The sequence below is a fragment of the Prevotella lacticifex genome, assembly GCF_019973375.1.
Lineage (GTDB): Bacteria > Bacteroidota > Bacteroidia > Bacteroidales > Bacteroidaceae > Prevotella > Prevotella lacticifex.
Genome location: NZ_BPTV01000001.1, coordinates 2,569,163 through 2,626,833, shown reverse-complemented (window position 1 = coordinate 2,626,833; position 57,671 = coordinate 2,569,163). Strand labels below are relative to the sequence as shown.

Genomic DNA, 57,671 nt, shown 5'->3' with positions numbered 1-57,671 from the left:
TCGATAAGGACGCGCAAGTCGCTCATGCTAATATAGCCATTGCGTCGTCGAATATCATAGGAAAGGGGCCGGGAAACTCGGAGGAACGCGATTTCCTGTCGCAGGCTTTCTCCGATTTCATCTACTCCATAATCATCGAGGAAATGGGTATCGAGGGGGCTATTGTGGTGGCCTTTCTATATATAGTCCTGCTCTTCAGGGCTGGGAGGATAGCGCGACGGTGCGAGAACGCGTTCCCGGCCTTTCTCATCATGGGTTTGACTCTGCTGCTCGTCACGCAGGCTCTGTTCAATATGATGGTGGCTGTGGGACTGGCTCCTGTCACCGGACAGCCGCTGCCGCTAATCAGTAAAGGCGGTACGTCGAGCGTAATAAACTGTATTTACATGGGTGCAATACTCAGTGTGAGCCGGTCGGCAAAGAAGAAACAGAAGTCGCCGGTGGTTGCCTCGAACGGTGATGCCGACGACGAATGACGCTCCTAAGGCGCGATGCAGCAAACGGGCTAAATCAGTGCGACTTATGATGAAAAGCGGTGCTGTCGGCATCACGGTGAGAAATAAATTGCTTGCAAAATTACTATAACAGAGAAAATATTATTATCTTTGCGGGAAAATACGAAATTACCAATAAAATGGACAAGGAACTTAGAGTCATAATCAGCGGAGGAGGTACGGGAGGACACATTTTCCCCGCCGTTTCAATAGCCAATGCCATCAAGGCAAAGCATCCGGAGGCAAAGATTCTCTTTGTGGGAGCAGAAGGACGGATGGAGATGCAGCGCGTGCCTGCTGCGGGATATGAGATTAAGGGATTGCCCATCAAGGGCTTCAACCGCGCTCATAAGCTGAAGAACATCAGTGTGCTGTGGGACCTCATGAAGAGTCTTAGGCTGGCTCGGAAAATTATCAAGGACTTCAAGCCGATGGTGGCCGTAGGAGTCGGTGGTTATGCCAGTGGCGCAACACTGTATGAATGCTCCAAAATGGGAATACCGTGCCTTATCCAGGAACAGAACTCTTATGCCGGAGTAACCAACAAACTCTTAGCCAAGAGGGTACAGAAGATTTGCGTTGCTTACGAGGGTATGGACCGTTTCTTCCCTGCCGACAGGATTATCATGACGGGAAACCCAGTCAGACAGAATGTTCTCGACTCGCCTTTGACTAAGGAACAGGCCAGAGAGAGTTTCGGACTGGAACCCGACAAGAAGACAATTCTCATCGTAGGCGGAAGTCTTGGTGCCCGTACCATGAACGAGAGCGTACAGCGTCACCTCGATATCGTGGCCGAGAGCGGACTCCAGTTCATCTGGCAGACAGGAAAATACTATAATGCCAAGATAATGGAATTCATGAAGGATAAGGATGTTCCCAACCTGAAGGTCCTCGACTTCATCAGCGATATGGGTGCGGCTTATAAGGCTTCCGACCTCGTTATCAGCCGTGCGGGAGCCAGCTCCATCAGTGAGTTCCAGCTTATCGGCAAACCGACAATCCTCGTGCCGAGTCCTAATGTGGCTGAAGATCATCAGCGCAAGAACGCTATGGCACTCGTCAACCGTCAGGCCGCGCTCTATGTTGAGGATGCTGAGGCCCCCGACAAGTTGCTGCCTCTCGCCGTCAAGACCGTCAACGATGACGACAAGTTGCGGAGCCTCAGCGAGAATGTAAAGAAAATGGGACTGAAGAACTCTGCCGACGTCATCGCCGACGAGGTTCTAAAGTTGATAAAATAAGTATCAAACGTCACTGACGAGTCTTCATAGACGGTAGTCTTCAAGAACTCTGAAGTAAAAAAATAAGAATCAAACGTGACTGATGAATCCTCCGGCGATAGTGGCGGTTATGTTCTGAGGTCAATAAAATAGGGATAAAATAATAATCTCAAGGAAATGGAACTGAAAGATATCAAGTCAGTATATTTCATTGGAGCAGGCGGAATCGGTATGAGTGCCATCGCCCGCTATTTCATTCATAAGGGACTTATTGTCGCCGGTTATGACAAGACCACCACTGCCCTTACCAGGGCATTGGAGCATGAGGGCATGATTCTGCATTACAAGGATGATGTCGACCAGATTCCCAACGCGTGCCGCGATGTCAAGTCGACATTAGTAGTGTTCACACCGGCCATCCCTTCCACGCATAAGGAGCTGAACTTCTTCCGCGACAACGGTTTTGAGGTGCAGAAGCGTGCACAGGTCCTCGGTATCCTAACACGCGCTCACAAAGGACTTTGCGTGGCAGGAACCCACGGAAAGACCACTACATCGACGATGTGCGCCCATATCATGCACCAGAGTCATGTCGACTGCAACGCTTTCCTCGGTGGTATCTCGAAGAACTATGGCACAAACTATATTCTCTCCGACAGCAGCGATTACGTCGTTATAGAGGCTGATGAGTTCGACCGCAGCTTCCACTGGCTGCGTCCTTGGATGAGCGTTATCACTGCCACCGACCCCGACCACCTCGATATCTACGGCACTAAGGAGGCTTATCTCGAGAGCTTCCGCCACTATTCGGAGCTCATCCAGCCCGGAGGTGCTCTCATCATCCATACCGGCTTGGAGATGAAACCCAATGTCCAGGATGGTGTCAAGACCTATACCTACAGCCGCGATGCGGGCGACTTCCATGCCGAGAATATCCGTATCGACAACGGCGAGATTACTTTCGACTTCGTTTCGCCTGTAGAGAATATCAAGGATGTGGAACTCGGACAGCCCATACCAATCAACATCGAGAATGGTGTCGCTGCTATGGCCCTCGCCCAGCTCAACGGTTGTACGGCAGAAGAAATCCGTCGTGGAATGAAAACCTACGAGGGCGTCGACCGCAGGTTTGATTTCAAGGTGCGCACACCGCGCCATGTCCTCCTTTCCGACTACGGCCATCATCCCAAGGAGATCCTCATGAGTGCCAAGAGTCTGCGCGAGATTTACCCTAATCGTAAGATTACGGTTATGTTTCAGCCGCACCTCTACACTCGCACCCGCGATTTCTATAAGGACTTCGCGGCCGCTCTCAGCAATTTCGATGAGGTTGTGCTCACCGATATCTATCCGGCACGCGAAGAGCCGATTCCCGGTGTGACAAGCAAACTCATCTTCGACAACATCAAGCCGGGGGTGGAGAAGACAATGATAAAGAAGGACGACGTACTCGAATATGTCGCATCGCGCGACTTCGACGTGCTGGAGATCCTCGGTGCCGGCAATCTTGACGACCTCGTGCCGCAGATCGCCGATTTGATTAAGAAGAAAGAAGAGTAATATCAGTGCGCCCACGTGTAAAGAAAATAATCATCGGTGTCCTCGATGTCGTCCTCGGTGCTTATCTGGTTTTAGCGGTCACTTCCTTCAACAAACCCAAGGTCGTCGACCGTTACTGCTCGAAGGTGGAGATTACGATTGCCGATTCCACTGATGCCGGATTCCTCAGTGCCCCTGAGATAAAGTCTCTCTTGCAGGCGAAGAATCTCTATCCTCTCGGCAAGAAGATGAGCACCATCAATCCCCGCAGCCTTGAAGAAGCCATGGCACCGCGTGGTGGCAGCGGACTGCCTTTCGTCAAGACGGCCGAGTGCTACAAGACCGACGACGGACATGTGTGCATAATCATCACCCAGCGCACACCGCTGATACGCGTCAAGAGCGCCCGTGGCGACGATTACTATCTTGACGACCAGGGTGGAACGATGCCCAACTCGAAGTATACGAGCGACCTCATCGTTGTCACGGGAGCTGTGAGCAACTCTTTCGCCCGGTACTACATCACGCCAATGGCAAGAGCCATCATGGGCAACGACTTCTGGAAGAACCAGATAGAGCAGATAAACATCACCAACGACCTTGGCGTGGAGCTCGTTCCGCGCGTCGGCAACCATATAATATATATCGGTCAGCTGCCGTGGGGAAAGTACAAGTCGCAGATCGACCGCAATGTAGCGGCCTACGTCAACAAAAAACTCGACCGGATGCTGAAGTTCTACAAGTACGGTCTCAGCAAGGTGGGGTGGAACAAGTACTCCTATATCGACGTGGAGCTCGACAACCAGATAGTCTGCACCCTCCGTCATGAGGTGCGGAAAGAGGATACGGCAGAGTCGGAGGCTCCAGAGGCCGACAAGGCCCAGCCGCGCAGCACCGGTCATCACGACTCCGACTCGCTGGCTCGTCACGACATTTGAAACAAGACAATAAATACAACTCATAGAAGTATATGGCAAACGAATTCATTGTAGCCATTGAATTAGGCTCATCAAAAATCCGTGGTATTGCAGGAAGGAAGAACCTTGACGGCAGTATCAATATCCTTGCTGTGGTCACCGAGGACTCCACTCAGTGCATCCGCAAGGGAGTCGTCTATAACATTGCCAAGACCGGTCAATGTATTACTAACATTATAAACAAGCTCAAGGCGCAGCTCAAGCGAGAGATAACGCAGGTGTATGTCGGCGTTGGAGGCCAGTCCATACGCAGTGTCCGCAATGTCATAGTCAAGGACTATCCTGAGGAGACTATGATTACCAGCGAGATTATCAATGAACTGATGGATGCCAATAGGAGTATGAGTTATCCTGAGCAGGAAATCCTCGACGCTGTCGTCCAGGAGTATAAGGTCGACAAGCAGTATCAGATTGATCCTGTGGGCATTAAGGCTTTGCGTCTCGAGGGTAATTTCCTCAATATCCTTTGGCGCAAGCAGTTCTACGACGACCTCAATACGTGCTTCGTCAAGGCTGGAATAGCCATCGCCGAGTTCGACCTGGCTCCTATAGCCCTTGCCGACAGTGTCCTCACCGATGCCGAGAAGCGTGGCGGATGCGTTCTCGTCGACCTTGGTGCCGACACCACCACCGTCTCGGTATACTATAAGAATATCCTTCGTCATCTCGCCGTCATCCCTCTTGGCGGCAATAATATAACCCGTGATATCGCCTCATTGCAGATGGAGGAGAGCGACGCCGAGAAGATGAAACTGCAATATGGCAGTGCGTATACCGATAATTCAGACATCGACGGCTCCCTCAGCTATCCTATCGACGGCGATCGCAATGTGGAGAGCCGCAAGTTCATAGAGATTGTGGAGGCCCGTCTCGACGAAATCATCGAGAACGTTTGGTATCAGGTGCCTTCCGACTACTCCGACAAGCTCCTCGGTGGGATCGTTCTTACCGGCGGAGGGTCTAACATGCCGAATATCAAGGAGGCTTTCCGTAATCATACCCATGTCGAGAAGATTCGCATTGCCAAGTTTGTCACCCCAACCATCACTTCTAACAACAAGCTCATCAATGTCCATGACGGCAGCATGAACACCGTTCTCGGCCTTCTTGTCAAGGGCGATATGAACTGTGGCGGTGGTACTCTCAACTCCACTGGCGACCTCTTTGGCAATGGTCAAGGCGGACACGAACCCGCTGATGATCCTCTCCGTCCGCAGCGTCCTGTCACCGATAAGGCCGGTGTCGTCCCGACGCCCGCCGACAAGCAGCGTAAGGAGGAAGAGATGCGCCGAAAACACGAGGAGGACCTGCGTATACAGCGTGAGAAGGAAGAAGAAGAGGCACGCAAAATCGAAGAGGAGCGCAAGAAGAATAATCCATTACGCAAATTGGGCCGTTCCTTCAAAGACTTCTGGATCAAGATAACGGAGCCGGAGGAATAAACATTTAAATTCATAAGCTATGTCAGACTACAATAAGAATAACGATGTCCTTGACTTCGGTACTGACGACGACAAGGGCAACAGCATAATTAAAGTTATCGGTGTTGGTGGCGGTGGCGGCAATGCCGTCAACCACATGTACCGTGAGGGAATCCACGATGTCAGTTTCGTACTTTGCAATACTGATGCCCAGGCCCTCAACGACAGTCCCGTTCCCGTCCATCTTCAGTTGGGCAAGGAGGGACTTGGTGCCGGCAACAAGCCGGAGCGTGCCCGTCAGGCTGCCGAGGATACCCTCGACGACATCAAGCGCATGCTCTCCGACGGTACCAAGATGGCCTTTATCACCGCCGGTATGGGTGGTGGAACCGGTACCGGTGCGGCCCCGGTCATTGCACGTGTGAGCAAGGATATGGGAATCCTCACTGTCGGTATCGTTACCATCCCGTTCCGTTTTGAGGGAAACAAGAAGATCGACCAGGCCCTCGACGGTGTTGAGGAGATGGCTAAGCACGTCGATGCCCTCCTCGTCATCAACAACGAGCGGTTGCGCGAGATATATGGTGAGATGCCGGTCCTGGAGGCTTTCGGCAAGGCCGACGACACCCTGAGCGTCGCCGCCAAGAGCATTGCCGAGATTATCACTGTCCACGGACTCATCAACCTCGACTTCAACGATGTGAAGACAGTCCTCAAGGATGGTGGCGTGGCTATAATGTCGACAGGCTATGGCGAAGGCGAAGGCCGCGTAAAGCAGGCTATTGAGGACGCTCTCAATTCGCCACTGCTCAACGACAACGACATCTACAACGCCAAGAAGATTCTTCTCTCCATCAACTTCAGCAGCGACAAGGACAGTTCCGGTCTCACTATGGAAGAGATGAACGACGTCAACGACTTCATGGATAAGTTCGGCGACGGTTTCGAACTCAAGTGGGGATTAGCCATCGACCCCGAACTCGGCAAGAAAGTGAAAGTTACCATCCTCGCTACCGGTTTCGGACTCGAGAATGTCGACGGAATGACATCGCATATCCAGCAACAGCAGAAGAAGGAGGACATCGAGAACCGCCGTAAGGCCGATGAGCTCGCCGAGGACCGCCGTGAGCGCCGTGAGCGTTACTACAAGCAGGGAACCAACAACCCGCAGTATAAGCGCCGCTCCCACACTTACATCTTCACCTCCGACGACCTCGACAACGACGATGTCATTCTTGCTGTCGAGAACACTCCTACGTACAAGCGTACTAAGCAGATGCTTAACGAAATCAAGAATATCGGTTCCGGCAAGATTGCCGACGACGACCGCCCAGTGCGTACAGAGCCCGTCCAGGGAGTCATCGACTTCAGCGTAGACTAATTTTTCTTTATCAATTACGACTATGACATTATTCGATACAGTTAATAAGGACATTCCCGCAGCCATGAAGGCTCGCGACAAAGTCCGCCTCGAGACCCTCCGCAACATCAAGAAGGTCTTTCTTGAGGCTAAGACGGCACCGGGCTCCGACGGTGAGCTCAGCGATGCCGCAGCATTGAAAATTCTTCAGAAACTTGCCAAGCAGGGTAAGGAGAGTGCCGATACCTATACTAAGGCCGGCCGTCAGGACCTTGCCGACGGTGAGCTTGCTCAGGTCAAGGTTATCGAGGAGTATCTCCCCAAGCCTCTCACCGAGGAGGAGATTACCGCCAAGGTGAAGGAGATTATTGCCCAGACCGGTGCCACGTCGATGAAAGACATGGGTAAGGTTATGGGCATCGCCTCCAAGCAGATGGCCGGACAGGCCGACGGAGGTGCCATCTCCAAGATTGTACGATCTATTCTTGCTTAATGCAATGAGGCTCTAACGGCTTTTGGCTACCATGCTATGGTACGCCGCTTTTGGCCGAAAACAATCATAATAATGCGGCCGGCAACCTGTCGAGATGATTCTCGCAGACTGCCGGCCGAATTCGTTTTGTATCCTACCGGCAGGAAACGGCATCCGCTTCCTGCCGTTCCAGTTTCATCGGAACACCTTCGCCGTTGTTCCGTCGTTATATTTCATTATTGTCATTCCTTTCTGGCTGGCATTAGTTCTGCGGCCGTCAATGGTGTAGAAGGCCACAGCCTTGCGGTCGCGGCTGCCCGTTGCCGTGATGTCGGTGATGCCGTCGGGATCGCCGTGTACTGCCAGCCACCGTGCAGCCACGTCGACGAGCGGCATGGCATTGCTGTCGAGGGCAACCTTCTCGGCGTTGACCACGTGGTTGTCGTTGCCGTCGATGAGCAGCACAACGAGCTCGCAGTTGCGGAGCGTGTCTATCTCTATGCTGTCAGGAATGGTCAGTGTGTGGCTGACGACTATCGGCTCATCACGATGGATAGCCTTCGGCAGCAGGTCCAGACCGTTCCTTGTTCGAACGGTTCGTCACCGTAGCCTTGGGTACCATCGGCAACATGCTGTACACCTGCGAGCCGAGGCGGTTCTTGATGATGAGGTTGCTCCATACCGACGCGTTGATGTCGTCGAGATATGCCTTGTTGTTGCTCTCGTCGACGAAGGCCACCGTGATGGTCTTGCCCTTGTAAGCTGACAGGTCGACCTATAATTGTTTTAGTTATACATAACATTTTGATGGTTCGGAAAGACTGAATACATATTACCAACTCGACAATTCGAAAATCTTAATAATTTTATCAAACGATTGCACTACATATTTCATTATTTATGCAAAGATCCATTGCAATTAATGTAAAATGTAGTAAATTTGCCCCTTGACAAGACGAAGTCAGGTATGCTTAGGGTTGATAACTTAAACAACGTAATTATTCTAATATTCAACTAATTCATTATTCTCTTAAAAAATGAAATATTTTGTAATGCATCAACACGTGCGAAAACGTGTACTATTTTGTTTGTTTGCTTTGTTTGCCGTTCCGCTCTCCATGAGCGTCTACGGCCAGACCAAGACTTCTTATTCTGTTGTCTTCTCCAACTCAACAGACTTCAAAACAAAGGTTGAAGTGCCCATGGTGGCTGCACTTTACCGTAACGATAAAGATGCCAAAATCGCCCACACCAAGGATAACAGCCGCTGGCAGATCAGTCTGAAATATGACGACCCACGATGGAAAGCCATTAATGACGGTACTGTCTACTGGTATATCAAGACCAGTGGGGGGGGCATCATCGGCCCGAGCACCAATGAGGAGGATATGGACGATGGCACCGACAATAGCTCCGAGAGTGCCTCTGTCCGGGACCGCATGCTCTATAAGAATGAGACTTCGCTGAAAACCGATGGCACCGAATCCTCTTTCACTTATTTCAAATGTACCAAAGGAAAAGCGAGCGCTGTTTCGTGCACGTTCGCTTATGCCGCAGCAGCTTATGAATCAAGCAGTAACAATGGTTCCCAACTCACGTATGGCAACCCCAGCGTTCAATACTGGCGCAACAAGAGCGGCATCAAATACAGCCTGACATACAATGCTACTTCGTCTTCGTCTCTTCCACTTCCTTACTACGACGGCACTTTCTGCTATGTAAAGAAGCCTGTCGGTTGGGGCAAGATTTGTGCCTGGGTATATGATGATAAAACGCAGTACTCTTCAGCCTCTAATTGGCCTGGTGAGGAACTGACTACAACGACGGAGTATGATGGCCAGACCTATTATCTGTGGAAGATGGGCTCCGGCAAGACCGGCACACCGACAAAAGTTACCTTTAATGATGGTAATGGTGATACTAAAGTCAAAACGGGTGATTTGCCTTTCAAAAGCGGGAATATCTATGATGCTTCCAAGTCGACTGATTATATCCTTGGCACTGTGACTAAGCAGTCCGATGCGACAGATCCTACTGCTGCTTACGAGAAGTTCTATGCTTACGGTTTCTGGGGTGGTAAAGATGCTTCATTCAAGGAGATGTCACCAGTGGTCTATTACAATGATAAGCATGAAGTCGACAGCGTGGTCTACTATACTAACATGTCAAATGTGAATGCTTCTTTCGACAATTTCTTCTTTATGTTCTGCAGCCAGCGCTACATGGAAAGCTGGGACAAATGGATGACCAACGACGGTAAGGGCGCTTGGGACTTCGTCTGGCGTCCGGAAATCTTTGACAACCGCGACTGCAACACTCTCTCGGGAGCACTCTACCAGGCTGGCAATGACCTGTCGAATATCAAGGGCACTTCGGCTGGAGCTTCTTACTTTACTGGCTCTCCCAATCCTTTAGGTTTCAAGACTACTGATACTTGGATGGGCAAGAACCAGATGCAGTCCATCAACCCCTTGCTGACCGATGAGCAGAAGCAGAACTACGACTCTTATACCCTTTCGCTGAATGTTACCACTGGTACGTACAATGTCGAATTCCACGATGCCATTCAGATCGTTGGTCCCGCTGTCGAATCAGGAACAAACTGGACGGTCGATGACAAACGTAACTATACAAGTACTGAAAATGCAACTTGCGGCACGTGGAACAAGGAAAAGGCCATCACGCTGAAGCCAAGCGACGACGGTTCCTATTATTACACCACCGTAACATTGAAGGCAGGCGAGAAGTTCCGCTTCATCGAGAACAACAAATATCTCACCAACTTCGGCGAGGACGATGTAACTCCGAGTGCCACAGACTTTGCGCCGACAAAGGAGAACGGCGATGTCTGCTATTATAACCATATCAGCCGCAACACGCTTACTGAAGATGCTGATCCAAAAGGTGAATCCGGCGAGAGCGGTCTTGCAGGTAAGGATATCACCTTCACCATGCCGGGTCTCAAAGAAGGCGACACCTATGAGACCGAGATCCGTGTCTCTGCAGCTAATGCCTCCGATCAGCGTATGACGGGTAAGGCGGCACCGTTCTACACCATCACGCGACCCGTGAAGCTCTTCAAATATGGCAACGACGGCAATGGCTACACCTCTTTCGCCTGCAACTATCCGCTGGAGATCGTCGATGATAAAGTCGGTGATAAAGATGTTAAGGTATACGACATCATCAGCTACGACATGACTACTAACAAGGCGACATTGCGCAATCAGAGCGACAACTACAAAACCAGCACCAAGCAATATATCCCGGCAAAGAGCGGAGTGATTCTCTCTGCGACTGCTACGGATAAGGTCAGCACGATCACTGTCCGTCCGATGATCGAGAAGCTCGGCGAGACCGTAGACAATGGGAGCAACCTGCTCAAGCCTGTCTATCTGCCCGGACAGAAAATCAATATGACACTTCCCGAATCTTCTACAAAAACCGGCGATCCTGTTACCAGCCGCCAGTATCTCTTCTCTTGGGTCAAGCAGGATGATAACACCTATAAACTTGGCTTTCTCCGTTCCAAGACGGGCGTGAGCGTTAGTGAGCGGGCCTACCTCTCTCTGACCGGTGAGGCTGTCGGCGCTACAACCCTTAACCCGATAGACCAGGCAGCCTATGAACGTGTGGAGGGTATCAGTACTGACAATAGTTCGGTGGATGGTGCTAAGGAATATCTTGTTAACCTCTTCTTCGAGGATAGTGATGACAATGTGAGCGATGGCATTAGCACTATTGTACATCAAGACAAGTTCACAGACAGCGGCGCCTACTACACCTTGCAGGGTATCCGTGTGAACAAGCCTTCCCGTGCCGGAATCTATATCCATAATGGTAAGAAGATCATCGTTAAATGAGAAGTGTTATGAAAAAATATATAAAGCCGGAAACAACAGTTGTTAAAGCCGATGGAGTGGTATTATTGTCGGGTTCAAATGTAGAAGTAGGTAAGGCTGATCCGACTAAACCCTTAGGATCAGACGACGATGGTAACATCGTTATGGCCAAGCGCCATCCCTGTGGTTTTGACGACTCATTAGATACTGGTTGGAACACAGACGATGATGACATATGGTAGGCGTTGTGCATAACCAGAGTGTTGAAAGACCTTTATAATCGTAAAAAGGCGGCAAGCGTTGAGTTTGCTGCCTTTTTTGATTTGTAGCTAATTATAAGAAATACTGAAAATATTTTATAGAAAATCAATCTCTACGAAAATGCGTTGCAAAAGTGTCTCTTTCATCGTCTGATTCGGTAGGTTTCAGCTTACGAAAGGGACTCTTTTTACAATGCATTTTCGTAGGCTATATTTACCGTCTGATTATCAGTAAGTTACGAAGGTAATTAGCTTGAGAGACGATTGCGAATTATATTTATAATATTTTTCTTGGGAATAAAAACATATCAATTCGTGCGTTTATTCGTAAAATAATTGCTACTTTTTCGAACACAAATATGATTGTGGACAAGACAAATACTCTTCATCTGTTTGGGCATATCTGTCGCTCACCGGCAGCAAATGCTATAATGCAGAAATACGTCGACGATGCCGGGATGTCCGGCAAGTTTTATATCGACTCGGCAGGAATCGGACCGTGGCATGTAGGGCAGTTACCCGACAAGCGCATGCGCCGGCATGGTGCAAAACGGGGCTATAGCATTGACCATATCGCACGACAGTTCGATGCCCGGCATGACTTCTCCGACTTCGATTACATCGTGGCCATGGACGACGAGAACTACCGCGATATCTGCAGTAAGGCACATTGTGATGCCGAGCGGCGAAAGGTCATACGCATGGCCGACTACTTCATCAGATACCGGGAAAGAACATCAGTCCCCGACCCATACTACGGTGACGGTGAGGACTTCGAGCTCGCTCTTGACCTCATCGAGGACGGATGTAGCGGGATATTGGATAAACTGAACACAAGGGATATAGAAGTCAACAGCAAGTAATTGTCAATACACTCGCATCAAAACCTGATGAAAACAATGTGGCAACGAGGAAAGGGAAAATTCTCGTCCGCACCCATAAACTTGGTAAGTGAAGCGTCAACGTTCCCGTCGGTGAACATATCTTGGAGATTGAAAGCCCAAGCGTGAGATTACTTCCCTTCAGGAGCAAATAACGGCATTAAAAGCAAAAAACAACGAATAAAGTTGGATGGTTCAAAGAAAAAGCCTATTTTTGCAACGTAGAACAAATAAAGCTCAAATATATGGAAATGACAAAAGAACAAGCATATCAGTGGCTTAAAGAGGTCAAGCTGAACAAGCAGAATACCATTGAACGGTTGAAAAAAATCGGCATAGACGAATATGAAAAGAGAACAGGCCAAAAGCCAACTTACATCGAAGCCCTATGATACTCAATGTAGAGACAATACAAGAAAAGGCACCATACAAAGTCACTAAGATTGCTGACGATAAGCATGTCGCCTTTTTCACAGATTATGGCGTTCAGTATATCGCAGGTTTTGACAAGGATGATATCACCATGCCTGTAACTGAAACCTATCAATTCTCTATAATCAATTTCAATAACAAGAAATCGCCTCGCGACCCGAAAGTTCGTGAGACGATTATTGCCATTGTCGAGAATTTCTTCGTGGAGAACCAAGAGGTCATGCTCTATATCTGTGAAACTGGTGACGGTAAGCAGTCTATGCGTAACCGACTCTTTGAGTATTGGATCAACAACTACAAAAAGAAGTGGAAAATTATGTTCCTGACGGCTTCGATTCCTGACGAAAATGGAATTCTAAACTATGCGTCGATTATCATTCGTCAAGACCATCCTCGTTTGAAAGAGGTAATCAGGGAATTCAGCGACACGGTTACCTTGCTGAACGATAAGCCACAACAGTAACTCCATGATAAGTTTATGAAAATGAAAAGAGGACAGGCCTGAAGCCAGCTTACATCGAAACAATTTATTTTCTTGCAACAAAATAATCATATATGAACTTTAACCATTTACCACGGAGGATGGAACACAGCTGAACCTCGATGCGCTCTATCAGATTGCGCCGTCGTGCTTCACCGAGGCACGCGACGAGAAGACGGGAGCGTTGCGCCATGTGGTGGACTTCAAGACTTAGTGTACTTCGCCCTGACAATGTTATAAGAATTCAAGATAATTTCCTTTGCTATATCATCCTGCGCACCACTGATATGCAAGCCGAACCAATACTTGCTGTTATTATGAAGATGAGATTCTCAACTACTTCATCAAGAGGGAAACCAACGCTTCAGCAGAGTCATTGAACTCAAAGATAAAGGCCTTTAGAGCAGACATGAAAGGAGTCAACGATGTTTCTTTCTTCATGTTCCGTGTGTTCAAAGTATTAGGATAGAGTACATTTCTCACCCACGGAAAATATCCGCTGCGCTTGTTTGTTGGTTATTGTGATAATGTGATGCGATCCTCTTCTTGTGAATAGTAGGATAATGTCAAGAAGCCTTCTTTCTCTCGCTATTATGCTGAATTTTCTTTACACCATTCCAATACCTACCTTTTGGCGTTGCGAAAAGGTCCATTTGGCGTTGCGAAACGGTCCTTTTCGCAACGCAAAACGGCCTGTTTTAGAACGCGAAATGGCATGTTTTGGAAACTGCTTGATAATCAATGTGTTATAAATGTGCTCGGATTTAATCGTTATTATGATTTTATTTTACATTATCTCGCCGCTTGCCAACTCCCTTCTAATGCATGTAAAGAGAATAAAAAAAGCCCCGGCATCAGACATCACGTCTAATGCCGGGGCTACATTAACCCTAATGAATGTACTGCAAAGTACTTCTATTTCTATTAATGAAGGTTCGGATTCAGCTCCGACCACTTCTCTACTGGAGGCAGAACGCCGAGCTCGATAACCTCCTGGCGCATCTCCACAAGATGGTCGTAGCTCTTCTTCAGTGCTGCTCTCTCCTCGTCGCTGCCTAAAGGCTCCTCATAGTAAGCTCCGTCGGCGGTGATGCGGGTGTCGAGAGCCATCATTACGTGCTCCAGACCAGAGAGGTTGCTGTAGCGACCGGCAGGCCATGTGAAAGGTTCACCGCCCATAGCGCCCTCAATCATCTTCACGGCAACGTATGCCGGGCTCTGGAACGACGAACGGCCACGGAGCTTGATGATGTTGCTGCCACCCTGGACAGTCTTGTGCTTGATCTCCTCCCACTGCTCGTTGGTGAGCTTGTCGGTGCCGATGAGATCGGTCAGAGGTGTGCCCTTAACCTTGGCACCGCTGGCGAAGACTGCCATAGCCTCGCCGTGACCACCGTAAGTGTGGCAACCGGTAACCTCGCACTGGTTCACCTTGAAGAACTTTGCCAGCTCGCTCTGCAGACGGATGCTGTCGAGAGCAGCCAAAGTGGTGACCTGTGATGGACGCAGACCCGACCAGATGAGGGTGATAAGACCAGTGATGTCGGCTGGGTTGAAGATGACAACGACGTGCTTCACGTCGGGGCAGTACTGCTTGATGTTCTTACCGAGCTCCTCAGCGACACCGGCGTTGCCCTTGAGAAGGTCCTCACGTGTCATGCCGGCCTTACGGGGAGCACCACCCGAAGAAATGATGTATTTAGCGTCCTTGAAGGCTTCCTTGACATCGGTTGTGTAGGTGAAGTTAACACCGTCGAAACCGCTGTGGCGCATCTCCTCGGTAACGCCCTCGAGGCCCGGCTCGTAGACATCGTAGAGGCAGATGTTCGGAGTAAGGCGGAGGATGGCAGCAGTCTGGGCCATGTTCGAGCCGATCATTCCGGCTGCGCCTACAATAGTCAATTTCTCGTTAGTTAAAAATTCCATAACTTTTGATTGTATTTTTAATTTAGTATTCAATCGTAATTTTGCATCGCAAAGGTAAGAAAAAATCGCGTACATTACATATTAATATCACATTAAATAAGTTATAAAAACTAAAAGTTTATCCATTTGCTAAGTACATATTACAATTACCCCAGCTCCGCTCCTCCTCCCGCCGGTGGTTGCGGGGTGGGGGTGAGGTGGTGGCATGCCGATATCATGCGCTGGAGAGGCACTGTGTGTTATGATCCTGTCTTCCATGCCCTCCAAAGGTATTTATGTGGTCAGAGGGGGAAATAACACTCTGATTCTTTGTCGGCAGTAATCAACAAAGTTATAAATCCTATATATAAGATGTGTATTTTTTTTCTGTCTTTTGCCTCGTATGCCGCGTGGCGGAGGATAAAATAATCGGGCTAAATGCTTGAATTATTGCCGTTCACGCAAAAATTCGATGGAAAAGTTTGCTTATGTCGCAATAAAGATGTAATTTTGCACCCGCTTATTGCGGACAAGTCCGTGAGATGCAATAGTTTAACAATTTAAATATCAAAAAAGCAAAAAGAATGATTATCGTACCAGTTAAGAATGGTGAGAACATTGAGAGAGCTCTCAAGAAGTTCAAAAGAAAGTTTGAACGCACAGGTGTAGTACGCGAGCTTCGCGCCCGCCAGCAGTATGACAAGCCATCTGTGAAGAAGCGCCTCAAGATGGAACACGCCGTCTACGTTCAGAAGCTCCGCGACGCTGAGGAGTAAAAAAAACTCCACAAAAATTTGGTAGTTTGAATTTTATTCCGTAAATTCGCTCTCGAAAACCAATGAGAACGTTTAGCCGATGATTAAGAAATTTCTGGACTACTTGAAATTCGAGCGTAACTACTCGCCGGATACCATAGAAGACTATGATGCCGACCTTAGTGCTTTCGAACAGTTCTTCAGAAAACTTGACCCTCAGCTGACGTGGGAAACCGTTGACGCCGATGTCATCCGCGACTGGATGGAGGATATGATGGACCGGGGAAACGCCGCACGGTCGGTGAACAGACGGCTGAGTGCCCTGCGCTCGCTGTTCCGCTACGCCCTCAGCCATCATCTCGTCAGCAAGGACCCGGCGCATCTCATCAGAGGGCCGAAAGCCGACAAGCCATTGCCCTATTTCATGAGGGAAAAGGAAATGGACCGGCTGCTCGACCCAAGGATGTGGGAGGATACATACAGCGACTGCCTCGCGCGTACTATTATAATAGTATTCTACGAGACAGGCATCAGGCTCTCCGAACTCACCGGACTCGACGACGACGACGTGAGTTTCATCAACAAGGAGCTGAAGGTGACTGGAAAACGCAACAAACAGCGTATCATTCCCTTCGGCGACGAACTGGCTAAAGTCCTTCAGGACTATGAGCGCAGACGCGACAAGGATGTAACGAGAGTCACCGACGGACTTTTCCTCAACCGCAAAGGAAAGCGCGTAACCAACGTGCAGGTGAGGAAAATGGTAGAGGACAACCTCGCCAAGGTCACGACGATGAAAAAACGGTCGCCACACGTGCTCCGCCACACCTTTGCCACGGCAATGCTAAATCATAATGCCGGACTTGAGAGTGTAAGCAAGCTGCTCGGTCATGCGAGCATCTCCACAACGGAGATATACACGCATACCACTTTCGAGCAGCTGAAGAAAGAATACAAATCGGCCCACCCAAGGGCCTAAACCTTTAAAAACTGGAGGTAACTATGGAGATCAAAATTCAGTCGATTCATTTCGATGCTACCGAGAAGCTTCAAGAATTCATTAACAAGAAAGTCACAAAACTCGAAAAGTCATTCGAGGACATTCAGAAAGTAGAGGTGCAATTAAAAGTTGAGAAACCTGCAACGGCACTGAACAAGACCACAAGTCTCAATGTCGTGGTTCCCGGCAACACTCTCCACGTGGAGAAAACAGCCGACACCTTCGAGGAAGGCGTCGACCTATGCCTGGACGCAATGAAGGTTCAGCTCACCAAATTCAAAGAAAAACTGCGTAAACATTAAAAAAAATCCCCGAAAAATTTTGGTGATTGAAAAATAATGTATAACTTTGCAGCCGCTTACAGCAATCGAAGTTACGGCGACTGAGAGCAGCTGCAAAGTAACGCCTCTTTAGCTCAGTTGGCCAGAGCACGTGATTTGTAATCTCGGGGTCGTTGGTTCGAATCCGACAAGAGGCTCAAAAGATGAGGATGACGGAAGTCGGAATCAAAGAGGTCTTTAACGTTTTTGGGTGGTTTCCAGAGTGGCCAAATGGGGCAGACTGTAAATCTGCTGCTTCTTGCTTCGGTGGTTCGAATCCATCACCACCCACCACATTCCTTTACCGGAATGACAACGCGGAAATAGCTCAGTTGATAGAGCACTAGCCTTCCAAGCTGGGGGTCGCGGGTTTGAGCCCCGTTTTCCGCTCTATTGAAGGAATGCTGTAATAGCTCAGTGGTAGAGCACTTCCTTGGTAAGGAAGAGGTCCTGAGTTCAACTCTCAGTTACAGCTCTCTCTTCGCATCTTGTGTGAGTGAAGCAGAAACAAAACACAGATTATTTTTAATATAATAAAATATAGAAAGCTATGGCTAAAGAAGAATTCGTGCGCACCAAACCGCACGTAAACATTGGTACGATTGGTCACGTCGACCATGGTAAGACTACCCTGACTGCAGCTATCTCTAAGGTTCTGCACGAGGAGCTCGGCACTGCTGAGGATGTCAAGTCTTTCGATGAGATCGATAACGCTCCTGAGGAGAAAGAGCGTGGTATCACCATTAACACCGCACATATCGAGTACGAGACTGCAAAGCGTCACTACGCTCACGTCGACTGCCCGGGTCACGCCGACTATGTCAAGAACATGGTTACTGGTGCTGCGCAGATGGACGGTGCTATCCTGGTTGTTGCCGCTACTGACGGTCCTATGCCTCAGACTCGTGAGCACGTCCTTCTGGCTCGTCAGGTGAACGTTCCGCGTATCGTTGTCTTCCTGAACAAGTGCGATATGGTCGATGACGAGGAAATGCTTGAACTCGTTGAGATGGAGGTTCGTGAGCTGCTCGAGCAGTACGGATATGAGGAGGATACTCCTATCATCCGTGGATCTGCGCTCGGTGCTCTGAACGGCGTTCCAAAGTGGGTTGACTCTGTCAAGAAGCTCATGGACACTGTCGATGAGTGGATTCAGGAGCCTACTCGTGAGGTTGATAAGCCATTCCTTATGCCTGTTGAGGATGTATTCTCTATCACTGGTCGTGGTACTGTTGCTACTGGTCGTATTGAGACGGGTAAGTGCAAGGTCGGTGATGAGGTTCAGCTCCTCGGTCTCGGTGAGGATAAGAAGTCTGTCATCACTGGTGTCGAGATGTTCCGTAAGACTCTGTCTGAGGGTGAGGCTGGTGATAACGTTGGTCTGCTCCTCCGTGGTATCGACAAGGACGAGGTTAAGCGTGGTATGGTTGTCGTGCACCCGGGTGCTATCACACCGCACGATCACTTCAAGGCATCTATCTACGTGCTGAAGAAGGAAGAGGGTGGCCGTCACACTCCATTCGGTAACAAGTACCGCCCACAGTTCTACCTCCGCACAATGGACTGCACAGGTGAGATCAAGCTTCCTGAGGGAGTTGAGATGGTTATGCCTGGCGATAACGTAGAGATTGAGGTCAGCCTTATCTATAAGGTTGCTCTGAACGAGGGTCTTCGTTTCGCAATCCGTGAGGGTGGCCGTACAGTCGGTTCTGGTCAGATCACCGCTATTCTTGATGATCTTCCAGAGGGCTGGCAGAACGAAAAGAAGTAATCAGTAAGATTGCAATAAAGAACAGTCTCCGCATCATGCGGTGCGGAGACTTCCTACGGGTTTAGCTCAGTTGGTAGAGCACTGGTCTCCAAAACCAGGTGTCGAGGGTTCAAGTCCTTCAACCCGTGCTAACAAAAGATATTATGTTTAAGAAGTTCGTAAATTATTGCAAGGCTTGCTACGAAGAACTTGCCCATAACACAACTTGGCCTTCTGGTGCCCAGCTTACTCATAGCGCAATGGTAGTATTATCTGCTTCCCTTATCATTGCGCTTGTTGTTTGGGTAATGGACATCGTGTTCAAGAATATTATGGCATTTGTTTACTCAGTTTAAAAGCTGTTAGGAAGTTATGGCTGATTCAAATATGAAATGGTATGTACTTCGCGCTATCAGTGGCAAAGAGGCTAAGGTGAAAGAATACATCGATGCCGAAATAGGCCACAATGAAAAATTGGCTGCGCATGTCGCTCAGGTGCTTTTGCCAACTGAGAAGATTGCATCGGTCAAGAACGGTAAGCGTGTGGTGAAGGAGAAATTAAGTCTCCCTGGCTATGTTCTTGTTGAAGCCGACTTGAGTGGCGACATTGCTTCTACGTTGCGATTCATGCCTAACGTGTTAGGATTCCTCGGTGGTACCGACCATCCTTCTCCTGTGCGTGATTCCGATGTCAACCGTCTGCTCGGTAACGTTGAAGAGACTGAGCTTGATGAGGTTCAGGAAATTCCGTTTATCGTCGGTGAGACTGTCAAGGTCAACGACGGCCCGTTCAGCGGATTCCATGGAGTTATCCAGGAGGTGAACACCGAAAAGCATAAGCTCAAGGTGATGGTCATGATTTTCGGTCGTGAGAATCCTCTCGAACTGAACTTCGGACAAGTATCAAAGGAAGGCGAAGTATAATGTTACGGATACTGTAGTCTTTCATACGTTTCAAATTTTTAATTACTAACAAAAGAAATGGCTAAAGAAGTTGCTGGATTAATCAAATTACAGATTAAAGGTGGCGCAGCAAATCCCTCACCTCCAGTAGGCCCGGCTCTGGGTTCTAAGGGTATCAATATCATGGGATTCTGCAAGGAATTCAACGCCCGCACCCAGAATAAGGCAGGTAAGATATTGCCAGTAGTAATAACTTACTATACCGACAAGTCTTTCAGTTTTGTTGTTAAGACTCCTCCTGCTGCTGTACAGCTGCTCGAGGCTGCTAAGGTCAAGAAGGGTTCTGGCCAGCCTAACCGTAACAAGGTCGCTAGTGTGACTTGGGATCAGGTGAAGGCTATCGCCGAGGACAAAATGGCTGACCTTAACTGTTTCACTGTTGAGTCTGCAATGAGACTTGTTGCCGGTACTGCCCGCAGCATGGGTATTACTGTAAAAGGGGACTTCCCTGGTAAATAATTTAAAACTTCAATTTAAAAATGAGTAAACTGACAAAAAATCAAAAATCAGTAGCTGAGAAGGTTGAAGCAGGGAAGGCATATTCATTGAAAGAGGCTTCGGCTCTGGTGAAAGAAATCACCACTACTAAGTTCGATGCTTCTCTCGATATCGATGTGCGCTTGGGCGTTGACCCGCGTAAGGCTAACCAGATGGTTCGTGGCGTTGTGTCGCTGCCTAACGGTACTGGTAAGGTCACTCGCGTGCTCTGTCTCTGCACTCCCGACCAGGAAGAGGCTGCAAAGGCCGCTGGTGCTGATTATGTTGGTCTCGACGAATATATCGACAAGATCAAAGGTGGATGGACTGATGTTGATGTCATCATCACTATGCCGTCGTGCATGGGTAAGGTCGGTCCTTTAGGACGTGTCCTCGGACCTCGCGGACTTATGCCTAACCCAAAGAGCGGCACTGTAACTATGGATGTTGCTAAGGCTGTTAAGGAAGTCAAGCAGGGTAAGATAGATTTCAAGGTCGACAAGGCTGGTATCATTCATTCTTCTATCGGTAAGATTAGTATGACTGCCGATCAGATTTATGGTAACGCCAAGGAGTTCCTTGCTACCATTATCCGCCTGAAGCCTGCTGCTGCCAAAGGTACATATGTCAAGAGTATCTTTATTTCAAGCACAATGAGTAGGGGTATCAAGGTTGATCCAAAATCAGTTGATGAGTAACTCTAAAAGTTTTGTAAGATGAAAAAAGAAGTAAAAGATACTGTTATTGCTCAGCTCGGAGAAAAACTTAAGGAGTATCCGCATTTCTATCTGGTCGACGTGACCGGTCTGAATGCTGAGGCTACAAGTGCTCTCCGTCGCAAGTGCTTCAAGAGCGAGATTAAGATGGTCGTCGTGAAGAACAAGCTTCTCCGCAAGGCCCTCGACGCTGCTGAAGTTGATTATGAACCTCTCTACGAGTCACTCAAGGGTAATACAGCAGTTATGTTCACTCAGACTGCTAATACACCTGCAAAGCTCCTCAAGGAATATAAGAAAGATGGTATTCCTGCCCTCAAGGCAGCTTATGCTGAGGAGTCTGTTTTCGTAGGTGCTGACAAACTCGAGGAACTCGCAGCTCTTAAGAGCAAGAACGAACTCATCGCCGATGTTGTGGCTCTGCTGCAGTCGCCGGCAAAGAACGTTGTCTCTGCTCTGCAGTCAGGCGCAAACACTATTCACGGTGTGCTTAAGACCTTAGGCGAGCGTCCTGAATAATTAGTTGGAGGATAAGGTCCTACGATTTTAGGCCAGTCCTGCAATCATAAGGTTACAGAACATTAATTAAAAACGAATAAATAAAATTTAGAATAAAATGGCAGACGTAAAAGCTATTGCAGAAGAGTTAGTAAATCTTACTGTTAAGGAAGTTAATGAGTTGGCAACAGTCCTGAAGGACGAGTACGGAATCGAGCCGGCTGCTGCAGCCGTCGCAGTTGCAGGTCCTGCAGCAGGTGGTGCTGCTCCAGCAGCTGAGGAGAAGACTGAGTTCGATGTTGAGCTCACAGAGGTAGGCGCAGCTAAGCTGAAGGTCGTTAAGGCTGTCAAGGAAGCTTGCGGTCTCGGTCTGAAAGAGGCTAAGGACCTCGTCGACAAGGCTCCTTCTATCATCAAGGAGGGTATGGCTAAGGAAGAGGCTGAGAACCTCAAGAAGACCATCGAGGCTGAGGGCGCTAAGGTTACTCTGAAGTAATCTGACTCTTCAAAGGGGTATTTTGATACCCATTGCTGAAGATTTCACATAGAAATCGTATATGCTACATAAAATGGTTGGGATTTGCCAAGTAGGTGAGTCCCGACCTTTTAGTGTCTTTTGACATCTTGTCTATTGACATTAGCTGAAAATCCCTGATTTTATCCAATAGTAACACTTTTTTTAATGGCAACAAATTTAAATAACGAAAGAGTAAACTTCGCCAGCGTGAAGAATCCGTATCCTTATCCGGATTTCCTCGACGTGCAGCTGAAGTCTTTCCGCGATTTCCTGCAGTTGGACACTCCGCCTGAGGAAAGAAAGAACGATGGCTTGTATAAGGTGTTCTCTGAGAACTTCCCAATCACCGATACTCGTAATAACTTCGTTCTTGAATTCCTCGACTACTATATCGATCCGCCGCGCTACTCCATCGACGAGTGCCTCGAGAGGGGACTGACTTACAGCGTTCCTTTGAAGGCAAAGATGAAACTTTACTGCACCGACCCAGATCATGAGGACTTCGGTACGTTCATACAGGATGTGTTCCTTGGAACTATTCCGTATATGACAAAGAACGGTACCTTCGTTATCAATGGTGCTGAGCGCGTAGTCGTTTCGCAGTTGCACCGTTCACCGGGCGTATTCTTCGGACAGGGTGTTCATGCCAATGGTACTGTGCTCTACAGCGCACGTATCATACCGTTCAAAGGCTCGTGGATTGAGTTCGCTACCGACATCAACAATGTCATGTATGCTTACATCGACCGTAAGAAGAAGTTGCCTGTAACCACGTTGCTCCGTGCCATCGGCTTCGAGAGCGATAAGGATATTCTTCAGATCTTTGATCTCTGCAAGGAGATAAAGGTTAATAAGAAGAACCTGAAAGAAGCTATTGGATCTAAGCTTGCCGGTAACGTGATGAAGTCGTGGAATGAGGACTTCGTCGATGAGGATACCGGTGAGGTGGTGTCCATAGAGCGTAATGAGGTCGTCTTCGAGCGCGAGACAGAAATCACAGCCGAGAATATTGATGATATTATCGACAGCGGTGCTACTTCTATTCTCGTTCATAAGGATGAGGATGCTGCCAGCAAGTACGCAATTATCTTCAACACTCTTGCTAAGGACCCGAGCCACTCTGAGAAGGAGGCCGTGCTCTACATCTACCGTCAGTTGCGCAATGCCGACCCTGCCGATGATGCCAGCGCGAGGGAAGTGTTCCAGAATCTGTTCTTCTCAGATAAGCGCTATGACCTTGGAGAGGTCGGACGCTACCGTATTAACAAGAAATTGGGCCTCGACATCGATATGGACACTCGTGTCCTGACGAAAGAGGACATCATAGAGATTATCAAGTATCTCATCCAGCTCGTTAACTCTAACGCTACCGTCGACGATATCGACCATCTGTCGAACCGTCGCGTGCGTACCGTCGGCGAGCAACTCAGCAATCAGTTCTCGATAGGTTTGGCACGTATGGCCCGCACCATCCGTGAGCGCATGAACGTCCGTGACAATGAGGTGTTCCAGCCGACTGACCTTATTAACGCTAAGACTATCTCGAGCGTTATCAACAGTTTCTTCGGCACAAACCCGTTGAGCCAGTTCATGGACCAGACAAACCCGCTGGCTGAGGTTACTCATAAGCGCCGTCTCTCGGCTCTCGGTCCTGGCGGTCTGTCGCGTGAGCGTGCCGGATTCGAGGTCCGTGACGTACACTATACTCACTACGGCCGTCTTTGTCCTATCGAGTCGCCTGAGGGCCCGAACATCGGACTTATCTCTTCGCTCTGCATGTATGCAAAGATCAACGACCTCGGATTTATCGTTACTCCCTATAGAAAGGTGGAGAACGCAAAGGTCGATATGAAGAATGAGGATGTTATCTACCTCACCGCTGAGGAGGAAGAGGAGAAGATTATCGGTCAGGGTAATGCTCCTTTGAACGACGATGGTACGTTCATCCGTAAGACTGTCAAGTGCCGTCAGGATGCCGATTATCCTGTAGTGCCGCCAGAGGATGTCGACCTTATGGATGTCTCGCCGCAGCAGATTGCCTCTGTGTCGGCAGGACTTATCCCGTTCCTCGAGCATGACGACGGTCACCGTGCCCTGATGGGATGTAACATGATGCGTCAGGCAGTGCCTTTGCTCCACAACGATGCACCTATCGTCGGAACAGGACTGGAGAAACAGGTCTGTGAGGACAGCCGTACACAGATTACTGCTGAGGGCGACGGTGTAATAGAATATGTTGACGCAACAACAATACGTATCCTCTACGACCGCAGCGAGGACGATGAGTTTGTAAGCTTCGAGCCTGCTACAAAGGAATACCGCATTCCTAAGTTCCGCCGCACAAACCAGAACATGGTTGTCGACCTGCGCCCAATCTGTAACAAGGGACAGCGCGTGAAGAAGGGCGATATCCTTACAGAGGGTTATGCCACTGAGAATGGCGAGCTGGCTCTCGGCCGTAACCTCCTTGTGGCATACATGCCTTGGAAGGGTTACAACTACGAGGATGCCGTGGTCATTTCGGAGCGTATGGTGCGTGAGGACGTCCTCACTTCTGTCCACGTTGATGAGTATTCACTCGACGTTCGTGAGACAAAGCGTGGTGTGGAGGAATTCACTTCCGATATTCCTAATGTCAGTGAGGAAGCCACTAAGGACCTCGACGACAACGGTATCATCCGTGTCGGTGCGCGTGTCGAGCCGGGCGATATTCTCATCGGTAAGATTTCGCCTAAGGGTGAGAGCGATCCCTCGCCTGAGGAGAAACTCCTCCGTGCTATCTTCGGTGACAAGGCCGGCGATGTTAAGGATTCTTCTTTGAAAGCCAATCCTTCGCTGAGCGGTGTCGTCATCGACAAGAAACTCTTCTCACGTGCTATCAAGACCCGTGAGAGCAAAAAGCAGGATAAGGTTACCCTTGCAAAGATTGACGAGGAGTATGAGGCAAAGGCAAACGACTTGAAGGATATGCTTGTCGACCGTCTGATGACGCTTACAGAGGATAAGACCTCTGAGGGCATCAAGGACTATTCCGATGCAGAGATTATCACCAAGGGTGCCAAGTTCACCGTGGCAGCTCTCAAGAACCTCGACTATGAGGGCATTCAGAGTAGCGGCTGGACCGACGATGAGCATACCAACAACCTCATCCAGCGCTTGATAATGAACTACATCCGCAAATACAAGAAGATGGATGCCGAGCTCAAACGTAAGAAGTTTGCCATCACTATCGGTGATGAGCTGCCTTCGGGTATCCTTCAGATGGCTAAGGTGTACATTGCTAAGAAGCGTAAGATTCAGGTTGGTGATAAGCTCGCCGGACGCCATGGTAACAAGGGTATCGTCTCGAAGATTGTTCGTATGGAGGATATGCCATTCCTCGCCGACGGACGTCCTGTCGACCTGGTACTGAACCCTATGGGTGTGCCATCGCGTATGAACCTGGGACAGATCTTTGAAGCTATCCTTGGTGCTGCTGGTAAGCGCCTCGGTGTCAAGTTCGCTACTCCAATCTTCGATGGTGCGAAACTTGACGACCTGAAAGAGTGGACCGACAAGGCCGGACTGCCAAACCTCTGCTCAACCTATCTGTACGATGGTGAGACCGGAGAGCGTTTCGACCAGCAGGCAACAGTGGGTATAACATACTTCCTTAAGCTCGGTCACATGGTCGAGGACAAGATGCACGCCCGCTCTATCGGCCCGTACAGTCTTATCACTCAGCAGCCGCTCGGCGGTAAGGCACAGTTCGGAGGCCAGCGTTTCGGAGAGATGGAGGTATGGGCACTTGAGGGCTTTGGTGCCGCTCACGTGCTTCAGGAAATGCTTACCATCAAGTCGGACGATGTCCAGGGACGTTCCAAGGCATACGAGGCTATCGTCAAGGGCGAGCCAATGCCTACACCGGGAATTCCAGAGTCGCTGAACGTGCTGCTCCATGAGCTCCGCGGTCTCGGACTGAGCATCAAGCTCGAATGAGTTTCTAAGTCTTTTAGTTTTTGAGTTTTCGGGTCTGACCCACCTCATCCTTCACCCGTTTGTGGCACGCGCAGGCTTGAGAACTTATAAAACTAAGAACTTACAAAACTAAAAAACTTTTAAACTCATAAACTTAAAAAGAAAATATGGCTTTCAAAAGAGATAATAAAGTAAAGAGTAATTTCAGCAAGATTACCATCGGACTGGCATCGCCGGAGGAGATTCTTGAGAACTCCTATGGTGAGGTTACGAAACCGGAGACCATCAACTACCGTACCTACAAGCCAGAGCGCGACGGTCTGTTCTGCGAGCGTATCTTCGGTCCGACAAAGGACTATGAGTGCGCCTGCGGAAAGTACAAGCGCATCCGGTACAAGGGTATCGTCTGCGACCGTTGCGGTGTTGAAGTTACTGAGAAGAAAGTACGCCGTGAGCGTGCAGGACATATCGAGCTTGTTGTGCCGGTGGCCCACATCTGGTACTTCCGCAGTCTGCCTAACAAGATTGGATACCTTCTCGGACTGCCGACGAAGAAACTCGATGCCGTCATATATTACGAGAAGTATATCGTTATCAACCCCGGTGTGGCAGAGGGTATGAAGGACGAGAACGGTGAGGACCTCAACGGCTCGCACAAACTCGACCTGCTCACTGAGGATGAATATATGAACCTCGTCGATAACCGTATTCCCGAGAGCAACGACCATCTCGACGACTCTGATCCAAAGAAGTTTATCGCCAAGATGGGCGCAGAGGCTATCTACGACCTCCTGAAGGATCTCGACCTCGACCGTCTGGCAGGTGAGCTCCGCGATCGCGCCACTACCGACTCGTCGCAGATGCGTAAGACCGAAGCCCTGAAGCGCCTTCAGGTTGTGGAGGCTTTCCGTCAGTCGAAGGGCGTGAACCGTCCTGAGTGGATGATCATGAAGATTATTCCTGTCATTCCGCCAGAGCTCCGCCCGCTTGTTCCGCTTGATGGCGGCCGTTTCGCAACGTCCGACCTCAACGACCTCTATCGTCGTGTTATCATCCGTAACAACCGTCTGAAGCGACTCATGGAGATTAAGGCTCCGGAAGTCATTCTCCGTAATGAGAAGCGTATGCTTCAGGAAGCTGTCGACTCTCTCTTCGACAACAGCCGCAAGGCCACAGCCGTCAAGAGCGAGAGCAACCGTCCTCTGAAGTCACTGTCCGACTCACTGAAAGGTAAGCAGGGCCGTTTCCGTCAGAACCTCCTCGGTAAGCGTGTCGACTATTCAGCACGTTCAGTTATCGTCGTCGGCCCAGAGCTTAACATGGGCGAGTGCGGTCTGCCAAAACTCATGGCAGCAGAGCTTTACAAGCCGTTCATCATCCGCAAGCTCATTGAGCGCGGTATCGTGAAGACTGTGAAGAGCGCAAAGAAAATCGTCGACCGCCGCGAGCCTGTTATCTGGGACATCCTCGAGAATGTCATGAAGGGACATCCAGTCCTTCTGAACCGTGCCCCGACGCTTCACCGTCTGTCGGTTATGGCTTTCCAGCCGAAGCTCATCGAGGGTAAGGCTATCCAGCTGCACCCGTTAGCATGTACGCCGTTCAACGCCGACTTCGATGGTGACCAGATGGCTGTGCACCTCCCACTGAGCAACGAGGCTGTCCTCGAGGCGCAGATTCTGATGCTCCAGAGCCACAACGTCCTGAACCCTGCTAACGGTGCTCCTATCACTGTTCCGTCGCAGGATATGGTGCTCGGTCTTTATTACATCACCAAGCTCCGTCCGGGAGCCAAGGGTGAGGGGCTTACCTTCTACGGTCCTGAGGAGGCTGTCATAGCTTACAACGAAGGCCGTTGCGACCTCCACGCCTCTGTGAAGGTCGTCGTTAAGGACCTTATCGACGGAAAGATACAGAAACATCTCGTCGAGACCTCTGTCGGACGTGTCATCGTCAACCAGATTATCCCTGACGAGATTGGCTACTTCAACGGTGTCATCTCTAAGAAATCGCTCCGTGGCCTTATCGCCGACGTTATCAAGTCGGTAGGTATGGCAAGGGCCTGCTCGTTCCTCGACGGTATCAAGAACCTTGGTTATCGTATGTCGTACCTTGCAGGACTGTCGTTCAACCTCGACGATATCATCGTTCCGCCTGAGAAGGAAGACATCGTCAACAAGGGTCAGGAAGAGGTCGATGAGATTACGAATAACTACGATATGGGTTTCATCACCGATAACGAGCGTTACAACCAGGTTATCGATACTTGGACCCACGTCAACAACAGTCTGAAGACCGCCGTCATGAAGCACATGACCGAGGCCGACCAGGGCTTCAACGCCGTATATATGATGCTTGACTCCGGTGCCCGTGGTTCTGCCGACCAGATTGCTCAGCTTGCCGGAATGCGTGGCCTTATGGCTAAGCCTCAGAAGGCTGGTGCTGAGGGACGTGGTACCATTGAGAACCCTATCCTTTCGAACTTTAAGGAGGGAATGTCGGTGCTGGAGTACTTCATCTCCTCACACGGTGCCCGTAAGGGACTTGCCGATACCGCCATGAAGACTGCCGATGCCGGATACCTTACCCGTCGTTTGGTCGATGTCTCTCACGATGTCATTATCACCGAGGACGACTGTGGAACCCTCCGCGGTCTTGAGTGCACAGCACTGAAGAGCGGCGACGAGGTTATCTCTTCTCTGTATGAGAGAATTCTCGGCCGTGTATCAGTCCACGACGTTGTCAATCCTCATACTGGCGAGCTTATCGTCGCTGCCGGTGAGGAAATTGTTGAGGACAAGGCCAAGGCTATCGAGGATGCTGGCATCGAGATGGTCGAAATCCGTTCGGTGCTCACCTGCGAGAGCAAGAAGGGCGTCTGCCGTAAGTGCTATGGCCGTAACCTCGCTACCGCCCGCATGGTGCAGATTGGTGAGGCCGTCGGTGTCATTGCCGCACAGGCTATTGGTGAGCCGGGTACGCAGCTTACCCTCCGTACGTTCCACGCCGGTGGTATTGCCGGTGGTGCCGGTTCCAACTCACGTATCGTTTCGAAGTACGACGCAAAGATTGAGTTCGATGAGCTCCGCGCCGTTCCGTTCGTCGATGATGAGGACCAGAAGTGCCAGATGGTCGTCAGCCACCTGACCGAAATCCGTTTCCGCGACCCGAAGACCGATATCGTGCTCTCCACGCTTAACGTTCCTTACGGTAGCACACTCTACTTCAAGGAAGGCGATGAGGTCAAGAAGGACGATGTCATTGCAAAGTGGGATCCGTTCAACGGTGTCATCGTCAGCGAATATGCCGGTACTCTGAAGTTCAAGAACGTCGTTGAGGGTGTCACCTTCCACAGCGAGACCGATGATACCACCGGTATGACCGAGCGCATCATCATCGAGCCTAAGGACCGTACAATGGTTCCGCAGGTTGAGATTCACGATAAGAACGGTCAGGTTCTGGCCACATATAACTTCCCGGTTAAGGGACACATCGCCGTTGAGGACGGTCAGACCATCTCTACCGGTGCTACCCTTGTCCGCATTCCGCGTAACATGTCGAGCGGTGCCGGCGATATCACCGGTGGTCTGCCACGTGTCACGGAGCTCTTCGAGGCCCGCAACCCGTCGAATCCTGCTGTCGTCAGCGAAATCGACGGTGAGGTATCGATGGGTAAGGTAAAGCGTGGTAACCAGGAGATTATCATCACCTCCAAGACCGGCGACCAGAGAAGCTATCTCGTTCCTCTGTCGCGCCAGATTCTTGTCCAGGAGCGCGATGCTGTACGCGCCGGAACGCCTCTCTGCGACGGTGAGGTCACTCCAGCCGATATCCTTGCCATCAAGGGTCCTACGGCAGTCCAGGAGTACATCGTCAACGAGGTTCAGGACGTCTATCGTCTGCAGGGTGTGGCCATCAACGACAAGCACTTCGAGATTATTGTGCGTCAGATGATGCGTAAGGTCCAGATCAACGATGCCGGCGATACCACCTTCCTCGAGCAGGAACTCGTCGACAAGCTCGACTTCGCTGCCGAGAACGACCGCATCTGGGGTAAGAAAGTCGTTACCGATCCGGGTGACAGCGAGAACTGCTACAAGGGTCAGATTCTTACCGTCCGCAAGCTGCGTGAGGAGAACTCAGCCCTCAAGCGTCGCGACAAGAAGCCTGTACAGGTCCGCGATGCACGCACAGCTACTGCTACACAGGTGCTGCAGGGTATCACCCGCGCTGCCTTAGGAACGAAGAGCTTCATGAGTGCTGCATCGTTCCAGGAGACAACAAAGGTTCTCAACGAGGCTGCTATCCGCGGCAAGTCCGACTACCTCGAGGGAATGAAGGAGAACGTTATCTGCGGACACCTCATCCCGGCCGGTACTGGTCTGAAGCAGTGGCAGAAACTCGTCGTAGGCTCGAAAGAAGACTACGAGCGCATGGAAGCCAACAAGAAGAACGTCCTCGACTTTGCAAGCCAGGAAGTCAACGAAACTCCGAAAGAACAGTAATCAATGCTTTATATAAAAAGAGCCTCCCATTTTTGGGGGCTTTTTTTGTGCCCGTAGGCGAAGAAGATTATGCTCAGCAGTCTATAGAAACTATAGAATCTATAGAAACTATAGAATCTATAGAAATCTATAAATCCTTATAGGTTAGCTATTTGCGGCGTGCAGAGCCAAGGTCGAGGCGGAGCCCGAGATTGATGGTGAACTGAGCGGGCTTGTCTTTATAGATATTCACCACCGGGGAATGATTGTCGAAGAAATACGTGAACCCCGGCTCGGCATATACGCTCATCCTGTCGGTGGCATTGTACTCTACTCCCGCCAGCCCGCTGAGGGAGTATTGCAGTCGGTGCTCGGTGATGCTCTGGTCGTGTTTTGTCGGTGTCGTTGAGCTGTAGGATACCTCCTCCACGGCGGCCTTGCCCTTTACCAACTTTGCGGCCTCACCGCCGGCAGCCATATAGACGTTGAAATTCTTCGTGCGCCACACGCTGTAGCTTACCATTATGGGCAAGCTGACGTAGTGGAGTTTCTGTTTCGAAAACGACTCCTTCGGCAATCCTTTCTCCGTTATGGCCGACGAGAGATAGCTGTAGTTCACTCCTGTCATAACGCTCCAGCGGTTGTCTATATCATATCGCAGACTGACACCTAATTTCACCGGCATATCATGATGCGCGGTCGTCGTTGCTGGCATTGCAGCCTTCGACAGCGCACCGTCGTTGGGAATTTCTTGCAGACCGAAACACACCGGGTCGGAGGCCACATTGGCTGCCACAATGCCCTGACCACTGCTTGCCGTGCCCATACCGGTATAATTCATCGCTAACGCCATACCGTTCCGGCGACCCGAAACGGCCGTGGTGGCATCGCTGCTCTTAGCATACCAATTTGTTGTTCTGTTGCTCCTACTTTCCTTTATTGCCGCCGGAGCCATAAGCGTTGAAGGCCGTTGCGCTGTTGCTTCGCTCTCTGCCTCACTGCCAAGAACTTCATTGTCAGGCTCTATCGTCGCTCCGTCGTCATCATTATCCTCATTCTTGCTGGCCATAGCCATCAATTTTCCATCTGATACCATGCCGTCAGCAACCACGGTTGCCTCTGTTTTCCCGCCGACAGCCCCGGCTATGCGTTGCATCGCGGCTGCAACGGCTCCGCCTATGGTCCTCCTGCCGTTTGCCGAGGAACCGCCCTCGGTCGTTTCGGCCATCATTTTACGCTCAGCAGTGTGCGCTTGGCTTTCAGACTGGTGCCCCGTAACGGCCACTGACGGCGTTTCGCCGACTGGCCACACCATCCTGACGACAAGCACGATCATTGCCGCCACGGCTGCTGCCACGGCCATGCGACGCGTCCAGACAACCGTCATCCTCCGGTGGTCGCCACCGGCCACGACATCCCTTTGCGCCATCTCCCTCTTGATGTCGCCGAGGAGACCCTCCGGAGCCTTCCGTCTGTAGGCGTCGGCCTTCCGTCTGAGGTCGTCAGTCCATTTCGTTTCCTTATCCATTCTTCCTCCTATACTCGTTTATCATTCTTGCCAGCATCCTCTTTGCCTTGAAAAACTGCGATGCCGATGTGCTCGGTGTGATGCCAAGTTCGTCAGCGATCTCCTTGTGGCTCATGCCTTCGATGGCAAAGAGGTTGAACACCACGCGATAACCTTCGGGCAGCCGCGCCACCATACCCATGAGCGTAGCCGCGTCGATGCCCTCCGTTGCCGGCGTGTCGTCGGCAGTGTCGGGGGTATCGCCGTTTATCGGTGTCTCGGCAGCCGCCGCGTTCCGTCGCAGAAACGTCAGCGACTCGTTGACGACGATGCGCGTCATCCATGCCTTCAGCGACCCCCGACCGCGGTATTCGAAGCTGCCGATGCGTGTGAAAATCTTGATGAAAGCCTCCTGGAGCACATCTTTCATATCGTCGTCGTTGCCCACATAGCGGTAGCAGACACCGGCCAGATAGTCGGCATATTCGGCATACAGACGGTCCATGGCAGAAGCATCGCCCCTGTCGAAAAGCCCTAACAGCTGTTTCTCCTTGTCTGCACCCAGAATTCTTATCATCGTTTTCACCTATTTAAATGCAAAGATAGGGGAACATTGCCTGCTTTTGGTGACGTTAACGTTCTTTAACCCGCCATGCAGGCAATATCGTCGTTCTCACTGCATTTATGTGGTGAAAACATTCGAGTCAAAGAATAATAAACAAATAAACAAAAAGCAATTATGAAGAAACTGAAATTGATTTCATTGATGTTGGTCTGCCTTGCAGCCGTGAGTGTCACCTTCACCTCGTGTAACGACGATGACGACAATGTGCGAACCTTAACTCCTGAGGAGAGGGCTGCGGCGTTCAATCAGGTGCGCGGTACCCACAGCGGCTATCTCTACTACAACAAAGTTGACGCATCAACATCAAAGACCAGCCTCGACAGTGTGGCCATCAGTTGGACTATCGCTTCCGACAGCGTCATGACCATCAAGGACTTCCCCATCAGCGTTATTGGCAAGTACGTCAGCGATACCGCCGTCAGCAAGGCCTTCAGCCAGCTGCCTCCGCAGGACATGAAGTGCTACATCGGCTTCACCAATGTGTCGCCGGTGGCATTCCTCATCAATCCCGTGACCCCTCAGGTGCAGCTCACCTATGGTGGTGCTACGCATAAGGTTATGGTGCCGTTCTACGTCAATACGGCCTACTCTTACGGACAGATTAACAGTCAGAACAAACTGCGCTTGCAGATTATAGCCGGTGGAATCTTCGCCGACGGAACGCAGACCGAATGGCTCACGAGTGCCGTTCCATTCGTGTTATTGGGCAAGTAAGCTGTGGCATCGGCTGTCATACGGCAGTCGCACGACATCCGGCAATGAAAAAGGGTGCCCAACCTCTGTGGTCGGGCACCCTTATGCTTTCTCTCTTTTTTCAACTGAGTGAATCCGAATTACTTTCCGTTCTTCATTGTCGATGCTGAAATCTCATGACGGCTTGCCATCATGCGCGCAATGCGAGCATCGGTATCGCTCTGTTCTGCGACGTTGTAAATGATAAGTTTCTTGTTCGTCATAACTTTCTCTTTTTGTTTTCTATCCTGAATAAGCATCCCACCAATGGTGTTTTGCTGTGGCAAAGTTACAAACGTATTGCCCGTTTTCAATGAATCTTTATTGAATATTAATCCCGAAATCCAACTTTATTGAGATAAATCAATAAATCACAGGTAAAGATTGCAATCGTTTGACAAGCGTTTTATGTAAAAATAATTCAGAATCGTCAATCTTACTTGTCTGTTTCTGTAAGTCACTGATAATCAGTCACTTTGCAATATATGCCATTTTGCGTTGCAAAACAGGCCGTTTCGCAAGCTAAAACGGACCGTTTTGCAGTATAAAACGGACCGTTTCAGAACGCAAAACGGCCGATACAGTTTTATTCTTTTGTTTTGTCAAGATTATTCTTATTATACATCTTTTCTATCTTCTCCCTGATGTAAGCTTTGAACGAGTCGCAGCCAAGGACCTCAATGTCGTCGTACAGGCCGATGACGAAGCGTCCTACACCACGATAATCGCACACGACGAGCTCGAGAATCCAGTGGCTCGGGTCGTCGCCGTCGGGCTTTATGTTCCGGCTTGCCTGCGGATACTCCTCCAGGAAGAGGTTGTGGGCCAGCAGTCCGAGGCGCAGTCTGACGGTGTAGTGCTGCTCGCCGCTGAACATGAAGATGTCGGTGTAGATCTGCCGGTGCTCGGCCTCGTTAGCCCAGTGGTCGGTGAGCACCTCCACATCGGCAATCCTCGCCACCTTGAACGTCTTGTTCATCGATGTCGTCAGCTCGTAGCAGCGTACGTCGCGGTTGCTGTTCATCATCAGGAACGGTTCGACGATGCGGTCCTTAACGGTGTGGCTGTGAGGCGACGAGTAGTCGATGAGTCTCACGGTGAACTTATGCTGGATGGCATTAGTGAGCTTACGGAGAATCATGTTCTGCCTTCTCATCTCAGGAACGCTGTCCACCTTCGTGATGTTGTAGGCGGCTTCAAATTTCTGCCGCAGCGAGTTTATCGCTCCGTTGCCGTTGCCCACCATGATGAGCAGACTGCGAAGGGTGGTCAGTTCATCGTCGGTGAGGCGCATCGATTCGGCGATTTTGGCTATCCACGGCGACCGTCGGTCTATGTGATATGATTTGTTCTCGGATTTGAAGACGTCAAATCCATTTTCGCGCAGGAATCCTGCAAGGTAATAAAAATTTCGTCGCGAGATACTGAGTTTCTCGCAAATCTCATCCAGCCCGTAGTCGTTGCCGTCGAGGAGGAGCTGGATGAGGTTCAGAATATTCTTTGATGCATCGTTTCGCATGGTGCCTGTTATCTTTACTTTGGTGCAAAGATAGCAAGTTTTAGCGACAGCGATGCACAAATATTTCTTTTTTCTACTGTTTTGATGTTAACTAATGTTTAATCATCAGTTGGTTTTTCGCGATGAGAGGCTTTATTGTGGCTACAATCCTTTGCAGTCCCTCGATCATCGTTTTCCGCGGGCAGGCGATGTTTATTCGTATGAAGTCGCGGCCCGTCGTCTGTCCGTACATTGTCCCGGCACTAATCATCACGTGCCCGTCGTGGAGCAACCGGTCGGCGAGAGTCGTCGAGTCGAGACCCGTTGCCGATATGTCGACCCACACGAGATAGGTGCCCTCAAGACTCGTAACTTTCAGTTGCGGCACCTCGCGGCCGAAGTATTCGAGCAGCCAGCGGTAGTTGTCCGATATATAAACGTTCAGCGCGTCGAGCCATTCCTCACTTTCATTATAGGCGGCCTCGAGGGCGGCGGGTCCGAAGGGGTTGACGTCGCACACCTCGAAGATGTTTATAATGCGGTCGATGCGCCGCCGCCATTCGTCGTTGCGGCAGATGATGTTTGCAATCTGGAGTCCGGCGATGTTGAAACTCTTCGATGGCGAGTTGAGGGTCACCACATTCCGCTCGCACTCCTCGCTGACGGCGGCGAAGGGTGTGAACTTATGGCCGGGCATGACGAGCTCACAGTGGATTTCGTCGCTGACCACCTTCACGCCGTGCTTCATGCAGATGTCGTTCATCTTCCGCAGTTCCTCCGGTGTCCAAACCCTTCCCGTGGGGTTGTGGGGGTTGCAGAGGACGAACAGAGTGGTCTTCTCCTCGGCACATTTAGCCTCGAAGTCCTGCCAGTCCATGACGTATCTGCCATTTTGTCGGATTAGCGCTGTCTCGAGAATCTGACAGCCCTGGTTGCGTATCGACGAGAAGAAGCAGTTGTAGGCGGGACTCTGGATGAGCACGTTGTCGCCGGGAATCGTCAGCGCCTTTATCGTTGCCGACAGTGCCGGCACCACACCGCTGGTGTAGATTATCCACTGCCGGTCGATGTGCCAGTCGTGGCGCCGGTCGAACCACCGCACTATGGCATCGTAGTAGCTGTCGGGTACCTGCTCATAACCATAGATGCCGTGCTCCACGCGGCGCCGCAGGGCCTCCCTGATGGCTGGTGCGGCGACGAAGTCCATGTCGGCCACCCACATCGGGATGACATCGTCGTCGGCAGCGGCATCCCATTTCATGCTTCCGCTGCCACGGCGTCGGACGATGGTGTCGAACCATTCGTTGTGGCGGCAGTCAGTATTCTTGTCGTTGTTGATATTCATTTCCTACCTTATATAATATGTGGATTGGGCTTATTTCGTCTCCTCGATGACGGTGTCGTGACCTTTGGCAAACTCGTTGTAGGTCACCGACCCAATCTTCTCGGCTGTGATGTGGCCCGATATCGGGTTCTTGATGTTCGTTATGCTGCCTTTAATCTTGGCGTCGATGTTCGTGCAGTCCTCGAAAGCACGGTCGCAGGCGGCATCGAAAGTGCAGTCGCGCAGCACGATGTTGTCGGAGTAGCACAACGGCTGCTCGCCGCTGATGTGGCAGCGGACGAGAGTGATGTTCTTCGAGTGCCATGCCAGATACTCGCCGTCGAGCTCGGAGTCGTACACGGTCACGTTGTCGCACTCCCAGAACGAGTCCTTGGTGGTGATTTTGGCGTTGTGGATCTCTACGTTCTGGCAGTACTGGAACACGTATTTCGAGTCGCTGACGAGGCCGTCGACGTAGATGTTCTTCGAGAACATGAACGGATAAGTGCCTCCGTGGAGCTCTACGTTCTTCAGCTTCAGACCGTCGATGCGCCAGAATGTCTCGTCGGCATCGTTGATTTTCACGTTCTCAAGGCTGACATTCTTCATCTCGCGGAAGAGCTTCGGCGCGTCGATGACCGTATCCTTCATCACCATGTCGTTGCTGTACCATATTGCCGAACGCGATTTCGGGTCGAAATAGCAGTTGGTTATCACGCTTCCGTCGACGTGCCACCAGGGGTATTTGCCGTAGAATTTGGAGTTGTTACACTCTATGTTGCGGCACATCTTTATTCCTGATTCGCCGTCGGTGATGGTTATATTGTCGAGTTTCGTGTCGTGAATGCCGAAAAGCGGGCGCTCACCGCCAAACTGTCTGTCCTTGATTATTTCCATAAGTTCTATTTGTAATATGTTGTTTTTTCTTTCGATTGCAAAAGTACAAACATTATACCAAACTGCGCTTACCCACATTTATTATTGTATTACCATTATTACTTTTCCTTCCTGTGGACGCTGTTGGGCGAAATTGTGGTTGGGGTCTGGCAGGGTGGTGACCTAAGAAGATTCTTCTCCAATAGCTCGCGGTTCGGAAAAAATGTGTAATTTTGCGGCCGCTAAGAAACAATAAATATGATTCAGGGAATAGAAACAGTAGTTTTGCTCTTCGTGAGCAATATCTTTATGACTCTGGCCTGGTACGGTCATCTGCGCCTTCAGCAGTCGGGTGTCAGCAGCAACTGGCCGCTGATGGGTGTCGTTGTGTTCTCGTGGGGCATCGCCTTCTTCGAGTATTGCTTTCAGGTACCCGCCAACCGCCTGGGATTCAGCGGCAACGGCGGTCCGTTCTCGCTCGTTCAGCTGAAGGTTATCCAGGAGTGCGTGTCGCTGATAGTCTTTGCCACTGTCGCCAATATCCTCTTTCAGGGTCAGACGCTCCACTGGAATCATGCTGCGGCGTTCCTCTGCCTCGTCGCCGCAGTCTATTTTGTGTTCATGGAGTGAGCCTGATGGCTGTGAGTAATGAGTAGTGGGGTGGGGTGGAGCCGCTCTTCTCGGATTCTTAATCGAACAGCTCCTTCAGCACCGCGAGACTTTTCATCTCCGGCATGTCGGCCACGTGCAGCCGGTAGAAGAGCAGGATGATGTCGGTGATGCGGTTGCGCTGTGAGCGGTTCATGCGGAAAACGTGCATGTTGCTGTAGCTCATACGCATAAGGGTGCACACTTGTCTGGCCTCGGCAGCCTTCAGCACGTCGTTGTGGAGCGGTGCCACGGTGGTGAAACGGGCCTCGCGGAGGTCGAAAAGACACCCCTCGCAATAGTCGTCGAGGTTGGGCCAGAAACCGATGAAGCGACTCAGCCGCATCATGAACACCAGATGGAAATTGGCATAGCCGCTGTCGGCATCGTCGAGCCACCGCAGACTCGACACTATATACTCGAAAAGCGGGGTGTTGCGCTGCTCGTCACGGGTGACGTAAGAGAGGAATTCAGCAAGGAATATTGCCGTCGCAATCTTTGGAGCGACAGCCGGAATGGTGATGTAAGGAACCGCGATGGCTATGTCGCGGATTCGCTGCAGCGACGAACGCTGGCGGTAGTCGAAGACAAGGGAGAGAATCGTCAGAGGCTGGAAGAGCTGCTTCTTGAGCTTGCCCTTCTGAGTCTTGGGCGTGCGGACGAGAAAAGACACCCGTCCCATCTGCTCGGTGAGCATGTCGACAATGAGCGACGAGTCGCCGTATTTTATCGTCCGTAATACTACAGCTGTGGTTTTTACATCCATATAAGAGCCAAAAATATATGCAAAAGTACAAATTTACAGTCATTTACGAAAATTTATTCTGTAAAATTTGGTCATTTCCAATAATATAAGTACCTTTGCACCCGCAAAAAAATAGCGTCGCTCCCTTCGTCTATCGGTTAGGACGAGAGATTTTCATTCTCTAAAGAGCAGTTCGATTCTGCTAGGGAGTACTCATGACTTTATAGTCGGTAAACGTAGAAATATAAAAAATAGACATAGAAGATGGCAAATCACAAATCAAATCTTAAGAGAATCCGCCAGGACAAGAAGAAGGCTCTGCATAATAAGTACTATGCAAAGACTATGCGTAATGCAGTGCGCAAACTGCGTGCCGTTACAGACAAGGACGAGGCAGTAAAGCTCTATCCTTCTGTTCAGAAAATGCTTGACAAGCTGACAAAGACCAACATCATCCACAAGAACAAGGCAGCTAACCTGAAGTCAAGCCTGAGCCGTCATATCGCAGCTCTGGGATAACCTCTCGTTGAAGTTAAAGTCATAGCATTAAAAATATAGTCTGGGGTCGTATTCCACATCGGAATACGGCCCTTGTTCTTTATGTGTAAGTCGTATTCTACATAGGATTGTGGCCTATGTTCTTTTTACATAATTAAACACAGCAAAATTTCCAAACCTCAACAATTTTTCGTATCTTTGCAACTATAAACTGAATCTAATAAAAATGGCAGCAGATAAAGAGGCCGAAGAGAACTATTCGGCGAAAAATATACAAGTCCTTGAGGGCTTGGAGGCAGTGCGCAAGCGCCCTGCCATGTATATTGGAGACATCTCGGAGAAGGGTCTCCATCATCTCATCAACGAGACTGTTGACAACTCTATCGATGAGGCTATGGCAGGCTTCTGCCAGAACATCGAGGTTACTATCGGTGTCGACGGCTCATGTACCGTCGAGGACGATGGTCGCGGTATTCCTGTCGATGAGCACAAAAAGTTGCACAAGAGTGCCCTGGAGGTCGTTATGACGGTCCTCCATGCCGGTGGTAAGTTCGACAAAGGCTCATATAAGGTCAGCGGCGGACTCCATGGTGTCGGTGTGAGCTGTGTGAACGCTCTCTCCACACACATGAAATCGCAGGTCTTCCGCGACGGAAAGATCTACCAGCAGGAGTACGAGAAAGGAAAGCCTCTGTATCCCGTGAAGGTCGTCGGCGATACCGACCGCACCGGCACACGGCAGCAGTTCTGGCCCGATCCAACCATCTTCACCACAACAACATTCAAGTGGGACATCGTGGCGCGACGTATGCGTGAGCTCGCTTACCTCAATGCTGGTATCCGCATCACGCTCACCGACCTGCGTCCCGACCCTGAAACGGGTAAGACACGCACCGAGGTGTTCCATGCCAAGGACGGTCTGAAGGAGTTTGTCCGCTATATCGACCGTCACCGCACACACCTCTTCGACGATGTCATCTACCTCAAGACAGAGAAGCAGGGAGTGCCTATCGAGGTGGCGATAATGTATAACACTGATTATACGGAGAACCTGCACTCTTATGTCAATAATATTAACACCATTGAGGGTGGTACCCACGTCACGGGATTCCGCATTGCGCTGACCCGTACGCTCAAGGCTTATGCCGATCATGACCCGCAGATATCGAAGCAGATAGAGAAGGCGAAGATCGAAATCAGCGGTGAGGACTTCCGTGAGGGTCTCACTGCCGTCATCTCCATCAAGGTGGCAGAACCTCAGTTTGAGGGTCAGACAAAGACAAAGCTCGGCAACAGTGAGGTGGCCGGAGCCGTGCAGCAGGCTGTCGGTGAGGCTCTTACCGACTATCTCGAGGAGCATCCCGAGGAGGCTAAGCTCATCTGCAATAAGGTTATCCTCGCTGCCACAGCACGTATTGCTGCCCGCAAGGCACGTGAGAGCGTACAGCGCAAGAGCGTTATGAGCGGTGGCGGACTGCCCGGAAAGCTTGCCGACTGCTCAAACAAGGACCCGAAGAAGTGTGAAATCTTCCTCGTCGAGGGTGATTCGGCCGGTGGCTCGGCAAAGCAGGGCCGCGACCGGTACACACAGGCTATCCTCCCACTGAGAGGAAAAATCCTCAACGTCGAGAAGGTTCAGCGCCACCGCGTCTTCGAGGCTGAGTCGGTGATGAACATCATCCAGTCGATAGGAGTACGGTTCGGTGTCGACGACAACGATTCCTTTGAGTGCAACACCGACAAACTGCGCTACGACAAGATAATAATCATGACCGATGCCGATGTCGATGGCTCTCACATCGACACGCTTATCATGACGCTCTTCTACCGTTACATGCCTAAGGTTATTGAGGAGGGACATCTGTACATCGCTACTCCGCCTCTCTACAAGTGCACGTACAAGAAGATTAGCGAGTACTGCTACACCGACCAGCAACGTCAGGCTTTCCTCGACAAGTACGGCGGGGGCGTGGAAGACGGCAAGACGCTCCACACGCAGCGATACAAAGGTCTCGGTGAGATGAACCCCGAGCAGCTTTGGGAGACGACCATGGACCCGAAGAAGCGTCTGCTCAAGCAGGTGTCCATCGAGAATGCGGCTGATGCCGATGAGGTTTTCTCAATGCTTATGGGCGACGATGTTGAACCGCGACGGGAATTCATCGAGCAAAACGCTACTTACGCTAACATTGACGCATAACAATATAGTCGGGGGGACGGTCGTGACAGCATGACCGTCCCCTTCTTGATGATTACTTCTTGATGATTACTTTTTCTGAAATATAAACAAAAGCCACTCTTGTGAGAGACATTGGTGGCTGTGAATGACTTAACTAATATAGCCTGCTTTAACATGAAAAAACTTATTCTTCTTACACTGACGTTACTGTGGCTCTCGGCTTCAGCACAAGTCGACTGCAAGCAACAGCCAATGCGGCTATGGTATGACAAACCGGCGAGATACTTCGAGGAGAGTCTGCCCATAGGAAACGGAAAGATTGGCGGACTCATCTATGGCGATCCTGCCGACGACATCATCAATCTCAACGACATTACCTACTGGACAGGAGGCCCCGTCGACAACGGGGAAGGCTTCGGAGCGTCTAAGTGGGTGGCCGAAATAAGGAAGGCACTCTTCAACGAGGACTATCGTCTGGCCGATTCTCTGCAACATTATCTGCAAGGAGGAGAGAGTGCCGATTACCAGCCGGTCGGAACACTGCACATTATCGGTGATAATAAAGCGCCGGTGACCGACTATAAGCGCACGCTCGATATCGACAGCAGTCTCGTGCACATCGATTACACACAGGGCGGGGTGCGGTATCACCGTGAATATTTTGCTACATTCCCAGACCGATTGATTGCTATCCGCCTCACCGCCGACAAGCCCGCGAGCATCAACACTAAGGTTATGCTCACCGCTCTCGTCCCCCACAACGTAAAAGCCAGCGACAAGCAGCTCACAATGATTGGTCATGCTATGGGCGATGAGCTGGAAACGATACACTCGTGCACCGTCCTGCTGCTCAATAACGATGGCGGAACCGTCAGCGGAGCCGACAGTACGCTGACCGTCAGCGGCGCAAACGCTGTCACCATCTATCTCGTCAACGAGACAAGCTTTGGCGGTGCACGCGCGAAACCGATAACCACGGGCTCGGACTATATCGAGAAAGCCACCGACGAGGCATGGCACACGAAGAACGTCACCTACAAAATGATTCGCGACCGCCACGTCAGCGACTATCAGCGGTTCTACGATAGGGTGAAGTTCCGGCTCGGTTATCAGCAGTGCGACAACACGAAACCGACCGACAAACTGCTCAAGGAGTACACCGCACGCACCGAGAAAGCCCTTGGTAATGAAGGTGCTGCTGCCACTAATGGTCAGACTCCGTCGAACGCTCTGTCCTCGATATCAGGCCCCGAGGATGCCGACGACGACGCACTGGAAACGCTTTATTTCCAGTATGGTCGCTATCTGCTCATCTCCAGCTCGCGCTACCAGAACTCACCAGTAATGCTGCAAGGATTGTGGTCGCCATATCTCTACTCGCCATGGCACGGCAACTACACCATGAACATCAATCTCGAGGAGTGCTACTGGCCTGCTGAGGCCGTCAACCTGTCGGAAATGACAAAGCCTTTGGAGGGATTTGTCTCGTCGCTGCGCGATAATGGCATCTACACGGCTCGCAACTACTACGGCATCAACGACGGATGGTGCTGCTGTCACAACAGCGACATCTGGGCAAAGACATCGCCCGTCGGTGGCGGTAAGCAGGACCCGAAGTGGTGCAACTGGAATATGGGAGGCGCATGGGTGGTCAGTGCCGTCTGGGACCACTACCTCTACACCAACGACAAGAACTACCTGCGCCGTAAAGCATTCCCGCTTATGAAGGGCGCGGCGGAGTTCTGCTCCGAGTGGCTGGTAAGGAATCCTAACAAACCCGATGAGCTTATCACTGCCCCGAGCACGAGTCCGGAGGCCGAATATATCACCGATAAAGGCTATAAGGGTGCCACCTGCTATGGCGGAACGTCCGACCTTGCCATCATCCGCGAGCTCTTTGTCAACGTTCTTGCCGCGGCTGATGTACTCGACATTAAGAATGACTTCACGAAGAAGATTGCCAAACAACTTGAGGAGCTCCATCCTTACACCGTAGGGAAGAACGGCGACCTCAACGAATGGTATTACGACTGGGATGATGCCGACGTCCACCACCGCCATCAGAGCCATCTCTATGGACTGTATCCCGGTCATACGCTGCCACCGGAGCTCTACGACGCTGCCCGGCGGACCCTCGAGATGCGGGGAGACGAGAGCACGGGATGGAGCACGGGATGGAGGATAAACCTATGGGCACGTCTCGGCGACGGCAATCATGCTTATCGCCTCTACCGTTACCTGCTGCGCTACGTGTCGCCACAGGACTATAACGGTCCCGATGCCGTCCATCGTGGAGGCACCTATCCTAATCTCTTCGATGCCCATCCGCCATTTCAGATTGACGGAAACTTCGGAGGAACAGCCGGAGTCTGCGAGATGCTCGTCAGAAGCACACCCGACGGAATCACCCTTCTGCCCGCTCTGCCCGACGAATGGAAGGACGGAGCCATTACTGGCATACGTCTGCGCGGCCACTATGTCGTGGATATGGAATGGAAGAACGGCAAGGTGACGAACTATACCATCACCAGCAAGGAGCCTCTGAGCGCTGTCGTGAAGGTCAACGGACATACGAAGAAACTGAAACTGAAGAAACGTGGAAACGAGATGCTATATTCTGTCTCCAACGTCTTCTGATGGAATGATATTCTACACCCCTTTGAGGCTGAAACCCTAACATCGTCAATGCTCTCGCGGGGTGCTGAACGCGCTCCCCGCAGGGCGTTGATGATATGTAAGATATTGGACATCGGATACCTCCGTGCATTAATGGCAAAAGCACTCCGCATGTATATGCGTGCCGTTTGGCATCCTTGTTGGCATATATAATAAGGTGTAACCTGATAACCCGTATGACCGAACAACGATGTAAAGTCCCGTCATAATCTTATTTGTTGCGGTTTTTTGTTATTTCGGTTGCAAAGTTACAAAATAATTTTCCCGAATCCAAATTTCCGGGGTATAGAAAGGAGGGTAGAATGGGGTATAGAAAGGAGGGTAGTCTGCTGACGATTATCCTGCCGGATACCAATTTCTGACCCTTTATGTGGAGCGTAATGCCTTGGCTATAAAGTTAGTCTGTTGCTTTAAACTGATTCTGTCGGCCTATCCCAACGCCCGCAGGGCTTAAAATCCGAGCTGGGCAGCCACCTCGCAGAGCTCGTCGTACCATTCCTTACCGAACCGTCGGATGAGCGGATCCTTGAGAAATTTATATACCGGCAGGTTTAGTTCGCGCCCTTTTTCTACCGCTGGCTTGCATACTTTCCACCGGTTGTAGTTGATGCCGCAAAGCCCATGGCCAAAGTCTTTTACGCGGATGGGGTAAAGGGCGCAGGAAATCGGTTTAACGAACTTTGTCTTTCCGTTCCTGAAAGCACACTCCAAGGCACACAGACAGCAATTTTCCACCACATTGCCCTCGTCGTCGGTAATGTCGTCGTAGCGCGTGAAAACGCAGTCGCGGCCCCCGACAATGCTTGTCACCAAGTCGCCCTCAACATCAGTGTAGGCCACACCCTGCTTGTCGATGACGCTCTGCGCTGATGCCGACAGGTCGTTCCACACGTCGTCGAGCACGTTTTCTATCGCCATCGTCTCGTCGAGGGTCACCGGAGCACCCGCATCACCCTCTATGCAGCACTCCCCCTTGCATTTGGAGAGGTCGCAGCAGAATTTCTCAGTGAAGATATCGGGCGACACTAACACATTGCCAATCTGTAAAATATGTAGAGATTGCTTATCCATTGTCCTTTGTTTGCACTTTCAACACGACTGATTGTATCTGCTGCTGAATTGTAATTGCTGAATAATGTATAATCGTCTGACCATCAATCGATTATTGTTGATGAGTCATCACACCATAGTTTCTGGCAGCAGTTGTCGCGTTTACCATTTTATCGGTTCCTCGCCATTGCTCACGAGATAGTCGTTGCAGCGCGAGAACTGGTGGTTGCCGAACCATCCCCCGCGGTTTGCCGACAGCGGTGAGGGGTGTACGCTCTCGAGAACGAGATTTTTCGTGCGGTCGATGAGATATTCCTTCGATTTTGCGAACCCTCCCCAGAGCATGTATACGATATGCTCGCGGCGGGCGTTGAGAGCCCTTATTGCTGCGTCGGTGAACGTCTGCCATCCTAACCGCTGGTGGCTGTTGGCCTGATGGGCGCGCACCGTCAGTGTGGCGTTGAGCAGCAGCACTCCCTGTTCGGCCCATCGCGTGAGGTCGCCGTTATGTGGCATCGGTGTGCCGAGGTCCATTTCTATCTCCTTGAAGATGTTTTGCAGCGACGGCGGCATGGCCACACCATCGGGAACGGAGAAACTCAGCCCCATGGCCTGCCCCATCTCGTGGTAGGGGTCCTGACCGATAATCACCACCTTCACCTTGTCGAAAGGACAGAGGTTGAACGCGTTGAAGATGAGTTTTCCCGGCGGGTAGCACTCGTTGTTGAGATATTCCTGGTGCACAACCCTCGTGAGGTCGACGAAATACTGCTTGTCGAACTCATCACCTAATACTTTTTTCCACGATTCTTCTATCCTTACATCCATGGCATAAAAATCCGGTCGTCCTTCCATAGTGACGGAAGGCGACCGGAAATGATTTCGTTTTAGTCGTTAATAAGATTCTCACCTGTCATATCGTCGGGCTGTGGCAGTCCCATGATATGGAGTATTGACGGAGCCACATCGGCCAGACGACCGTCCTTCACCGTTGCCGAGTTGTTGTCGGTGACGTAGATGAACGGAACCGGGTTCAGCGAGTGCTGAGTGTTCGGCGTTCCATCCTCGTTGATGGCGTGGTCGGCATTGCCGTGGTCGGCGATAATCAAGGCCTCGTAGCCGTTGGCCTTTGCAGCCTCAATGACGTCGTGAACGCAGTGGTCGACGGCTGTAACTGCCTTAGCAATAGCGTTATAGACACCCGTGTGGCCGACCATATCACCATTGGCGAAGTTCACGACGATGAAGTCGTACTGCTGAGTGTTGATGGCACCGACGAGCTTGTCCTTAACCTCGTAGGCACTCATCTCCGGCTTGAGGTCGTAGGTAGCCACCTTCGGCGAAGCCACCAGAATGCGGTCCTCGCCCGGGAACGGCTCCTCGCGACCGCCGTTGAAGAAGAATGTTACGTGGGCATACTTCTCTGTCTCGGCTGTGTGGAGCTGGCGCAGACCCTTTCCGCTGAGATATTCGGCGAGCGTGTCCTTGACATCCTCCTTCGGGAAGAGCACGGTGACGTTCTTGAAGTTCGGGTCGTAAGGAGTCATCGTGAAGTAGTGCAGGTCCTTGACGGTGTGCATACCCTCGTCGGGCATGTCCTCCTGGGTGAGCACCTGGGTGAGCTCCTTGGCGCGGTCGTTACGGAAATTGATGAAGATGACAGCGTCGCCCTCACCGATAGTACCGTCGACGGTAGCGTTGTGGATTGGCTTGATGAACTCATCGGTGACGTCGTCGTCGTAGCTCTCCTGCATAGCCTGCACCATATCGGTGGCCTGCTTGCCTTTTCCGTTGACTATCAGGTCGTAACCCTCCTTTACGCGATTCCAGCGGTGGTCGCGGTCCATGGCGTAGAAGCGGCCGATGATTGATGCGATGTGCGCGCCGTTGGCCTCACACGTCTTTGTCAGGTCCTCGATGAATCCCTTTCCGCTGTGCGGGTCGGTGTCGCGGCCGTCCATGAAGCAGTGTACGAATACATTTTTCAGACCGTACTCCTTACCAATTTCGACGAGTTTCTTGAGGTGGTCGAAGCTGGAGTGCACGCCGCCTGTCGATGTCAGACCCATGATGTGGAGCTTCTTTCCGCTCTCCTTGGCGTAGCTGTAGGCAGCCACGATGCCCGGATTCTTCATTATTGAGCCGTCCTTGATGGCGTTGTTAATCTTCACGAGGTCCTGGAAGACCACGCGTCCGGCACCGATATTGAGGTGGCCGACCTCCGAGTTACCCATCTGACCGTCGGGAAGACCTACATTCTCGCCGCTGGCCTGCAGCTGTGAGTGAGCCGACACGGCGTTGAGATAGTCCAAATACGGGGTCGGGGTGTTGTAGATAACGTCACCACGGCCTTTGTCACCGATTCCCCATCCGTCGAGAATCATTAATAGCGCTTTCTTTGCCATAATAGTATATGTTTTAAAATTTTAAGTCTTGTCTTACTGTTGACCTGAAAAGCCATGCAAAGATACAAAAAGTTAGTCAATGGATAATGAAATGATTGCAGTTTTTTCATATCGCGCGGCATAAAAATGGTTAATGATTTCCCGACATGCTAAAACGGCCCCTTTGCCGGTGTCGGAAAATGGCACTCGGTGGCCGGTCCTTTTTTATAAATAATCTAAATGAATGGGCGGGGTGTTTGGATATGAAGGAAATAATGACTAAATTTGCACCGACCAATAACTAACAATAACACTTGTATGCATAACAAAAGACCTCTAATAGCTTTTGCCACATTGCTATTATCAACATCCATTATGGCACAACCTGCACCACAACTCAACGCCGGCAACATCGATGATGTGCTCAAGGCGATGACGCTCGAGGAGAAAGCCCAGCTCCTCGTCGGCGACGGCAACGACGGTTTCATCGGGTCCGGCGCCATGCTCGGCCATCAGGCCAAACTCGTAGCCGGTGCCGCCGGACAGACGGTGGCCATCAAGCGCTTGGGCATCCCCGCGACGGTCGTCAGCGACGGTCCTGCCGGCATCCACATCGACCCCATCCGCAAGGGAACGTCGCAGACTTTCTACGCCACGGGATTCCCCATCGGCACCTGTCTGGCCTCGACATGGAACCCTCAGCTCGTCTATCAGGTGGGCAGAGCCATGGGCGAGGAAGGACTCGAATATGGTGTTGACGTCATTCTCGGCCCCGGAATGAACATCCAGCGCAATCCCCTCGGCGGCCGCAACTTCGAATACTACTCCGAGGACCCACTCCTCAACGGCACCATCGGTGCTGCCATGGTCAACGGCATCCAGAGCATGGGCATCGGCACCAGCCCTAAGCACTTCGCCGTGAACAGTCAGGAGACCGACCGCACACGTGTCGACGAGCGTGTCAGCCAGAGGGCCCTGCGCGAAATCTACCTCCGCGGCTTCGAGAAGATGGTGCGCGAGGCCCAGCCTTGGACCGTCATGTCGTCGTACAACAAGATTAACGGCGTCTACTCGCAGGGCAATCACGACCTGCTCACAACCGTCCTCCGCGACGAGTGGGGATTCAAGGGCATCGTCATGACCGACTGGATTGGCGAGCGCGACGACCTGCCCGTGGCCGACGAGGTGCATGCCGGCAACGACCTGATGATGCCGGGCTACCCCGTGCAGACAAAGGACATCATCGACGGCGTGAAGAGCGGGAAGATAGACATCAAGGATGTCGACCGCAACGTCCGCAAGATGCTCGAATATATCGTCAAGACCCCATCATTCCGGAAATATAAGTTCACCAACAACCCCGACCTCAAGGGCCATGCTGCCGTCACACGCCAGACCTCTGCCGAGGGTATGGTGCTGCTCCAGAACCGCGGTGGTGTGCTGCCCATCCGCAATCTGAAGACCGTTGCCCTCTTCGGCGTCAACAGCTACGACTTCCTCAGCGGCGGTCTCGGTTCGGGATGCGTCAATGTTCCTTATGTCGTCGACATGGTTCAGGGACTGAAGAATATCGGGGTGGCCACCACACCGGCCCTCACCGACATCTACGAGAAGTACGTGCCCTACGCCAAGGCCAAGCTCGCTGCCGACAAGAACCCTGAGATGTGGTTCCTCAACCAGGGTCAGCCGAAACTCGACGAGATTGACATCACCGACCGTCTGACGCGCCATGAGGCCCAGCAGGCCGACGCTGCCATCATCACCCTCGGCCGTCAGTCGGGTGAGGGCATCGACCGCGAGGTGTCGGAATTCAATATCACTGAGAAAGAGCGTGAGATGATCAGCCACGTCAGCGACATCTTCCACAGTCAGGGTAAGCCCGTCATTGTCATCCTCAACAGCGGATGGTCGATGGAGACAGCCAGCTGGCGCGACCGCGTCGACGCTATCCTCGTGGCGTGGGAGCCCGGTGAGGAGGGTGGCAACAGCGTTGCCGATGTGCTCACGGGAAAAGTCTGTCCCAGCGGTCACCTCACAGCCACATGGCCCGTGTCCATCGGCGATGACCCCTCGACAGCTAACTTCCCACAGCAGCCCGACTACTATGGTCTCACGGATAAGTTTGCGAGAGGTGCTTTGAAGGGAGTGAACTACTCGAACCACGACGAGGACATATTTGTCGGTTACCGCTACTACGACACCTTCCACAAGACGGTGGCTTATCCATTCGGTTTCGGACTCAGCTACACCACGTTCGCCTTCAGCGGACTGAAGGTTAAGAAGCAGGGCAACGACGTCGTCGTCAGCGTCAGCGTCAAGAACACCGGTCGCACTGCCGGAAAGCAGGTGGCTCAGGTGTACGTCACGGCACCCAAGGGCAACCTCGAGAAACCTGCCAAGGAACTCAAGGCTTTCGCCAAGACCAAGGAGCTGCGCCCCGGACAGAGCGAGACTCTCACGATGACTATTCCCGTGCGCGACCTGGCATCGTTCGATTCGGCCGACAGTCAGTGGATTGTTGAGCCGGGCACGTATGCGTTCCTCGTCGGCGACAATGTTGAAAACATCGCTGAGGTCACGGGTCTGACCCTCGACAAGTACACCGAGAAGGTCAACAACGCACTGCCGTTAAAGGCCAGTTTGAATCTCTTACATAGGTGATTCTAATCATCTCGCGATAGATAAGGGGTGCCCGGCATAGGGCACCCCTTTCTCGTTACCGGTCGTCCGCAGCGGGTTCTTACTGCCGACGGGCAGTGGTTCAAATTGCGAAAAATATTAACACGAATCCAATATGTACCGTTTTGCGTTCCGAAACGGTCCGTTTCGCATCCTAAAACGGTCTGTTTTAGCGTCCGAAATGGACCGTTTTAGAACGCCAAATGGCATGTATTGCTATGTGCTTGTGACTGAGGTGCTTACAAGAGTAGACTGGTTGGTGTTTTGTTTTGAAATATTCTTACATATAAGTAGATGCTCTAATCGTGCCTTTCGTGTCATTCGTGCATCTGATAATCAGAATAGGAATTTATGTTTTAACCCAACTTTGACATCGTATTTTGCTTAGTTGTTCTGTATCAGCAATTTAGTGTTTTTAAAAAGTCCTACTGTGTTCTACAGATTTTTATTTTTTTAAATGGCACTTTACTGATTTTCAACAACTCGTAGATTTCAGCTGCACTATCTGTAGGCACACTGCACAGTCTGGTCTCGACAGCCTCTCCAAGCGCATTTACTGCTGTGGTAGTAACTGCTTTTTGAGTCTTCATGATCCGCATGATCTCCGACCAGTACGGTGTCGAACGCTCCCGCCCATGCTCATCCTTGCCTTGCTTTCGCCGGGCAACCTTCATCTGATGGCGCACGGTGTTTACTATCCAGTAAGCCAGCAGCCCTAAGAAAAGGTGTGCGTCTGCCCTATTGTCAGTCTGGTGGTATATGGGCCTGAGGCTGAGGTCGGTTTTGAGCTGCCGGTTGGAGCATTCTATTTCACGTATAAGATTATAGTAGTTCCAGGTCGTTTCCTCATCTAATTTCTTCACATTGGTTCTGAGGAAGTATGTTCCGTATTCCACCTTGTCCGGGATGTTGACCTCCCATGTCATAGAAGCGACTTTGTCGTGTCCGTCATCCTCAACTTTTATATTGTAATATCGGCTTATAGAGGGATATTTTCCTTGCAGGGCACCGATCCTGTTTTGTACCTTGCCGTAGTTTTTTATCCCGTGTTTTGATTGGGTACTCTTTCTGATTTTTTTCAACCCTTCCTCAAAACGCTCACGGAATTTGCGGTTCATGGATTCTTCCTTCAACGCTTTTGCAGGAGAGTCTATTTTGAGGTAACAGTCGTCATTCTTGGCCGTTGTTACGCGTTGAAGCGTTATCTCGCGCTTCAAGCAATCGCAAACTGTGACTTTGGGAGCATTCTCGGGGGTGGTGTATTCGGTAAGAGCTTTGCGGGATACACAAAGATAGTTGTATCCTTTGTCCCTTATAGTCTTGAGGTTATCTTCAGTTGAGATACCTGCGTCAATGACTACAAGCACTCCCTCGTTATCGGGACATTTGGCCGGATTCTCAGCAATAAGCTCGTCCACCATGTTGGGAAGTGACTTTGGATCGGCGGTATTGCCTTCCAGTACCGCACTGTAACGTATGAAGCCGTCAGTATTGATGCATAGCGCGAGGACAAGCAGCTTGCAGTCGCTGCGTTTCTCCTTTGAACGGCCAAAGGCAGCCTTCTTGCTGCCGGTCTTGCGTCCCTCAAAATAAAAGTTGGTGAGATCGAAGAGCATAATGCGGTTGGTCGGTTTGAAGAGGTCGTCGGTCTTGTGGCAAAGATACTTCTCAAGCTTATCCTTTATGGAATAAAGGTCATCGGCAACTCGATATATCCTCCTTGGAGTTATTTTGGCCATAGGAAGGTCAAGGAGTTCGCACACTGCAGAGTTCTCTTTTATAATGGATATTGACTTTAATTCGGACGGAGTATAGGCCGCCCTCGTAATAAGATGGGCCAAAGTGACCTTCACCTTGTCCTCAGACCATCCCAAAGAACGGAGAAATGTATCCAGACCAAGTTTACGAATCGTTTGCAGGCATAGCCATTCGCAGCCGACTTCCCTTGCGTCTGTATGCCTCATAGTGTCAACATCTATCCGTTTCCTGGCCTTGGACTTGCTTCTCTCGTAGGCGTTGCCCACAATATCAAGTTTTTCCTCCTCGACAAGTCTGGCCCAGTACGCATGCACTCTGTCACGAACCACTTCCGAGTAACCTTGCAGTTTCTCATCCCAAAGTTGGACATCCTTCTGGTGATTGTACAGATACGTCAGTCCACGCGCAACATCTCTTATCTGCTCTGGGGATAGGTCATGTATAAACCCGACATTGAGCAATATCAAAGTACATACCCTACCGCTGGCATCGCGATAGGACTCCTTCAGACGGTAATACTTCTCGTCTTTACACGTCTGTGGGTTGTAACGTATTTGGGACGTAAAATTCATGCCGCAAAGATAAGCAATCCCTACGACATTGCTGTGTTCTACATTGCGATTTTGAGCAGTTTGACCACGCAAACCCCTATAAACACTGGAAAAAATTCTGAAAAAAAACATTAGAGCGTCAAACTTGGGTTAATAAAAAAGTGATGAAGTTGGGAAATGGCTTCGGAACACGTGCTTGTATTATATGACGATGCCATATACAACGATTAACGGGCATAATGGACCTCGTTCATTGCTGAGCGGGGTTCATTATGCCCGTTAACCCGAAAGGTGCGGCCCTTAGGCGTCGCCCTTAGGAGTGCCGAAAGGGGCGATGGTGCGCGGAGGCATGTTGCCACCGGGCTCGGTGATGCGGCCGAACTCCTTCTCGTAGCGCTGGATATTCTCGTTGAGAGCACCGAGGAGACGCTTTGCCACCTGCGGAGTCATGATAATGCGAGAGTTGACCTGAGCCTGAGGCTGGCCGGGAAGCATGTTTGCGAAGTCGATGACGAACTCCGTAGGAGCATGCGACACGATCTGAAAGTTAGAGTATACACCTTTTGCAACCTCCGGAGAAAGGGAGATCTGCATCTGCTGCTGTTCTTGATTGTTGTCTTTTGCCATAATTGCTTGTTTTGTTATGATTAATTTCTTAGCGAGCACAAAAATAATGTTTTTTGCTCAGAAAAACGAAAGACAAAAGCAAATAATGAAAAAAAATGCATACATTTGCAGTATTAATATAATGTGTCACTCTTTCGACAGTACAAAACATGAGAAAAGTTATCTTCATTCTCGTCGCTCTGTTGGCAGCAGCCCTTCAGGGACGGGCACAGACACAGGCCATCACCGCCGGTGAGGACTCCACAATCAATGTCGTTGCGTGGTTCAACAAGAACGACACCACGGAGTATGTCTACACGAAATCGGACGTTCTCGTTTCCGACGGCGATACCACCCGCACCGGCAATACCGAGGAGATGTTCCGCCTTGTCGTTGCCGATTCAACCTCCGACGGCTACCGTCTGAAGTTTGAGCCGATATCGTGGAAGTCGGACAACAGCAAGGACTCGCTCAAGAGCAGTCTGATGTGGGCCGCGAAGAGTCAGGCTCCGGTTGTTTTCGACACGAACGAATATGGCAAAATCGAACGTTTGGAGAAGTGGCGCGATGTCCGCGACAAGGCTATCCCGGCCATAACGGGATACTTCGAGAAGCTCTATGCAAAGAATCCGGCCATCGACTCGATTATGCCTAAGAAGAACTACCTTAGCTTGCTGAGGCTCGGTTTCAACAACGAGGATGCCATCAGGGAAATGTACTCGGAGGTGACCGGTCTGTTTTCCTGCCACGGCAAAGCCTTTAATATAGGTATGACGAACGACGAGGACTCGACGACGGGCTATCCCACTCATCTGACGACGATTGTGAGCTACGAGGATGTCGACACCACCGATGCCGAGTCGTACCTCGGCGACTATTTCATACGCAACAGTTCCATCGTCACAATACCCTCCGACGAGGCCAAGGCTCTGACAAATTCGCTCTTGGGCACTATATTATCGAAGGATTTCTCTGATAAGACCGAGTCGTTCATCAACGACAGTATCGACATGCCGATGGAGTTACGGTTGCTCACCGACTACCATTTCTTCTACTCCGGATGGCCGAAACTCGTTCGTAAACAGACGATTGTCAAGGTGGGAGAGATATGGACTAACGTGGCCACGGAGACGATAGAATGGAACCGTTACCGCTGGAATGAGCCCGACGACGACCAGCCCGATGGAGGCGGTCAGACCGATTTGTAATCAACAGACTATCAGGATAATAACCAAAACACAATAAGACAAGCACAGAAATAACCGTTCAACACAACAATGGACTCAATACGAAACATATATAGAATAGGTAAAGGACCGTCGAGCAGCCACACTATGGGCCCGGAGCGCGCGGCCAAGATTTTCCTTCAGCGTCACCCCGAGGCCTCGCGCTTCAAGGTCGTCCTTTACGGCAGTCTCGCTGCCACCGGCAAAGGCCACATGACCGACGTCGCTATCAAGGATGTCTTAGAGAAGGTCGCTCCGGTGTACATCGACTGGGAACCTCATATTTTTCTCCCTTTCCACCCCAACGGAATGAAGTTCTTCTCCGTTGACCAGCAGGGAATTACCAACGACTCGTGGACCGTCTACAGTATCGGTGGCGGCGCGCTGTCGGAAGGTAAGGGCGAGGACGATTATTTCTACGAGAAGTCAATCTATCCCCTCACCAAACTCAAGGATATCAAGCAGTGGTGTGATGAGAACGGCCGCGGTTACTGGGAGTACGTGGAGCAGTATGAGGACGGCGGGCTGTGGGACTATCTGCGCGAGGTGTGGATGACGATGACCAAGGCGGTGGCCCGCGGCATCAATCACGAGGGTGCACTGCCCGGTCCGCTGAGTCTGGCACGGAAAGCCCCTACATATTATATTAAGGCGCGCGCCTACCGCGAGGAGCTGAAGGCCCGTTCCATGGTCTTCGCCTATGCACTCGCTGTCAGTGAGGAGAATGCCGCCGGCGGAACCATTGTCACTGCACCAACGTGCGGCGCATGTGGTGTGGTGCCCGGGGTGCTCGTCAATCTTGCCGAGACTCATCATTTCAATGAGGAACGGATACTCCACGCCCTGGCCACAGCGGGACTCATCGGCAATCTCATCAAGGAGAACGCTTCAATCTCCGGAGCAGAGGTCGGATGCCAGGGCGAGGTGGGAGCGGCATGCGCCATGGCTGCGGCGGCGGCCTGTCAGATTTTCGGAGGCACACCGTCGCAGATTGAGTATGCCGCTGAAATGGGCCTCGAGCATCACCTTGGAATGACCTGCGACCCCGTTTGCGGTCTCGTGCAGATTCCGTGTATCGAGCGAAACGCTTTTGCCGCCTGCCGCGCTCTCGACGCTCAGCTCTACGCTATCATCAGCGACGGCAATCACCGGGTGTCGTTCGACAGGGTGGTGAACGTCATGAACCAGACCGGTCACGACCTCCCGTCGCTGTATAAGGAAACGAGTGCGGGAGGACTGGCGAAGGGATTCAAGACCCGGCCTTAACACGTTGTTGTCAAAACAGATAACGGCTACGGTGGCGTAAAGCCGACATCGGTTTCCGGCAGCGGTGGCTCTATGATTGAAAATTAAGAAAAGAAAAGATATATTTTGTACAAAATGAAGAAAGAGACAATAGCTATCGACACCCCTTTTGAGCGGCGCGATGCCTTCGGCGCACTGAGCATGCCCGTTTATAACTCCGTAGCTTACGAGTTCGACAATGCCAACGATATGGCTGACGCGTTCACCGGCCGCGTCGTTGCACCCGATTATTCGCGTACGCAGAACCCGACGGTAACGAATCTTGAGCGCCGCGTGATGGCGCTGACGGGAGCTAAAGCGGTCACGGCACTCAATAGTGGAATGGCAGCGATAAGCAATACCATCATCGCACTGACGGCTGCGGGAAAGAATATCGTCACCTCACGCCACATGTTCGGCAATACTTATGACCTGTTAGCCAACACGTTGAAGCGCTTTGGAGTCGAGGCGAGGTTCTGCGATCTTACCGATATCAGTGACGTCGAGAGGAATGTCGATGCCAATACGTGCTGTATATTCTTCGAGATAATAACAAATCCGCAGATGGAGGTGGCTGATATCAGCAAGCTCGCTGCCGTGGCGCGCAAGAATAATATCCCCCTCGTGGCCGATACTACCACGATTCCGTTCACGATGTTCTCCGTTCACGACTTGGGAGCCGACATCGAAATAGTCTCGTCGACAAAGTATCTCAGCGGGGGAGCGACGTCGCTCGGTGGCCTTATCATCGACTATGGAACGTTCCCCGATTTCAACAAGAGGATAAAGGGTGAGATGCTGTTCAACTTCGGAGCCTATATGACCCCGCAAGTGGCTTATCTTCAGACTCTTGGACTGGAGACTCTCAGTGCCCGCTACCACGTTCAGGCTTCCAATGCGCTCACGTTGGCCAAGCGGCTTCACGACACCGAGGGCATAAAGAGCGTGAACTACGTGGGCCTCGACGACAATCCTTTCCACGAACTCGCCCAAAAGCAGTTCGGACCGACGGCCGGAGCAATGGTCTGCATCGACCTCGAGAGTCAGGAGGCTTGTTTCCGTATGCTCAACAATCTGAAGCTTGTCCACCGCGCCACAAACCTCTTCGACAGTCGTACGCTCGCCATCCATCCTTACTCAACCATCTACGGCAACTTCACTACGGAGCAGAGGGCGGCAATGGATGTTCACGACACCACCATCCGCCTGAGCGTTGGACTCGAGGATGCCGGCGATATCTACGACGATATCGTCCAGGCTCTGCGAAAGGCTTGACCATCAGACTGTTGGAAGATGTGGCCTCATGTGGCACGGATGGCCTCAGGGCCTCTATAGTTTCTATGATGTCCTATAATCCCCTATATCGTCCGATGATTCCCTATAGCCCCTATGCTCTCCGCAGCTGCCCCGCAACCTCTCTCTGCTCGATAGTCTCCGTATGATAATATCTAACGTAACTTGCATTAATTCAATAAGATAGCAATGTCAGAATATAACAATAATAAGAAGTCTCCCGTCACTGCCGAGGACTGGAAGAGAATGTTCGACACCGTCATCGACCGTTCGGGGAGTGGCGACCTCAAGCATGGTGCTTTGCTGCCACGATGGGGCCGCGACGACCTTCTGCCTCTGTGGGTGGCCGATATGGACTTCGCCACACCGCAGTTTATCACCGATGCCCTCCGCAAACGCCTCGACCACTCGCTCTTCGGCTATACCGTCATGCCCGATGAGTTCTGGACCACGATAATCAACTGGATAAGGACGCATCACCAGTGGGAGGTCAAAAGACAATGGATGTCGTTCGTTCCCGGTATCGTCAAGGGCATCGGACTGGCTGTAAACATCTTTACCCGACCCGACGAGAAGGTTATTATCCAACCGCCTGTGTATCATCCATTTCGCCTTGTGCCGTTAGGCAACGGACGGGAGGTGGTGTTCAATCCGCTCAAGGAGGACAACGGGACATACGAGATGGACTTCGACAACCTGCAGCGTGTGGCCGACGATAAGTGTAAACTGCTCATTTTGTGCAATCCCCACAATCCTGCAGGAGTGTGCTGGAGCCGTGAGACCCTCGTCCGTCTTGCTGATTTCTGCC

The 57,671-nt window shown here is 51.0% G+C and carries 49 protein-coding genes, 5 tRNA genes and 1 pseudogene (2 of these 55 running past the window's edge); 40 read left to right on the top strand and 15 right to left on the bottom strand.

The window, feature by feature from the left end; all coding sequences use genetic code 11:
• From LDN30_RS10360 to LDN30_RS10330, 7 genes are all read left to right on the top strand, one after another.
• On the top strand, window positions 1-476 hold the 3' portion of the coding sequence (locus LDN30_RS10360; RefSeq protein ID WP_223926559.1) for an FtsW/RodA/SpoVE family cell cycle protein. The gene continues 805 nt to the left of window position 1, outside the view; only the last 476 of its 1,281 coding nucleotides appear in the window; its start codon lies off the left edge, out of view; the stop codon is at window positions 474-476.
• 158 nt (window positions 477-634) lie between these two features.
• A complete protein-coding gene (murG, locus tag LDN30_RS10355) occupies window positions 635-1,738 on the top strand; it encodes an undecaprenyldiphospho-muramoylpentapeptide beta-N-acetylglucosaminyltransferase (protein ID WP_223926558.1) in 1,104 nt (367 codons plus the stop codon).
• Between the two features lie 156 nt (window positions 1,739-1,894).
• Window positions 1,895-3,277 carry a UDP-N-acetylmuramate--L-alanine ligase gene (gene murC / locus LDN30_RS10350; protein ID WP_223926557.1) on the top strand — a complete coding sequence of 461 codons (1,383 nt, stop codon included), beginning with the start codon at window positions 1,895-1,897 and terminating at the stop codon, window positions 3,275-3,277.
• A 5-nt stretch (window positions 3,278-3,282) separates the two neighbouring features.
• On the top strand, window positions 3,283-4,194 hold the full coding sequence (locus LDN30_RS10345; RefSeq protein WP_223926556.1) for a cell division protein FtsQ/DivIB: 912 nt from the start codon (window positions 3,283-3,285) through the stop codon (window positions 4,192-4,194).
• Between the two features lie 32 nt (window positions 4,195-4,226).
• Window positions 4,227-5,675, top strand: coding sequence for a cell division protein FtsA (gene ftsA, locus LDN30_RS10340; protein ID WP_223926555.1), 1,449 nt, complete (start codon window positions 4,227-4,229; stop codon window positions 5,673-5,675).
• Window positions 5,676-5,694: 19 nt separating this feature from the next.
• Window positions 5,695-7,035: a cell division protein FtsZ gene (gene ftsZ / locus LDN30_RS10335; RefSeq protein WP_223926554.1), complete on the top strand. Its 1,341-nt coding sequence runs from the start codon at window positions 5,695-5,697 to the stop codon at window positions 7,033-7,035.
• A gap of 22 nt (window positions 7,036-7,057) precedes the next feature.
• Window positions 7,058-7,507, top strand: a complete 450-nt coding sequence (locus LDN30_RS10330; protein WP_223926553.1) for a GatB/YqeY domain-containing protein — start codon at window positions 7,058-7,060, stop codon at window positions 7,505-7,507.
• 174 nt (window positions 7,508-7,681) lie between these two features.
• Here LDN30_RS10330 and LDN30_RS10325 read toward each other — a convergent pair whose 3' ends face one another.
• A complete protein-coding gene (locus tag LDN30_RS10325; RefSeq protein ID WP_223926552.1) occupies window positions 7,682-7,951 on the bottom strand; it encodes a hypothetical protein in 270 nt (89 codons plus the stop codon).
• 79 nt (window positions 7,952-8,030) lie between these two features.
• The gene (locus LDN30_RS10320) at window positions 8,031-8,225 is read right to left on the bottom strand and encodes a hypothetical protein (RefSeq protein WP_223926551.1); all 195 of its coding nucleotides are present in this window, start codon (window positions 8,223-8,225) and stop codon (window positions 8,031-8,033) included.
• Window positions 8,226-8,574: 349 nt separating this feature from the next.
• Between LDN30_RS10320 and LDN30_RS10315 the strand changes: the two genes are divergently transcribed.
• From LDN30_RS10315 to LDN30_RS10290, 6 genes and pseudogenes are all read left to right on the top strand, one after another.
• On the top strand, window positions 8,575-11,349 hold the full coding sequence (locus tag LDN30_RS10315) for a starch-binding protein (protein WP_223929392.1): 2,775 nt from the start codon (window positions 8,575-8,577) through the stop codon (window positions 11,347-11,349).
• Between the two features lie 8 nt (window positions 11,350-11,357).
• Window positions 11,358-11,570 (top strand): hypothetical protein, encoded by a 213-nt coding sequence (locus LDN30_RS10310; protein WP_223926548.1) that lies wholly within the window; start codon window positions 11,358-11,360, stop codon window positions 11,568-11,570.
• Window positions 11,571-11,947: 377 nt separating this feature from the next.
• Entirely contained in the window at window positions 11,948-12,451 is a 504-nt protein-coding gene (locus LDN30_RS10305) for a low molecular weight protein-tyrosine-phosphatase (RefSeq protein ID WP_223929391.1), read from the top strand.
• A 269-nt stretch (window positions 12,452-12,720) separates the two neighbouring features.
• A complete protein-coding gene (locus LDN30_RS10300) occupies window positions 12,721-12,861 on the top strand; it encodes a hypothetical protein (RefSeq protein ID WP_223926546.1) in 141 nt (46 codons plus the stop codon).
• Window positions 12,858-13,364, top strand: coding sequence for a DUF6169 family protein (locus LDN30_RS10295; RefSeq protein ID WP_223926545.1), 507 nt, complete (start codon window positions 12,858-12,860; stop codon window positions 13,362-13,364). The genes LDN30_RS10300 and LDN30_RS10295 overlap by 4 nt, the downstream gene beginning before the upstream one ends.
• Window positions 13,365-13,704: 340 nt before the next feature.
• Window positions 13,705-13,851 (top strand): annotated as a pseudogene (locus LDN30_RS10290) (transposase); the annotation flags it as partial.
• Window positions 13,852-14,306: 455 nt separating this feature from the next.
• On the opposite strand, the gene LDN30_RS10285 reads toward LDN30_RS10290, so the two are convergent.
• Window positions 14,307-15,308, bottom strand: coding sequence for a malate dehydrogenase (locus LDN30_RS10285; RefSeq protein ID WP_223926544.1), 1,002 nt, complete (start codon window positions 15,306-15,308; stop codon window positions 14,307-14,309).
• Between the two features lie 563 nt (window positions 15,309-15,871).
• On the opposite strand from LDN30_RS10285, the gene rpsU reads away from it, so the two are divergent.
• From rpsU to rpoC, 17 genes are all read left to right on the top strand, one after another.
• A complete protein-coding gene (rpsU, locus tag LDN30_RS10280) occupies window positions 15,872-16,063 on the top strand; it encodes a 30S ribosomal protein S21 (RefSeq protein WP_223926543.1) in 192 nt (63 codons plus the stop codon).
• 79 nt (window positions 16,064-16,142) lie between these two features.
• On the top strand, window positions 16,143-17,021 hold the full coding sequence (locus LDN30_RS10275; RefSeq protein WP_223926542.1) for a tyrosine recombinase XerC: 879 nt from the start codon (window positions 16,143-16,145) through the stop codon (window positions 17,019-17,021).
• Between the two features lie 23 nt (window positions 17,022-17,044).
• A complete protein-coding gene (gene hpf / locus LDN30_RS10270) occupies window positions 17,045-17,344 on the top strand; it encodes a ribosome hibernation-promoting factor, HPF/YfiA family (RefSeq protein WP_223926541.1) in 300 nt (99 codons plus the stop codon).
• A gap of 102 nt (window positions 17,345-17,446) precedes the next feature.
• A tRNA-Thr gene (locus LDN30_RS10265) sits at window positions 17,447-17,520 on the top strand.
• Between the two features lie 51 nt (window positions 17,521-17,571).
• Window positions 17,572-17,656 (top strand) — tRNA-Tyr (locus LDN30_RS10260).
• A 23-nt stretch (window positions 17,657-17,679) separates the two neighbouring features.
• Window positions 17,680-17,752 (top strand) — tRNA-Gly (locus LDN30_RS10255).
• 13 nt (window positions 17,753-17,765) lie between these two features.
• Window positions 17,766-17,837: transfer RNA gene (locus tag LDN30_RS10250), tRNA-Thr, on the top strand.
• Between the two features lie 75 nt (window positions 17,838-17,912).
• Window positions 17,913-19,133: an elongation factor Tu gene (gene tuf / locus LDN30_RS10245; RefSeq protein WP_223926540.1), complete on the top strand. Its 1,221-nt coding sequence runs from the start codon at window positions 17,913-17,915 to the stop codon at window positions 19,131-19,133.
• A 55-nt stretch (window positions 19,134-19,188) separates the two neighbouring features.
• Window positions 19,189-19,261 (top strand) — tRNA-Trp (locus tag LDN30_RS10240).
• A gap of 15 nt (window positions 19,262-19,276) precedes the next feature.
• Window positions 19,277-19,468, top strand: a complete 192-nt coding sequence (secE, locus tag LDN30_RS10235) for a preprotein translocase subunit SecE (RefSeq protein ID WP_223926539.1) — start codon at window positions 19,277-19,279, stop codon at window positions 19,466-19,468.
• A 16-nt stretch (window positions 19,469-19,484) separates the two neighbouring features.
• On the top strand, window positions 19,485-20,036 hold the full coding sequence (nusG, locus tag LDN30_RS10230; protein WP_223926538.1) for a transcription termination/antitermination protein NusG: 552 nt from the start codon (window positions 19,485-19,487) through the stop codon (window positions 20,034-20,036).
• Between the two features lie 57 nt (window positions 20,037-20,093).
• A complete protein-coding gene (gene rplK, locus LDN30_RS10225; protein ID WP_223926537.1) occupies window positions 20,094-20,534 on the top strand; it encodes a 50S ribosomal protein L11 in 441 nt (146 codons plus the stop codon).
• Between the two features lie 20 nt (window positions 20,535-20,554).
• Entirely contained in the window at window positions 20,555-21,250 is a 696-nt protein-coding gene (gene rplA, locus LDN30_RS10220) for a 50S ribosomal protein L1 (RefSeq protein WP_223929390.1), read from the top strand.
• Window positions 21,251-21,268: 18 nt separating this feature from the next.
• Entirely contained in the window at window positions 21,269-21,787 is a 519-nt protein-coding gene (rplJ, locus tag LDN30_RS10215) for a 50S ribosomal protein L10 (RefSeq protein WP_223926535.1), read from the top strand.
• A gap of 97 nt (window positions 21,788-21,884) precedes the next feature.
• Window positions 21,885-22,262, top strand: a complete 378-nt coding sequence (gene rplL / locus LDN30_RS10210) for a 50S ribosomal protein L7/L12 (RefSeq protein ID WP_223926534.1) — start codon at window positions 21,885-21,887, stop codon at window positions 22,260-22,262.
• A gap of 186 nt (window positions 22,263-22,448) precedes the next feature.
• Window positions 22,449-26,261: a DNA-directed RNA polymerase subunit beta gene (rpoB, locus tag LDN30_RS10205; protein ID WP_223929389.1), complete on the top strand. Its 3,813-nt coding sequence runs from the start codon at window positions 22,449-22,451 to the stop codon at window positions 26,259-26,261.
• Between the two features lie 146 nt (window positions 26,262-26,407).
• Window positions 26,408-30,745 carry a DNA-directed RNA polymerase subunit beta' gene (gene rpoC / locus LDN30_RS10200; protein WP_223926532.1) on the top strand — a complete coding sequence of 1,446 codons (4,338 nt, stop codon included), beginning with the start codon at window positions 26,408-26,410 and terminating at the stop codon, window positions 30,743-30,745.
• A gap of 148 nt (window positions 30,746-30,893) precedes the next feature.
• On the opposite strand, the gene LDN30_RS10195 is transcribed toward rpoC, so the two are convergent.
• Window positions 30,894-32,252: a porin family protein gene (locus LDN30_RS10195; RefSeq protein WP_223929388.1), complete on the bottom strand. Its 1,359-nt coding sequence runs from the start codon at window positions 32,250-32,252 to the stop codon at window positions 30,894-30,896.
• Complete coding sequence (locus LDN30_RS10190; RefSeq protein ID WP_223926530.1) at window positions 32,245-32,808, bottom strand: RNA polymerase sigma factor; 564 nt, start codon at window positions 32,806-32,808, stop codon at window positions 32,245-32,247. Before LDN30_RS10190 ends, LDN30_RS10195 begins: the two co-directional genes overlap by 8 nt.
• A gap of 162 nt (window positions 32,809-32,970) precedes the next feature.
• On the opposite strand from LDN30_RS10190, the gene LDN30_RS10185 reads away from it, so the two are divergent.
• Window positions 32,971-33,570, top strand: coding sequence for a DUF4840 domain-containing protein (locus tag LDN30_RS10185; protein WP_223926529.1), 600 nt, complete (start codon window positions 32,971-32,973; stop codon window positions 33,568-33,570).
• Window positions 33,571-33,689: 119 nt separating this feature from the next.
• Here LDN30_RS10185 and LDN30_RS16405 read toward each other — a convergent pair whose 3' ends face one another.
• The 4 genes from LDN30_RS16405 to LDN30_RS10170 all read right to left on the bottom strand — a co-directional run bounded on the left by LDN30_RS16405 (window position 33,690) and on the right by LDN30_RS10170 (window position 37,307).
• The gene (locus LDN30_RS16405; protein ID WP_262901596.1) at window positions 33,690-33,812 is read right to left on the bottom strand and encodes a hypothetical protein; all 123 of its coding nucleotides are present in this window, start codon (window positions 33,810-33,812) and stop codon (window positions 33,690-33,692) included.
• 362 nt (window positions 33,813-34,174) lie between these two features.
• A complete protein-coding gene (locus LDN30_RS10180; RefSeq protein ID WP_223926528.1) occupies window positions 34,175-35,107 on the bottom strand; it encodes a helix-turn-helix transcriptional regulator in 933 nt (310 codons plus the stop codon).
• 91 nt (window positions 35,108-35,198) lie between these two features.
• Window positions 35,199-36,431 (bottom strand): MalY/PatB family protein, encoded by a 1,233-nt coding sequence (locus tag LDN30_RS10175; protein ID WP_223929387.1) that lies wholly within the window; start codon window positions 36,429-36,431, stop codon window positions 35,199-35,201.
• 30 nt (window positions 36,432-36,461) lie between these two features.
• Complete coding sequence (locus LDN30_RS10170; RefSeq protein ID WP_223926526.1) at window positions 36,462-37,307, bottom strand: DUF3737 family protein; 846 nt, start codon at window positions 37,305-37,307, stop codon at window positions 36,462-36,464.
• Between the two features lie 240 nt (window positions 37,308-37,547).
• Here LDN30_RS10170 and LDN30_RS10165 point away from each other — a divergent pair, with 240 nt between their 5' ends.
• Complete coding sequence (locus LDN30_RS10165) at window positions 37,548-37,916, top strand: DMT family protein (RefSeq protein ID WP_223929450.1); 369 nt, start codon at window positions 37,548-37,550, stop codon at window positions 37,914-37,916.
• Between the two features lie 58 nt (window positions 37,917-37,974).
• On the opposite strand, the gene recO is transcribed toward LDN30_RS10165, so the two are convergent.
• The gene (gene recO, locus LDN30_RS10160; protein WP_223926525.1) at window positions 37,975-38,700 is read right to left on the bottom strand and encodes a DNA repair protein RecO; all 726 of its coding nucleotides are present in this window, start codon (window positions 38,698-38,700) and stop codon (window positions 37,975-37,977) included.
• A gap of 243 nt (window positions 38,701-38,943) precedes the next feature.
• On the opposite strand from recO, the gene rpsT reads away from it, so the two are divergent.
• The 3 genes from rpsT to LDN30_RS10145 all read left to right on the top strand — a co-directional run bounded on the left by rpsT (window position 38,944) and on the right by LDN30_RS10145 (window position 43,993).
• Entirely contained in the window at window positions 38,944-39,198 is a 255-nt protein-coding gene (rpsT, locus tag LDN30_RS10155; RefSeq protein ID WP_223926524.1) for a 30S ribosomal protein S20, read from the top strand.
• A gap of 205 nt (window positions 39,199-39,403) precedes the next feature.
• Window positions 39,404-41,377 (top strand): DNA topoisomerase (ATP-hydrolyzing) subunit B, encoded by a 1,974-nt coding sequence (gene gyrB, locus LDN30_RS10150; RefSeq protein WP_223926523.1) that lies wholly within the window; start codon window positions 39,404-39,406, stop codon window positions 41,375-41,377.
• 153 nt (window positions 41,378-41,530) lie between these two features.
• Entirely contained in the window at window positions 41,531-43,993 is a 2,463-nt protein-coding gene (locus tag LDN30_RS10145; protein WP_223929386.1) for a glycoside hydrolase family 95 protein, read from the top strand.
• Between the two features lie 489 nt (window positions 43,994-44,482).
• Here the strand turns inward: LDN30_RS10145 and LDN30_RS10140 are convergent, their stop codons facing one another.
• The 3 genes from LDN30_RS10140 to gpmI all read right to left on the bottom strand — a co-directional run bounded on the left by LDN30_RS10140 (window position 44,483) and on the right by gpmI (window position 47,487).
• Window positions 44,483-45,103, bottom strand: coding sequence for a DUF3109 family protein (locus LDN30_RS10140; RefSeq protein WP_223929385.1), 621 nt, complete (start codon window positions 45,101-45,103; stop codon window positions 44,483-44,485).
• Between the two features lie 141 nt (window positions 45,104-45,244).
• Entirely contained in the window at window positions 45,245-45,910 is a 666-nt protein-coding gene (locus LDN30_RS10135; protein ID WP_223929449.1) for a uracil-DNA glycosylase, read from the bottom strand.
• A 59-nt stretch (window positions 45,911-45,969) separates the two neighbouring features.
• Window positions 45,970-47,487 carry a 2,3-bisphosphoglycerate-independent phosphoglycerate mutase gene (gpmI, locus tag LDN30_RS10130; protein ID WP_223926520.1) on the bottom strand — a complete coding sequence of 506 codons (1,518 nt, stop codon included), beginning with the start codon at window positions 47,485-47,487 and terminating at the stop codon, window positions 45,970-45,972.
• A gap of 297 nt (window positions 47,488-47,784) precedes the next feature.
• On the opposite strand from gpmI, the gene LDN30_RS10125 reads away from it, so the two are divergent.
• On the top strand, window positions 47,785-50,127 hold the full coding sequence (locus LDN30_RS10125; protein ID WP_223929384.1) for a glycoside hydrolase family 3 C-terminal domain-containing protein: 2,343 nt from the start codon (window positions 47,785-47,787) through the stop codon (window positions 50,125-50,127).
• 443 nt (window positions 50,128-50,570) lie between these two features.
• On the opposite strand, the gene LDN30_RS10120 is transcribed toward LDN30_RS10125, so the two are convergent.
• On the bottom strand, window positions 50,571-52,475 hold the full coding sequence (locus tag LDN30_RS10120; protein WP_223925324.1) for an IS1634 family transposase: 1,905 nt from the start codon (window positions 52,473-52,475) through the stop codon (window positions 50,571-50,573).
• Window positions 52,476-52,754: 279 nt separating this feature from the next.
• Window positions 52,755-53,081 (bottom strand): DUF3467 domain-containing protein, encoded by a 327-nt coding sequence (locus LDN30_RS10115; RefSeq protein ID WP_223929383.1) that lies wholly within the window; start codon window positions 53,079-53,081, stop codon window positions 52,755-52,757.
• 149 nt (window positions 53,082-53,230) lie between these two features.
• Between LDN30_RS10115 and LDN30_RS10110 the strand changes: the two genes are divergently transcribed.
• The 4 genes from LDN30_RS10110 to LDN30_RS10095 all read left to right on the top strand — a co-directional run.
• Complete coding sequence (locus LDN30_RS10110) at window positions 53,231-54,268, top strand: hypothetical protein (RefSeq protein WP_223929382.1); 1,038 nt, start codon at window positions 53,231-53,233, stop codon at window positions 54,266-54,268.
• Between the two features lie 69 nt (window positions 54,269-54,337).
• A complete protein-coding gene (locus LDN30_RS10105) occupies window positions 54,338-55,552 on the top strand; it encodes an L-serine ammonia-lyase (protein ID WP_223926516.1) in 1,215 nt (404 codons plus the stop codon).
• Window positions 55,553-55,666: 114 nt separating this feature from the next.
• Window positions 55,667-56,845: an aminotransferase class I/II-fold pyridoxal phosphate-dependent enzyme gene (locus LDN30_RS10100; RefSeq protein WP_223926515.1), complete on the top strand. Its 1,179-nt coding sequence runs from the start codon at window positions 55,667-55,669 to the stop codon at window positions 56,843-56,845.
• Between the two features lie 207 nt (window positions 56,846-57,052).
• On the top strand, window positions 57,053-57,671 hold the 5' portion of the coding sequence (locus tag LDN30_RS10095) for a MalY/PatB family protein (RefSeq protein ID WP_223929381.1). 611 nt of this gene lie beyond the right edge of the window; 619 of the gene's 1,230 nt are visible here — the first part of the coding sequence; it begins with the start codon at window positions 57,053-57,055; its stop codon lies off the right edge, out of view.

Bases quoted from the DNA above. Each gene is read 5' to 3' on its own strand.
- murG (WP_223926558.1), top strand. From the start codon at position 635: ATGGACAAGGAACTTAGAGTCATAATCAGCGGAGGAGGTACGGGAGGA.
- murC (WP_223926557.1), top strand. From the start codon at position 1,895: ATGGAACTGAAAGATATCAAGTCAGTATATTTCATTGGAGCAGGCGGA.
- ftsA (WP_223926555.1), top strand. From the start codon at position 4,227: ATGGCAAACGAATTCATTGTAGCCATTGAATTAGGCTCATCAAAAATC.
- ftsZ (WP_223926554.1), top strand. From the start codon at position 5,695: ATGTCAGACTACAATAAGAATAACGATGTCCTTGACTTCGGTACTGAC.
- LDN30_RS10330 (WP_223926553.1), top strand. From the start codon at position 7,058: ATGACATTATTCGATACAGTTAATAAGGACATTCCCGCAGCCATGAAG.
- LDN30_RS10310 (WP_223926548.1), top strand. From the start codon at position 11,358: ATGAAAAAATATATAAAGCCGGAAACAACAGTTGTTAAAGCCGATGGA.
- LDN30_RS10305 (WP_223929391.1), top strand. From the start codon at position 11,948: ATGATTGTGGACAAGACAAATACTCTTCATCTGTTTGGGCATATCTGT.
- LDN30_RS10300 (WP_223926546.1), top strand. From the start codon at position 12,721: ATGACAAAAGAACAAGCATATCAGTGGCTTAAAGAGGTCAAGCTGAAC.
- LDN30_RS10295 (WP_223926545.1), top strand. From the start codon at position 12,858: ATGATACTCAATGTAGAGACAATACAAGAAAAGGCACCATACAAAGTC.
- LDN30_RS10285 (WP_223926544.1), bottom strand. From the start codon at position 15,308: ATGGAATTTTTAACTAACGAGAAATTGACTATTGTAGGCGCAGCCGGA.
- rpsU (WP_223926543.1), top strand. From the start codon at position 15,872: ATGATTATCGTACCAGTTAAGAATGGTGAGAACATTGAGAGAGCTCTC.
- LDN30_RS10275 (WP_223926542.1), top strand. From the start codon at position 16,143: ATGATTAAGAAATTTCTGGACTACTTGAAATTCGAGCGTAACTACTCG.
- hpf (WP_223926541.1), top strand. From the start codon at position 17,045: ATGGAGATCAAAATTCAGTCGATTCATTTCGATGCTACCGAGAAGCTT.
- tuf (WP_223926540.1), top strand. From the start codon at position 17,913: ATGGCTAAAGAAGAATTCGTGCGCACCAAACCGCACGTAAACATTGGT.
- secE (WP_223926539.1), top strand. From the start codon at position 19,277: ATGTTTAAGAAGTTCGTAAATTATTGCAAGGCTTGCTACGAAGAACTT.
- nusG (WP_223926538.1), top strand. From the start codon at position 19,485: ATGGCTGATTCAAATATGAAATGGTATGTACTTCGCGCTATCAGTGGC.
- rplK (WP_223926537.1), top strand. From the start codon at position 20,094: ATGGCTAAAGAAGTTGCTGGATTAATCAAATTACAGATTAAAGGTGGC.
- rplA (WP_223929390.1), top strand. From the start codon at position 20,555: ATGAGTAAACTGACAAAAAATCAAAAATCAGTAGCTGAGAAGGTTGAA.
- rplJ (WP_223926535.1), top strand. From the start codon at position 21,269: ATGAAAAAAGAAGTAAAAGATACTGTTATTGCTCAGCTCGGAGAAAAA.
- rplL (WP_223926534.1), top strand. From the start codon at position 21,885: ATGGCAGACGTAAAAGCTATTGCAGAAGAGTTAGTAAATCTTACTGTT.
- rpoB (WP_223929389.1), top strand. From the start codon at position 22,449: ATGGCAACAAATTTAAATAACGAAAGAGTAAACTTCGCCAGCGTGAAG.
- rpoC (WP_223926532.1), top strand. From the start codon at position 26,408: ATGGCTTTCAAAAGAGATAATAAAGTAAAGAGTAATTTCAGCAAGATT.
- LDN30_RS10195 (WP_223929388.1), bottom strand. From the start codon at position 32,252: ATGGATAAGGAAACGAAATGGACTGACGACCTCAGACGGAAGGCCGAC.
- LDN30_RS10190 (WP_223926530.1), bottom strand. From the start codon at position 32,808: ATGATAAGAATTCTGGGTGCAGACAAGGAGAAACAGCTGTTAGGGCTT.
- LDN30_RS10185 (WP_223926529.1), top strand. From the start codon at position 32,971: ATGAAGAAACTGAAATTGATTTCATTGATGTTGGTCTGCCTTGCAGCC.
- LDN30_RS16405 (WP_262901596.1), bottom strand. From the start codon at position 33,812: ATGACGAACAAGAAACTTATCATTTACAACGTCGCAGAACAGAGCGAT.
- LDN30_RS10180 (WP_223926528.1), bottom strand. From the start codon at position 35,107: ATGCGAAACGATGCATCAAAGAATATTCTGAACCTCATCCAGCTCCTC.
- LDN30_RS10175 (WP_223929387.1), bottom strand. From the start codon at position 36,431: ATGAATATCAACAACGACAAGAATACTGACTGCCGCCACAACGAATGG.
- LDN30_RS10170 (WP_223926526.1), bottom strand. From the start codon at position 37,307: ATGGAAATAATCAAGGACAGACAGTTTGGCGGTGAGCGCCCGCTTTTC.
- recO (WP_223926525.1), bottom strand. From the start codon at position 38,700: ATGGATGTAAAAACCACAGCTGTAGTATTACGGACGATAAAATACGGC.
- rpsT (WP_223926524.1), top strand. From the start codon at position 38,944: ATGGCAAATCACAAATCAAATCTTAAGAGAATCCGCCAGGACAAGAAG.
- gyrB (WP_223926523.1), top strand. From the start codon at position 39,404: ATGGCAGCAGATAAAGAGGCCGAAGAGAACTATTCGGCGAAAAATATA.
- LDN30_RS10145 (WP_223929386.1), top strand. From the start codon at position 41,531: ATGAAAAAACTTATTCTTCTTACACTGACGTTACTGTGGCTCTCGGCT.
- LDN30_RS10140 (WP_223929385.1), bottom strand. From the start codon at position 45,103: ATGGATAAGCAATCTCTACATATTTTACAGATTGGCAATGTGTTAGTG.
- LDN30_RS10135 (WP_223929449.1), bottom strand. From the start codon at position 45,910: ATGGATGTAAGGATAGAAGAATCGTGGAAAAAAGTATTAGGTGATGAG.
- gpmI (WP_223926520.1), bottom strand. From the start codon at position 47,487: ATGGCAAAGAAAGCGCTATTAATGATTCTCGACGGATGGGGAATCGGT.
- LDN30_RS10125 (WP_223929384.1), top strand. From the start codon at position 47,785: ATGCATAACAAAAGACCTCTAATAGCTTTTGCCACATTGCTATTATCA.
- LDN30_RS10120 (WP_223925324.1), bottom strand. From the start codon at position 52,475: ATGAATTTTACGTCCCAAATACGTTACAACCCACAGACGTGTAAAGAC.
- LDN30_RS10115 (WP_223929383.1), bottom strand. From the start codon at position 53,081: ATGGCAAAAGACAACAATCAAGAACAGCAGCAGATGCAGATCTCCCTT.
- LDN30_RS10110 (WP_223929382.1), top strand. From the start codon at position 53,231: ATGAGAAAAGTTATCTTCATTCTCGTCGCTCTGTTGGCAGCAGCCCTT.
- LDN30_RS10105 (WP_223926516.1), top strand. From the start codon at position 54,338: ATGGACTCAATACGAAACATATATAGAATAGGTAAAGGACCGTCGAGC.
- LDN30_RS10100 (WP_223926515.1), top strand. From the start codon at position 55,667: ATGAAGAAAGAGACAATAGCTATCGACACCCCTTTTGAGCGGCGCGAT.